Below are 57671 nucleotides of genomic sequence, written 5' to 3' on the forward strand. Positions count from 1 at the left end.
TTTATTTCTGTATCCAACATTGAACGACTTAGTTCTAATGTTAGTTCTATTTTTATCTTTGAACCCTCTACATTAATTAGTTTTGCTGTCATCATTGTTTCCTCTTTGTCACTTTTCATCCCATGTTAACACTTTTCTTTTCCTTCATCAACTAAAGGTCACACCCGATGGAAGTAGGTGACTTTTCCCTGTTTTGACGTTTTGGTTGAACAGCATGGACAATTTACTTTTTCCGAACTGTAGTAATTTGTCCCATCCATTGCTACTAGAAGATTTCCCCTCAATATTTCATAGGCTTTCAAGAATCCCATGCTCCTCAATGCTTGGTAAATTAACCCAAACAAAGGGAATAGACTACTCGCTGCTACCCCATCCACAATGTTGCGAATCTGTTCTACTGTTGGTATTTTTTCTAGTCCAAACAAGCTCTGAGCATTATCTCGCCCACAACGGCTGTTAAGCTGACGTTGGTACTCTAAAAATGACTCATTTTGCATAAAAAAGGCGGCAAATGCCCCCAGTATCGCCTCTCTTAGACTATATTTCGTTGCATTACTAACCGAACGGGGGTCATCTATCTTCCCAATGACCTCGTTTAAACAGTGAACGATTCCGTCAAAACTTAGGTCGTTTACTTCCATCTTTCTCTCTGCAAAATCAGTAGACACTTTTCTCTTTATTCATAACTTCCTATAGGTCAAAGTTTTTCTGTCTCTATTTATACCATTTGAATTTGGAATTGCTGTATAGTGAGGCAAGTTTGTGAGTATTTAGCTGATCACATACTAAAATGACTTTGTCGTTATCAGCATAGTCGTTATCGAGTAAATTCTTAATTTCTGTTGCCCAGTCAACCGATGTTCTACGTTCACTGACAACTGTCTTTCGCCACCCAGACAAGGGTTCTGTAAACATAAAGATATTGGCTGTTCCATTGCGTTCATATTCGTAATCATGCGCCTCTGGCTGTCCAGGTTTGGCTGGTAGAGGAAGGCGGGTTTCTTTGACCAATTGTATAGGTTGCTCATCCATGCAAATCACTGGACAATTGGGGTCATAGGGTCGGTGATAAATTTCTAGAACATCTTCCATGTTAGACACAAATTCGGCACTCTTTTCTGGTGGAATCACGTACATCTGTCGCAGATGAGGTTTTAGTTCGTTTTTTTTAACACTTGACGCACGGTTTCGTGACTAATTGCTGGCACAATTTCTAACTCGACCGCCTTGTCGGCTAGTAACCTCAATGTCCAACGGGCTTGACCAGCAGGCGGTTCTCCACAACGTAAGGCGATTAGTTTTGCTTCTACCTCTCCATCAATAATCGGTTGACGAGGCGGCGTTTTGCGGGGCTTGCGGCTTAATGCTGACTCCACACCTTCATTGACCAATCGCTCCCTGAGATTGGCGACTGTGTTACGGTGACAACTAAAGGCGGCGGCAGCTTCCTCATCCGTCCATCCTTGTCCATTCACATCAATGTTTAACAGAATATTGGCGTGCTTAATTTTGTAAGCCGCTCCTTTGCCGATGGATACCAAATCTTTTAGGGTCTGACGTTCTTCTTGACTTAATCGGACAATATAGGTCTTGAGCATGGTTACTTAGGGCTTGCTGAAAAAAGCTGAAACCTTTACGGAGAAAAATAGTAGGCGAATTAAGAACCGCTAGAATGCACGAAAATAGGGTAGAATGCCTCAAAACCATTGCATTAAGAAGAGAGAAAGCAGATGTACCGAAAGCAACAGTACTCAATTGAAACACCAGAAAACTTGAAAAATCTGTTCGGCGGGCAGTTAGACGAAGAAAATCGTTGGATAGAAATGTCAAAAATGATTCTTTGGGAAGAATATGAGGAAGAATATGCAAAAAACTTCACAGAAAAAAAAGGAGCCCCAGCCAAATCATTTAGAATGGCATTAGGAGCATTAATTATCAAAGAAATTTCAGGAAAAAGTGACAGAGAAACAGTAGAACAAATAAAAGAGAACCCTTATTTACAGTACTTTATAGGAATGGAAAGCTATAGTAGCAAAGAAGCATTTAATGCGTCAATGATGGTTCATTTTCGTAAAAAAATAGGAATGGAATTAATAAATAAATAAAATTAATAAAGAAATAGAAAAAAAAGCGACGGGTGTAGCGTCAGAAAAAAAGAAAATGAAGGAAAGTTATTGTTAGATGCGACTTGTACACCAGCAGATATAAAATATCCAACGGATATAGGAATATTGAATGATGCCAGAGAAAAAACAGAAAAAATAATAGATAAGCTGTATGAAGAAATAAAAGAGAAAAGGAAAGAAAAGCCGAGGACTTATAGGGAAGTGGCAAGAAAAGAGTACTTAGCCATAGCAAAAAAACGTCGTGTGTCAAAAAAAGAAAGAAGAAAAGGAACAAAAAAACAACTAGGATATATAAAAAGAAACTTGTCTCATATAGAAAAAATGATAGAAGAGGGAGCAAAGTTAGAAAAACTAACGAAAAAAGAGCAAGAAGAGCTTGTAACGATAGGAAAAGTGTATGAGCAACAGTTAGAAATGTATGAAAAAAAGACAAATAAAGTAGAAAACAGAATTGTGAGTGTAAGCCAACCTCACGTGCGTCCAATAGTGCGTGGAAAAGCGGGAAAAGCAGTAGAGTTTGGAGCTAAAATATCGGCAAGTAATGTGAATGGCTTTGTCTTCTTAGACAAATTAAGTTGGGATAATTACAACGAATCGGGAGATTTACAAGCGCGAATAGAAGAATATAAAAGGGAAACAGGATGTTATCCGGAATCTGACTTTTCCCGTTAAGTGCGGATTGCAAGCTGCCAGCCTTGGCAAAGGTCATGCAACTTCAACCAACCGCGCCAAAGGACTTGGATACCGAGAGGAGTTTTACGACGATGTTCAAGATAACCACCAAGAAAAGCAACAGACTCGACAGCCCAAGCAACAGTCAAAATAGGGGGAAGTTTTTGAGAGGCGGCTGCTTTTAACACCTGAAGTTGAAGAGGATTAAGAATTTCAATCGCGAGAGCATCGGGCTGGGTACGATGAAGATAAGTAACGTGTAAAAGTTCAACAGCAATGACACTTAAAAAACCCAAAAGAGTTTTCATTCCATCAGAGGCAAGTCGATAACGCTCACTCTGACAACCAGACTTAAGGACTTTATGAAATTCTTCAACCCGCCATCGGTAGGTGTACCAACGAAGAATAGTGACAGCCATCTCAATAGTCTCAACAACTTCTGTAGTCAGAAGCATCCAAGATAAAGGAGTTTCGCCTTCGGGACAATCGATTTCTGTCGCATAAACAGCATAGACATTCAACGGGTCACGATTATCAAAACGATAGGGAGTTCGTAGATTAACTGAGCAAAATCGGACGGCAAGCTTAACCTTCCGTGCTTTTCTTTTTCCTGTACTCGGAATCTCGATTTCTTGATGAAAACGAATCGGTTCTGATTCCAAATGTTGCCAAAGTCGTTCACTATTTTTGTCTAAACTACGATTATGAGACGCTCTGACCAGCACTCCTGTATGCTTGAGTTGACGCACTGAGTCAAAGACTTCTGAAACATCTCCTTCTCTGTCAAATACATGAATTACCCTCGTTGAACTTTCTACCTGTTTCTCACAGGTGTTTAGAGCCTCTACCCATTTGTAGGATTCTTTTTCCTCAAATGGTCTTTGACGAGCTGCTTTTCTTTGTTCTTTCTGTCTTTCTTTTTTCTGCTTCGCCGTTTCATCTGTTGGGGGCTTTTCTTTTACCTCCCTATTCCACAGTTTTTGCCATAATAAACCTAATACTTGTCCTTTTTCTGGCTCAATTGCTAAAGCACTATGCAGTATTAATCCATTCCCGCCTTTTCCAGTCGGCCCATACCCTTCCCTTTTTTCCTTGATATTGCGATAATCTAAGAAGGTCGTATCTCCGACTGATAGCATTATCTTATATTCTTCTACGGCGGCAGTTGTCATTTCACAGTGCGGCTCTATTATCTTGACAAAGTCTGTTTTCGGATTCCCAAAAATTCATAGGCCCTCTTTAACTCGTTTCCTCCCTTAAACACTTCTGATAAGGCTTTTCCAAACCCCTCACTTAACTTTTTCCCAATCGAGAAGGCACGATTGTTTAGCCTCTCGTCTCCCAATTCACAACTGGCAAAGTTTTTTGTCCACCATTCCAACATTTTTTGACCTGCCCTTTAAGATTTTCTCCATTTTACAGTCTCATACTCCCTTCATCCTTTGTTTTTGAAATTTGAACGATAAGCGGGATGATGGCTTCAGAATATTTTTTTTCCTGTCAAGAGAATCATTACTCAAACCCTTGCCAGATAAAGCCTCTAGAAGTTTGCATTGCTGGATTTTGGACTTAACGGGAAAAGTCAGATCCGGAATCGGTTCATGTGGATAAAATCTATCGAACAAAAGCGAATCGAGCTTATTGTAAAGAAAGGGATATAAGAATGAGTGGTCCCCGATTGGGAAGACCGCCGAAAGAGGTGAGCAAAGAAAAAAAGAAAGAGGCACGCTCAGATGAAAGAGTGCGTAATGCCATTGAGGGTAAATTCGGACAGGGAAAGAGGAAATTTAGTCTTGGTCGAGTGATGGCCAAACTACCTGAGACCTCGGAAACGGTAATTGCGATGAACTTTTTGGTAATGAATCTTTCTACTCTACTTCAGAAGACAAAAAGTAAAAAGTTGTAGAGTCGTTTTTCTTGTGAAAAATGGTGTTAATTTTCCTCTCTTTTGTGAGGAGTGATTTGTGTTGACCTTTTTAGACAGAAAGGAACAATAGATTAAACAAAATCTGTATTTTGATTTGTTTCCATAAGGATAAGTTATCTATGCTTTTTCAGTCCATACTTCCCTAACCCACATTTCTTTCGTTTTTTGACTTTTTCAGCAAGCCCTACATAACTCCCTGCCTCTGCGTAAGTAACACAAAGGTCAGCCATTTTTGTCACCAGGCTCGTCTTCACCTTTTTTTTGCCTTTTCCCTCCCCCTTCTCGGTTGCTTTGGACTTGATGCCATCGTCTAGCCGCAACACTAAGGGCAAGGCAAAGCAGGCTTTCCCTACTCCCACCAAAATACTCAAGGCATTGAAGTAATGACCCCTTATCCACTCTGGCTTGGACACATCTTCCGATTCTTGGTGTAGTCGTTTTACACCTGGCATCTTGCGTCCTTCTTTCCCCACTTTGATGCCATCACCCACATACACCCGTTTCCCTTTAATTCTGTATAGACTTTCATGCTGACTTAGCCACTTTGACCATTGTAAAGTTAGTCCTTCGACCCTAAACGCCTTGGAATCAAACCAATGTAGAGCCTGATTGTAGTAGCTCTCTGTTCAGCCAATGGCATTGACATAGCTAGTTATTGCGCTGGGTTGGCTGTTGAGCACTACTCCCCAGACTAACAGGATAAACCATTGGAACGTTGCTTCTCGGCTAAAGGCTGGACGGAGATTATTGAGGATTTGCTCTAGTCGCTGACATAGTTGCATAATTGATAGATAGCACTGGCTATCGATTTTCTTATATCAGCCAGTTTCGGACATAACGGCACTCTTTTGTATCGGATGTCCGATTTTCTTTTCTCCACTTACACGCCTCGAGAACTTCCCACTGTCCAGTTCCCTAACCCACATTTCTTTCGTTTTTTGACTTTTTCAGCAAGCCCTACTTATTACGATATCTGTTGAGGTAATGAATAGCCTCTCCATTTTCCCTCAAATTCACAATCTTTAGCTTGACAGACCACTAGGGCTGATTCATTCTAACAAATCTCAATCAATCAAATCCTTATCTGGCAAGGTTTTAAGGCGATTTCTCAGAATAAATATCTGAAAATTTTTAAAAATACCTTACTTTGCTTACCCCATAAGCGATTGAAGAGAGACAAAAAAGGAATCAAACCAGAGAATGAATCAGCCCTACCTGTAGAACCCTAATTACAACAGCTTTTATCAACTAAAGGTCGCACACATAAAGCGTGAGGTTGTCAGAATACTCGGACAAGAAAAAATTGGAGCAATCAGGGGCGATCGCCGATTATGACTTCTAGATTAGAACGGGAAAACCGCAAGATGAATCCCTTGGGCTTGATATTTTGGTGGGAATAATTCTTTAAATCAGTCCAAGTATGTTGGTATCCAAGACCTTCCATTGTCCTAGAAAAGGCACGATGGGAACCCCGTCCAGGATCAACAATAATGACCTCGACTTGATTACTAGAATGATGATCAATAAAGGCCGATAATAACTTGATATGTTGATGCTCATACAAAATATCACTACCAATAATTAAATCAAATTTCCCTAATTTTGAGTTTGCTGTATTCCAATCTCCTGTTTGAAAAGGGATAGGTTTTAAGTGATTTAAGTTAGTATTTTCAATTAAAAAAGATTCAGCTAAAGGATGATAATCGCTGGCCGTGATATCACCACCCAGTTGTTTGATGACAAGACTAGGGAAACCAATACCACAACCAATTTCAAGAATCCGTTTTCCGTCTAATTGCTCTTGGAGCATGACCCTAGCCAAAATCTTTCCCATCGCCCAAATCTGACCAAAGAGCGGCCACATTGCGGAAGAAATGCCTAATCGTAGGGCTTCTCCATTGGGATCGGAAAACTGCTGGAGATCCCGCAGGCTACGGATGGTGTACTCGAAACCACCGAGACAAATCCTATCAAATTTTACGTCGTAATCAGGGCTTGAGATAGAGGCTACCTGCAATGAATAGTTAATTTTAACTACCTCCATCTTAGATGGTTAAGTTCAAAGACGTTTTAAAAAGTTTGAAAGATTTATTTTCACGATAATTGCCCTGCTCTTCCGACGACCTCTAGTCATATTGCCGCATTTTCCGTCTTTTCTTGCGGACTAGCCTCAAAGTGTTCTACCAAGTGTTCTAGTATTTTTGATTTGGCGATCGCCGCCTAAGCTTCTACTTGAGTTGGTAAAATTTTGACATTGTGCGTATGCAAGTAATTAAAAATGCAAAAAATCAAACATTTACAAGGGTAAGTTGATAGCTTGTCAAAAATCCAAATATTTGAGATAGTATGGGTGAATATTAATACTGTCCCCAATTTTATGCGTACATGATTATTGCCATTGCCAGTTTCAAGGGAGGAGTCGGCAAAACCACAACAGCGATTCATCTAGCCGCCTACTTCTCTGGTTTTGCGAAAACATTGCTGATTGATGATGATCTGAATCGAAGTTCTACTACTTGGAGTAAGCGCGGCTCATTTCCTTTTACTGTAGAGGATGAGACAGAGGCCGCTAAGTCAGTTCGGGCCTATCAGAATATTGTTATTGATACCCAGGCTCGCCCAACGGAGGAGGAATTAAAGACCTTGATCAAGGGTTGTGATTTACTAGTCATTCCATCAACACCGGATACTCTAGCCTTGGATAGCTTGATGCTGACGATTGATACTCTCCGAGTCTTAGGAAGTCAGAAGCATCGGGTCTTATTAACGATGATTCCGCCCTACCCGTCTAAAGATGGAGAAGAAGCCAGAAATTTGCTGACTAAAGCGGAACTTCCTCTCTTTAAAACCGGCATTAAACGATACTCCGTTTTCCCAAAGGCCTCTCTAGCCGGTCTTATTGTTTCCGCCGTTAATGATCCTAAAGCGGCGATCGCCTGGGCGGATTATCAAGCCGTCGGTCAAGAAATTGTAGAAGGACTAAACCCATGAGTAAATTTAAAGCAATCTTTGAAGAACTTGACAATCCATCAGCAGCCGCAAAATCATTAAAAACCAAAGGTAAGCGTAGTGACCCTGAATATGAGCAAGTATCTGCTTATATTCGTAAAGAAACCTATAAAAATATCAAAATTGCTCTACTTCAATCGGCAAATCATCAAAACTTTTCTGACTTAGTAGAGGAACTACTCGCCCAATGGCTAAATAGTCAATAATTTGTCTATTGAGTTTTTTGCGTCATTTAATCACACTCTATAAATATTGAGCTACTGCGATGACCATTGACATTGAAGACCCAGCCAGACTTCCCTACGCCGTTTTAACACTTCAGCAGCAACGACAGCGATTAAGAGAATTAGCTAGGGTTTTTTTCCGATTAGGATTGACCGCTTTTGGGGGCCCAGCCGCCCATATCGCCTTAATGGATCACGAAGTTGTCGAGCGTCGTCAGTGGATGAGTCGAACTCAACTTTTAGATTTACTCGGAATTACTAACTTAATTCCTGGCCCAAACTCTTCAGAACTGGCGATTCATATTGGTTATGAACGGGGAGGATGGCGAGGTCTATGGATCGCTGGAGGTTGTTTTATTCTGCCAGCCATGCTGATGGTGTGGGGATTGGCCGCGCTCTATCAGCGTTACCAAACCGTTCCCCAGATGGAATGGCTCTTGTATGGAATTAAGCCTGTGATTATCGCTATTGTTGTGCAGGCCCTCGTAAAGTTAGGACAAAAAGCCATTAAAGATCAATGGACACTTTGCGCTACGCTGCTGGCGATCGCTGGATATTTGGGACATTGGCCTGAACTCCTGATTTTATTGCTTCTCGGCCTACTCGTTATGGCCATTAAAAGAGGACTATCTCAATCTTGGGGAATAGGTTTTTGGCTATGGCCGCTGCCTGGTTTACTGACACCAACTAGCAACCCCGCTCTCAATTCGGTCAGTTGGTTGGGGGTCTTTTTCTTTTTTCTCAAAATTGGTTCAATTCTCTACGGTAGTGGTTATGTTCTTTTAGCGTTTCTACAACGGGAATTGGTTGAACAACATCATTGGTTAACGTCTCAACAGCTTTTAGATGCAGTAGCGATCGGTCAAATAACGCCCGGCCCAGTATTCACCACAGCAACCTTTGTTGGCTATCTTTTAGCCGGAAATGCAGGGGCGATCGCCGGAACAGTAGGGATTTTTTTACCGGCTTTTGCCCTCGTTTGGCTGGTTCATCCCTGGGTGGCTAAATTACGTCAATCTCTTTGGGTCAGTGGCTTTCTCGATGGGATCAATTCCGCTTCCTTGGGCTTAATGGCGGGGGTAACTTACACTTTAGCTCAAGAAACACTTCAAGATAGCTTAACCCTTGGTTTGGCGATTATCAGTAGTATTATTCTCTTTCTTTTTCCGATTAACACCGCCTGGTTAGTATTGGGGGGTGGGTTAGTGAGTTTAGCTGTCCGAGTCTGGAATTGAGCGACATTCCATTTATCTCGGTACTGTAATTTGTTTGAGAATATTAGCAATAATACTGTCAATTTTTACCCCATCTAATTGAGCTTCTGGTTTAATAATCAGTCGATGACGTAAAAGGTTAGGAGCCACACTTTTTAAATCATCAGGAATGAGGTAATCCCGTCCCTTTAGCCAAGCTCTAGCACGACTGGACTGTAACCAAAGTACCGCCGCACGGGGAGAAGCTCCCACTAACACATCAGGATGTTTACGGGTTTGCTCAACTAATTCTAAAAGATAATCTAATAGTTTTTCATCAACTGAGCGTAAAGGTTTGATTTTGCAAGTCAAAAATGCTAGTTCCCAAAATATCCGAGGGTAGAATATCAGGGGTTAGTTGAATACGGCAAAAGTCGGATTGAATCAAGCGAGCGAGGACTTTAACTAATAGAGTCTTTCCAACTCCTGGCACCCCTTCCAAAATCACATGACCACCACTTAAGAGAGCGATTAATAATTGATTGATAATCGTTGTTTGCCCGACGATATAGTACTCGATCGCCTGTTGGAGACGATTAAAATTTTGGTGATCGGTTGTGATTGGCTCCGTCTGCTCCCCAGGAATTTGTCTCATTTTTGTAAGTAAATACGTTGCATATCCTTGACATTTAAGTAAAACCAAATTTGCTTAAGATTCAACTTCACGGATAGCCATTGAATAAACTGTTGAATACCTTTACTTTTACTAATAACGCCCAGGTTATAAGCCAGTCGTTCAAAATTGAGCGATCGCCCCACATAGTCTAACTTCAAGACTTTAAAGCCCGCTTTAGTGGCCATTTGCGTGAGGGTGTCACTGGTGAAAAAATAAATAGGGCTTGCTGAAAAAGTCAAAAAACGAAAGAAATGTGGGTTAGGGAAGTATGGACTGAAAAAGCATAGATAACTTATCCTTATGGAAACAAATCAAAATACAGATTTTGTTTAATCTATTGTTCCTTTCTGTCTAAAAAGGTCAACACAAATCACTCCTCACAAAAGAGAGGAAAATTAACACCATTTTTCACAAGAAAAACGACTCTACAACTTTTTACTTTTTGTCTTCTGAAGTAGAGTAGAAAGATTCATTACCAAAAAGTTCATCGCAATTACCGTTTCCGAGGTCTCAGGTAGTTTGGCCATCACTCGACCAAGACTAAATTTCCTCTTTCCCTGTCCGAATTTACCCTCAATGGCATTACGCACTCTTTCATCTGAGCGTGCCTCTTTCTTTTTTTCTTTGCTCACCTCTTTCGGCGGTCTTCCCAATCGGGGACCACTCATTCTTATATCCCTTTCTTTACAATAAGCTCGATTCGCTTTTGTTCGATAGATTTTATCCACATGAACCGATTCCGGATAACATCCTGTTTCCCTTTTATATTCTTCTATTCGCGCTTGTAAATCTCCCGATTCGTTGTAATTATCCCAACTTAATTTGTCTAAGAAGACAAAGCCATTCACATTACTTGCCGATATTTTAGCTCCAAACTCTACTGCTTTTCCCGCTTTTCCACGCACTATTGGACGCACGTGAGGTTGGCTTACACTCACAATTCTGTTTTCTACTTTATTTGTCTTTTTTTCATACATTTCTAACTGTTGCTCATACACTTTTCCTATCGTTACAAGCTCTTCTTGCTCTTTTTTCGTTAGTTTTTCTAACTTTGCTCCCTCTTCTATCATTTTTTCTATATGAGACAAGTTTCTTTTTATATATCCTAGTTGTTTTTTTGTTCCTTTTCTTCTTTCTTTTTTTGACACACGACGTTTTTTTGCTATGGCTAAGTACTCTTTTCTTGCCACTTCCCTATAAGTCCTCGGCTTTTCTTTCCTTTTCTCTTTTATTTCTTCATACAGCTTATCTATTATTTTTTCTGTTTTTTCTCTGGCATCATTCAATATTCCTATATCCGTTGGATATTTTATATCTGCTGGTGTACAAGTCGCATCTAACAATAACTTTCCTTCATTTTCTTTTTTTTCTGACGCTACAACCGTCGCTTTTTTTTCTATTTCTTTATTAATTTTATTTATTAATTCCATTCCTATTTTTTTACGAAAATGAACCATCATTGACGCATTAAATGCTTCTTTGCTACTATAGCTTTCCATTCCTATAAAGTACTGTAAATAAGGGTTCTCTTTTATTTGTTCTACTGTTTCTCTGTCACTTTTTCCTGAAATTTCTTTGATAATTAATGCTCCTAATGCCATTCTAAATGATTTGGCTGGGGCTCCTTTTTTTTCTGTGAAGTTTTTTGCATATTCTTCCTCATATTCTTCCCAGGGAATCATTTTTGACATTTCTATCCAACGATTTTCTTCGTCTAACTGCCCGCCGAACAGATTTTTCAAGTTTTCTGGTGTTTCAATTGAGTACTGTTGCTTTCGGTACATCTGCTTTCTCTCTTCTTAATGCAATGGTTTTGAGGCATTCTACCCTATTTTCGTGCATTCTAGCGGTTCTTAATTCGCCTACTATTTTTCTCCGTAAAGGTTTCAGCTTTTTTCAGCAAGCCCTAAATATGACCTTCACAACTTAAGCTTCTTTCTCGTTTCCCTAATAATTTAAACATTAAGGTATCATAACGAGGGGTTTCTAAGACAAAAATACCTCCTGGCTTCAGCACTTGATAAACTTTTTCTAAACAGGCAAAGGGATCGGCAACATGTTCAATCACATGAATCATCAAAATGGCATCTTGACTTTGATCGGCGATCGCTGTTTTTTCAAGAGGAAGGGGCAAAGACGATAATTTTAATTCCGACTCCGCATAACGACAGAGAGCCTCATTCGGCTCAATACCCGTCACTTGCCAACCATCTTGTTTAAAGAAATTCAGCAAAAAGCCAAAACCACTGCCAATCTCCAGTAAATTTCCTTTATTGGGAAAACGATTATTGACAAAGGCCTTTGTATCAGTATAGTCTCTGACCTGTAACGTTTCTTTATCAATTCGCTGCTGCATTCTAGGTTCATGAAGATGATCTAATACCCAGTTAGGATCATATTCTTCAATAGAATCCGAATCAATCTGCTGTCTAGGATTGGCATACATCAAGCCACAATGATTACATTGAACAATTTGATTGATTTGGGCAACATCGGCTGCAAAAAGAACCTGATAGTCATCCGCACCACAGAGATTACAATTAGTATCTTTACTCATAAAAAATGCTGTTTTTGAGAGAGCTTAAGCCTTTTTATTTTAGTAGTATAGTAGCATACCGATTACCCGATTCTGCCATCAAACGAGAGAAAATAGGGTCACTAACGACTAATAACAAATTGGGTGAATGAAAATCACTCACCCCCGATCCTCTGATCTATTGTTTAGTCTGTTATGGCTTTTAATAGCACATCACTCAGACTCATACCTTCCATATCTTCAATCGTGATGGTATCGACAATATCAAACTTAGCCCCGGCCTGCTGTAATTGATCATCAAGCGCGCGCAGGAAAACCGTCGCTTTTTTATCATGGCCGACTTGAATGAGCGAGATTGCCAATTCTTCGTCCCGATCAATTTTTTGAGAAGCTTCAATGATTACCCGAATGACCGCCTTATGATCCGTCGGTTCCCCATCGGTAATAATCAAAAAGGTTTCACCGTTGGATTGAGCAGATTGAGCCGCTTTGCGTTGGAAATAGTTATCTAGGCCATCTTTGAGCACACTGGCCAGATCCGTCCGTCCCATCGGTTCATTTTCAGCATAAATGCGAGTCACTTTATCCGAGGTGACATTATCGTAACGTCTGAAGCGACCAGAAAAAAGATAGACAGTGATACCATCTGGGTCGATTTCTTCACACTTTTGAGCCAGGGCAATAGTAGATTCCTGAGCCAGTTCCCAACGGGTTTTACCCCCTGGTTTATCGGCAGTTGCCATACTGCTGCTTTTATCGATCATTAGGGTGTAGTCTCGATTTTCGAGAACGGGGTCAAGGCTCATAAACGTCTCCAAAGGTTTTTGGGTTTCAGCGTCTGGGGTAATCATAGCGCATCTGCTATAGCTGGTTCAGTGTCAGATGTTCTGAGTTCTTGATGCAATGATCCAGAGGTGTTTTGCTGACCGAATCGCCTGACTTGCTCCCTAAACACCTACTTTTTTTAATAGGGTAAAAGGGCCAATAGTTTTTAACTGTTCTAATTGACTGGTATTGCGGACTAACAAAGCCCCCACAAAACCCAGAGCATTGACTTCAATGCCGTTGTAACTTTCCTGGGAACGGGGAATGAGCATTAACCATTGTCGCGTCATTAACAGGTTATAGGGTTTAGGTTTTGGGCTTGCAGGTTGCCAGAGATCAAGTTGCTGGAGTAATTGAAGATAGGTTATTTCAAGGTATGCTGCCCAGTTTTCGGGTTCAGATTGACAATTTTGGGGACAGGGGGCGATCGCCTGTTGAAAAGGGAGAGACTTTCCCGCCCACATCGCCGCTAAAAACCAAGTTTCTAACGGAAAACTAATATTAGTATCTACTAAGGGTAAGGGGACTAATTGTAAATGCTTATGACGCTGACTCGCTCCCGCCAATTTGCCACTGTTATAAAAAACCAAGCCATCTATTTCTGTCAAAGCCAAAACCGCCGCCGTAAAATCCTCTAAATTCAATAAGTTTTCCTGCTCTTCAAAATCACGGGTAATGATTAATAAATGATGATCAACGGCATTAAATTTATTGAGTAAACAGACATGGGTGGCGGAGAGATCGCCAACAAATAAATTGGCATCATAGGGCAAAAAGGGATTAAAATCCTTCGGTTTGGTAGTAGTTTGCAGTTTTTTCGCCTGAGCTTTGCGTTCTAGGTTAGCCAAAATCCTGACCAAGAAATTTACCCCCTGTTCTTCCAGAGAGTGAATTTCGGTAGCAATGGGTTGTAAGGCTCCATTCTCCAAGGCAGATTGAGTTTGGGCAATCACACGAGGCCAGAGAGTTCCTGGAGGTAAGCTAACACTACTGCACGTCATAGGCGGCGGGATTTACTTTCAAGATAATTTGATTCTCCTTTAATTGAATGTCATTCAGGTTCAAGGGGTCAACATTCATTTGTAAACTTTGTTGCAATCTTGCCACCGGAATGTTTAATTTTCGAGCAATTTCTGGGAGGGTAAAACTGAGATTTCCAACCTTAACACGGCTGTCAGTTGGCAACATTAATTGACCATTCTGGAGTTGGGGTGTACCAGAAATCCCCAAATAAAATTCCTGATTCTTAAATTGGGGAAAGGTTGTCACCACACGACTCACTAAGGCTTGTTGGGAACGGGAAAGCTCCAAAGATTGTAATTTCTCAGGGTTAACAACGGCTCCCATTTCTAGGCTACCTTGATTAATTCGGGACTGGATAAGATTCTCTTGGCTCATCGGCAGTTTAAATTTTTGGGTTATTTCCGTTTGCAGCAATTGTGTAAATTCGCGATCGCTTAACCTGACTTCGACCGGCTGTTGTCCATCGTTCCCTTTGGAAGCGTTGGTCTTCTCCTGCTGCTGGATATTTTCCTTAATTTTCGTTTTGATGGTTGTCAGAGAATCTGCCGCGATCTCGGTTGCTGAAGATTGAGAAGGTTTAAGGTCTGGACGATTGAGAACCGGTTTAAGCTGTTGGGTTTGATACCAATCCGGTAAACTCGTTGCCTGTTGCCAATAGTAGTAAGCGATCGCGCCGCTTCCGAGACCCAATAATCCTAGGAAAATTAGCATTTTCTTGAACACGTCCTAGATAACCCTCCTGGTAATTCCTGAAAAATCTAATGTAGCTGTCTGGCCATCTTAACCGAAGACGATTAGCTGTCTCTCCTTTAAAAACGGCGATCGCCGCCCTTGACACTGGTATCGTCTGAGTAAATCCGCTTTTTATATTCCTTGGCGAATGAATGTATTAAGTTAGTCATAGATGGTTCATAACTTTATTCGCAGCCATTTTACTATTAGAAAAGTCCCGGCTGTAGCTCTCAGTATTATTCAAAAAAGGTTAACGTGGGAGGAGTTACTTCAAATTCGTAGGCTTTGTTGACCCCTTTGTATTGTCAGTTTTTTCGTCCCCAGCTAGGGGTATAGGCTTCTAGATTTGCTGTGCCCCTTTTTAAGGGGGCAAAAGACAGCTTAGTTACCCTTTCAACTTTGACTATTTTTAGAGGCTAAGAGAGTACCAATTAATTTTTCAGGGACTTCCTGTAAATGCTCGTATTGCCAGGTAAAATTTCCCACTCCCAAAGTTAGCGATCGCAGTTCAACGATAAAATTGTGCATTTCTGCTTGAGGAAGATAGGCCGTAATTTGATCCCAACCTTTCCAATCAGCACGGGGTTCATAACCTAAAATTTGACCGCGACGACCACTAATCAAGGGCAATACCCTGGAGGTAAATTCAGAGGGAGCCGACACCAGAACAGAAAGAATCGGTTCTAATAATATTGGCTCACATTTGGACATTCCTTCCGTCATGGCAATACGAACCGCCTGTTTAAAGGCCTGTTCGGAACTATCCACATTGTGATAGGAACCATCGGTCAGCGTCACCTGGATATCCACAACGGGAAAACCCAAAGGCCCCTGAGCCAAAAATTCTCGTACTCCTGTTTCTACCCCTGGAATATACTGTTTTGGCACAACCCCGCCCACAATGGTTTCATGAAAAGCAAAGCCACTGCCTCGTTCAACGGGTTTAATTTCCAGATAAACATCTCCAAAGGCTCCATGGCCGCCCGTTTGATGTTTATAACGTCCATGAATTTTGGTACTTTGACGAATGGTTTCTTTGTAGGGAATTTGGGGTAATTGGGTGATCATGGGTAGGCCATATTTACGATTGAGCCGAGCGATCGCCACCTGTAAATGGATTTCCCCTTGACCCCAAAGAATCACTTCCTTCGTATCAGCCTGTTGTTCCCACCGTAGGGACGGATCTTCTTCCACTAATTTTCCCAGAGCCGCACTCAGTTTAACTTCATCTTTGCGATTGGCTGGTGCGATCGCCAACCCATAAACTGGCTCTAATTGCTCCACTTTCGGTAGCGGTTTCGGTGTTTTCCCTGTACTCAACGTTTCTCCGGTGGGAATTCCCTCTAGCCGACCAATGGCCACAATTTCACCCTCCACAGCCACTTGTAAGGGTTGTTGTTGCTGTCCCAAAAGACGATAAATCCCCCCTGGGCGAATACCATTAAGGGCCATGCCTTCTGTTAAAGTTCCTTGCCAAATCCGAGCCAGAGACAATCGCCCGCCTTGCTGAGTAAAGTAGGTCTTAAGAACTTGTACAATTGTTTCATTTTGATCGCTGGGCGTTAAGCCTCGTCGTTCTGCCGTTAGGGCTGGGGCTGGAGCTTCCTTCACTAAAGCATCTAGTAAAGGTCTAACGCCGTAATCCTGCTCGGCCACCCCAAAAAACACGGGAACAATCAGATCAGCACCCAGTTCCTGTTTCAAATCCTGGACAATTTCCTCCCTGGGCGGCTCAATTTCCTCCATTAACTCTTCCAGGAGATGATCATCAAAATCCGCAAGGGTTTCTAACATTTCCTGACGAGTGACCTGTTCTTCATCTCGGAGATCGCCAGGTAAGGGAATTGGATCCGCCGGACTACCGGCATGATATTGATAGGCTTGTTCAGTAACGAGATCGATGAAACCTACCAGGGATTCTCCTTGGCAAATGGGATATTGCTGAGGAACGAGGGGACGACTGGAAACACTCTTTAGGGCTTGCAGGACATCAGCAAAATCGTTTTTCGTCCGATCCATTTTGTTAATAAAAACTAAGTGGGGAATTTCCCAATCATCCAAAAACTTTAATAGCGGGGTCAAGGTCAACACTCGATCAACGGAGGCCTCGCAAACAATGACAGCCGCTCCTGCACCGACTAACGCATTGTAAGTTTCCTCGGCAAATTCAATGGAACCCGGACAATCCAGCCAGGTGAACTGCATATCTTGATAAGTGGTAGTTGCTGCACTCACTTCTACACTCATCTGACGTTCTTTGGCTTCCGGTGAACTATCACTAACCGTATTACCGTCCTTGATGCTGCCTTTACGCGTGGTTGTTCCAGTTACGAGTAGGATACTTTCCAATAGGGTTGTCTTACCACTGCCATAGGGGCCAACAATCGCGACATTACGAATATTCTCTAAGGTCTTTTGACTCATACTGTCATCAAAAATAGTTATTCTATTTGTGAGCCTAACCTATTTCTTTGGATAGCGATCGCTTCTGCAATGACTTTTAAAGCAAAGAAGATTTAATGTTAACAAATGTAAAGAAGTGTAAATAAAAGCTGAAATTTAGACTGCATCCTATGATATTGGGAAGACAAATTTTTCCTTGCTGTAAAATTTTCGTTGATTACATCTGACGCGAGCTCGAAAGCCCTATCGTACCGTTTCACAGGATAATCTATCAACGAATTATTTACAGGTAGATAGTTTTTGGACAAAGCTTTTAGCCACATTAAAGCGTTTAGCGAGTTTTTCCTGAGAAATGTTCTCATTCTCATAGGTTTGAACTATCTTGTGTCTAAAATCGAGGAAATAGGCTCTCATTTTCAAGTTTTAGCTAAATTATTAATTTCATTTATTTTATACCTCATTTTAATGAAAAATGCTATAATTGCAAAGCGATCCAGCAATTCTCAGTTTTAGACACAGCAAGCCTTTTAGGGATTTAAAGAACATTTAAAAGGGGTTTTTGGGGCAATCCTAGGTGTACTATTGTGCCTAAAAGCTTGAAGACTCGTAAAATGAACTTGTTAATCCCGTTGAATTTTCCCCCGTATTACGCGAACTAAAACCTGAAACCCTTGCTACAGCGCAAATTTAGAATTGCTGAAAGCGATCGCCCTTCTTGCCTAACCATTTTAAAGTGTACTAACTAATAGGACTAGAAATAGTGTAATTCCCACCAAAAAGCGATTTTTTAACAAAAAGTATTTTTTTCTATCTCATCCCTAGTTATTTTATCTAACGCTAATTTATGGAAATTCAATTTCGAGAATTTAATCCCTTTGATCTCTGGATTTGGCTAGAATTCGAGTCTGTTCCCTCATCGATGGAGCAACAATATATCGAAGAACTTTTCAATTCCTGGTTCTATTTGGGCAGATTGGGAGCCTTTAATGCTGAAAATCTACAGGTTCAGGATGCGGGCATTGATTTGAATTATCTGGAATATGATAACGAGCATCTTGATCATGCCATGATGGCCCCCATGCACAATATGGCTGAGTTTCAATACGAAGGGGTTTGGGGACGTTGTTGGTTTGATCTGGGGACGAGTGATTTAATTTCGTTGGATATCTTGATCAATGCTTTAAATCAGTTAAGTAAAGAATATGTCGTCGTTCTCAAAATGATTATTGGTGGTGTTAACGAAGATTGGCCCGTAGAAACCAGACGGGAGATGATGTTTGATGATTTTGAAAATAACTGATGACGGTGTGAAGCTTGCGTCTGAAAATAACGATTTTGACCTAGAGCAAAGCCTTTCCCATCGTCCTAAGCATGATAGGGTAGAACTATTGGGTTTTGAGTGTATATTTTTCTGGCCATGGTAGAGACTGTCTCCGTATCAATTCGCCCTCAGCTTCATGCTTTAATCGATCAACTGGCAGGTGTCATTCTCGACACTTGGCAAACCTATCTGGACTTAACCCCCTACCAACTGCCAGAAGATTTGGGTTATATCGAAGGTCGTCTAGAAGGTGAGAAGTTAGTGATCGAGAACCGTTGCTATCAATCTACCCACTTTCGTAAGATGCACCTCGAATTGGCCAAGGTGGGTAAGGGACTAGATATCCTTCACTGTGTTATGTTTCCCAAGACTGCCTACGGTTTACCGATGTTTGGTTGTGATATTGTCGCCGGCCCGGCGGGGATTAGTGCCGCGATCGCCGATTTATCTCCCACCAATAGCCAACATCAACTTCCCCTAGGCTACGCTCAAAGCCTAGATAACTTACCCCCTTACCTGTTTAAACAGCAGCGAAATTTGCCGGAATGGGGCGATATTTTCTCGAATTATTGTCTGTTTATTCGTCCTGATCATGCCGAAGAAGAAAAGCAGTTTTTACAACGAGTCCAGGATTTTTTGCAAATTCACTGCCAACAGGCCCGACAGTCCGAACCTTTGGCTAACGAGCAACAACAGGAACATTACGCCGGACAACAGAACTATTGCATCAAGCAACAAAAAAATGATAAGACCCGTCGGGTACTAGAGAAAGCCTTCGGTAATGAATGGGCAGATCGTTATATGACAAAGGTTCTATTTGATACGGTTTAAGTTCACAGTCATCCTATCTCTGTCTTTCGGTACAATGACTGTTTACGAAACTTTACGTTATAATCACGGGTAATCAAGGCCAGAATCTAGTTCAATCAAAGCCAGCACTATCCTATGGATAAACCGATAGAATCCTCCAAAGCCGCTCTGCCGGACTCAAGCCTACGCTGGATTATGGCAATCCTTGTTCTGGGACTGTTAGTGACAGGAGGAACGATCGTCTATGGGGTTAAATCCACGAAAAGTAATCTTGCAGAAACGACCTCTACATCATCCGCTAATTCGACAGCATCGACCGGAGCCTTATCCAGTTCTTCCCCTGCAAGTAGTGCCGATATCGATGTGGTTTCTGCCCTCGGTAGAGTTGAACCCCTAGGAGAAGTGATTAAGTTATCTCCCTCTCCAAATATGGGGGGGTCTAGAATCTATCGGATTTTAGTACCAGAAGGTGCCAATGTTAAGGCTGGTCAAGTGGTGGCGGTGCTAGATAGCTATGAGCGTAAGGTGGCGGCCCTGTTGACGGCCAGGGAAGCGGTCAAGGTTGCGAGAGCCGATTTGGCCATTGTGGCGGCGGGGGCAAAAATCGGGGAAATTCAAGCCCAAAGAGCAGAATTTGAGCGATCAGGAGCGGCCTTTGAACGGTCTAAAGCAGAATTTGTCCAAAAACAAATGGTTAACCAGGCTTCCCTGGAAAATTTAAAGCAGGAGTTACGGGGAGAACGCATCGAACAGCAAGCCACTATTGATCGTTTACAGGCTGAGTTACGTCAAACCCAAAATGATTATCGACGCTATCGGGCCTTAGCCGAAGATGGAGCGATCGCCTTAGCAGATTTGGAACAGCGCAGTTTGTCCATGGTGACGGCGCATCAAAGACTGAGTGAAGCCCAGGCTCGCCTGATTAAAACCGAAGGCACTCTGACGCAGAAAATTCGGGAACAGGAAGCGCAAATGCTGAAGGATAAATCCACTCTCTTTTTAGGAGCTAGGGAATCTGAGTTCCAATCCAAGGAAGCCGAGGGCAATCTTTATAAGGTATCTGAAGTCCGTAAAGTTGATGTCCAAAAAGCCGAAGCTGAATTAAATTTAGCCTTGGCTCAGTTCAATGAAGCGAAAGCTGAGCTAGATACCACCCTAGTGAAATCTCCCACGGATGGTCAGGTGCTAAAAATTTATACCCGTCCAGGGGAAAAAGTCATTGATAGTGATGGCATTGCCGATATTGGTAAAACAGATCAAATGATGGTTGTGGCCGAGGTCTATGAAGACGATATTCGCAAAGTGCGGCCGGGCCAGATGGCCGTGATTAAAAGTGAGAATGGCAGCTTTGATGGAGAATTGGGAGGAACTGTTCGGGTTGTGGGCTTAAAGATTGGTAAAAAGGATGTCCTCAATACGGATCCGGCCGCCGATGTGGATGCCAGGGTGGTAGAGGTTAAAATCCTGCTGACCCCTGAATCAAGCAAGAAAGTGGCTGGGTTAACCTATGCGAAAGCCCTCGTGAAAATTCTGCCCTAACCTCAATAATGAAAATTCCTCTATCTTGGCATCAACTGACCCATGAGAGAATGCGTTTGGCGGTGGCGATCGCTGGCATTGCTTTTGCAGATATCTTGATGTTTATGCAGTTGGGTTTTAAGAATGCCCTATTTGATAGTGCGGTGCGATTACCGAAAAGTTTGAAGGGAGATATTTTTCTGGTTAGCTCCCAGACAGATACCTTTATTGCCCCTAAAAATTTCTCGGCCAGACGATTATATGAGGTGATGGGCATCAATGGGATACAAAATATTAATCCCATGTATATGAACGTTAGTGTTTGGAAAAACCCTGATACAAAAGCAACTCGCCAAATTTTTGTCATTGGTTTTAATCCCGTTCATAATGTTTTAGATCTGCCAGGAATTGCAGACAATTTAGACCTGACCAAACAGCCTGATGTTGTCCTCTTTGACCAACGTTCTCGTGCTGAATTTGGCCCGATCAAACAAGATTTTTTAGCCGGTAAAACGGTAACGACAGAAGTTGCTAATCGTAATATTACAGTCGGTGGTTTATTTACGCTGGGTTCATCCTTTGGGGCTGATGGTTTCATTGTCACCAGTGATCTCAACTTTTTTCGTCTCTTTCCTGATCGTCAAAAGGGTTTAATTAATGTTGGCGTTATTCAACTAGAACCCGGTGCTAATCTTAATCAGGTTTATCAGGAGGTTCGTCAGAAGTTATCGGAAGGAGATGTCAAGGTTTTTACCAAGGCGGAACTGATCGAGTATGAACGTAATTATTGGCAGAAGCGAACAACGATTGGTTTTATTTTTGGTTTGGGAACTGTCATGGGTTTTATCGTCGGTACAGTCATTGTTTATCAAATTCTTTATACCGATGTCTCTGATCATTTACCCGAATATGCCACGCTGAAGGCCATGGGATATGCTGATACCTATTTATTAATCGTTGTTTTTCAAGAGGCCATTCTGTTGGCGATCGTGGGTTTTGTTCCTAGTTTAGGGTTAGCTTTTTTCCTCTATAGTAATACGGCTAAAGCAACGGGTTTACCGATTATGATGACCCTCGCTAGAGCAACCCAAGTATTGATTCTGACGGTGGTGATGTGTGTGATTTCAGGGGCGATCGCCGTCGGTAAATTACGAGCCGCCGACCCTGCGGATATTTTTTGATTAAGGCTCTAAATCTTGCATGGCTAGACGAATTTGTTCTAAACGGCGGCGGTTAACTCCTAGATCAGATTCTCCCAAGCGCGAGCTAGAGCGGACTTCAATTTGAGATTGATTAACGGGCAAATAAAATTCCAGATCATCGACAAACCCGAAAATGCGACTTCGAGATTCCGCACGAATATAGTCTTGATTACTCACCAAAATGCTGGTTCGAGGTACGACACTCAGCACTTTTAACAATCTTTCCCTGGCTTGGTCGCGATCGCCGGTATAAAGGAGCGGTGCAATTTGATGACTAGCATCGGCATTTTGGCTAACCACACAGTTAGGCGTTGGCGGACAAGGCGCGAGTTGCTGATGGGTAAGACCTAGATTTTCAGGGACAGAACCCGCAAAGAAACCGTTAGATTCGCCGGTGTCAGATTGGGATTGGGATTGTAGAAAAATCCAACCGATGAGCAATCCTAAAACTAAAACAAAACCCAGGATCAGTAAAGAAAACCGTTGAAAAGGTGAAGAAATGGAATTATTCATATAGATCGAGGTGAATAGTGGAGAAAGATAGCAGCAGTCATCGCCATTGAGAAAAATCCTGAGAAAATTGAGATAAGGATAGTAAATGGATTTTAGGAGAGGAAGACTGGGAAGAGGGGGATGATAAGGAGTTTCTTGCTGCTTCAGTATTGTAACCCCAATCTGCTAAAAATAAACCCACTCCAGTTAAATCTAATTGTTGATTAACTAACAACAAAGTGGGAAGTAAATCCTCCACAAACCAAAGTTCTGGGGGAGAAAGACTATGTTTATCTAATAATTGCTGAAGGGTCAGATATTTAGGCTGTTTAATCTCTTTGCCAATAATATTTTCTCTGTCTAGCTCTAAGCCTTGGTCGGCTAGTAATTTTTGTACAAATCGACCTTCTTTTGTCGTAATAACATAGAGCAACGTGGAAGAACTGAGTAGAGATTTCAATCTTTCAATCACGCCAGGATAAAAACGATGTAAATTCAGCCAACCATCTAAATCCTCATTGATCCATTCATCCCTGACCTGATCAAGGGTTTTTGCTAATAAAACGGGTTCTAAATTTTCTTGAGCTAATAGCTTTTTAATCCATTCTGACCAATGATTACGCATCTCTGCTTCAGGAACAGCTAAAACTAAGGCCCTTAATAAAAGAATCATTTCCCAGCCTGTTTCGATCAGAGGCCGAAGACGATAAAAATCCTCTGCAAAAGGTTCTAACTGATCAAGATTTTCTAAGGGCCAGAAATGACGATAAGCTCGTTTGGTGGATTGGAAATACTCCAACATTCCATCACAGATCACACCATCGAAATCGAGAGCCAAAATTCGGGGGGTTAATTGCGTCATATATCGGAAATTAGCAAAAATCTAGGGCAGGGACTTCCAGGCCTGGGCGATCATTTTACTCAGCCAGCCCCTTTGCACCACATCGAGCATCGGATCATCGGCCATCACTTCTGCCGTTAATTCATCCAAGGACTGGCCTTGCCGACGCGCTAATCTCACCACTCCGGCGATCGCCACCGCAATTAATTCCTCATCGACAGGACGGCTACGGAGTGCCATAATTTCTTCAGGACTGGTGGGAATAGAATGGTGCATATAAAGATTAGCTAGGCTCGGAGGGTCAAAACACTGGGGATGCAACCGTAATCAAGGCAACCAGTGGCTGAGATTTTTGAGTAAAGTTACATCGTAGCGGAAGTTTAACCGATTTTGATCCCCAACCTGATCTTGATTTTCTGTTTTTGCCCTATCGCTAATTACTGAGATGCGTGAACTCCTCTATATCGAAGTCCCCACTCCCGATCTTGAAGCAGTAAAATGTTGGCTTCACCAAACCTGGCAACCGTTAAATGGGGATAAACAACTGAGAGCAGGGGGGCTAAGACTCCAGGACAAGCAGGCCAATATACTCTCGATTTTTATCTGGTCAGTACAACGTACCGTCTATTTGAAATGTTTTCGCTGGGGAGATCACCCTTTTACCCAGGAACAAAGTCTGGTTAAACAACTCCAGCAGGAAATTCGTTTGGCTTTTCCGCCCACCTATCCCGCACCGCCAGAGATTGACCTCAGCCAGCAGTCCATTTTTGCCGACCTGGCTCCTTACTATCCTCAAACGGTTCATTTTTTTCAGCAAATGCCAGAGGGAGAATACGATCTCAATCGCGTTTATTGGTGGGAAAAACGCTGGCGTGAAAGTGTGCGCCATCCGCAACAGCCGAAATCAGTGATTTTTAGAGGGGAACAAACTGCCATCTCTTCAGAAAATTTGTACGACTTAATTTATATTGGTGGGGCTTTAGGCGCAATTCATGCAGCAGTGATGGCTCAACGGGGCTATCGCGTCCTCTTAATTGAACGTTTACCCTTTGGTCGGATGAATCGGGAATGGAATATTTCTCGTGCTGAATTTCAACGCTTAATTGATCTGCAACTCTTCACGACAGCAGAGTTTGAATCCTTGATTGCGAGGGAATATCGAGATGGTTTTAATAAGTTTTTTGATAGTTATAATCCGCCTAATCTCAAAGCCAAAGTTTTACACACCCCTACTGTCTTAAATATTGCGCTGGATTCGGCCCAGTTACTTCAGAAATGTGGTGAAAAGTTGCGGGCTGCGGGGGGAGAGATCTGGGATGAGACGGAATTTATCAGGGCTGAAGTCGGTGATCGCGCTGTCACCCTAGAGACCATTCATTTACCAACAGTTACAACCAAACAAGTTCAGGGACGTTTATTAATTGATGCGATGGGAACGGCCTCTCCAATCGCCTGGCAGTTAAATGGAACCCATACTTTTGATAGTGTCTGTCCAACGGTTGGGGCAGTCATTGAAGGTATGGAACCTGCCGTTTGGGATGCCCATTATGGCGATGTGCTGAATTCCCATGGTGATATTTCCAGGGGCAGACAATTAATTTGGGAATTGTTTCCGGGTAAAGGCAAGGAGTTAACCTTTTATCTCTTTCACTATCATCAAGTTCATGTTGATAATCCAGGCTCTTTGTTAGAAATGTATGAGGATTTTTTCACCATTTTGCCGGAATATCGTCGCTGCGATCTGGAAAAATTAACTTGGAAGAAACCAACTTTTGGTTATATTCCCGGCCACTTCAGCACAGGAAAAAGCGATCGCACCGTTGCCTTTGATCGATTATTGGCGATCGGGGATGCAGCTTCTTTACAATCGCCCCTGGTCTTTACCGGTTTCGGTTCTCTAGTTAGGAATTTAGCCAAACTCACCGACTTATTAGATACGGCTTTAAAGCATGATTTACTTCAGGCGGAAAACCTTAATCAAATTCGTGCCTATCAAAGTAATATTGCCGTTACTTGGCTCTTTTCTAAAGGCATGATGGTTCCGACTGGAAAAGTGCTACCACCGCAGCGAGTGAATGCCATGCTCAATACCTTTTTTGGACTATTAGCGGATTCCCCTCCAGAGGTGGCTGATACTTTTATTAAAGACAAAACCACCTGGTTAATGTTTACCCGTCTTGCCTTGAAAGCAGCAACTAAAAACCCGCTATTATTGCTTTGGATTTGGGAAATGGCTGGCACTAGTGATCTGATTCGCTGGTTAGGCGTGTTTGGAGATTTTAGCCTAGATAGTTTTAAGAATTTACTCTTAGCGCGTTGGTTTCCCCAATGGTTAACTAAAATGCAGCCGCAATTGGAAAAACAATATCCTGCTCTCTGGTTGCGATTGCTCTGTTTTCGCTATAGTCTTTCTTCCTGTAATGTCGTTATGCCCAAGCTTGGCAGCTGAAAAGTAGCGATCGCTCTCTGCAAGGCCGTTAACAGCCCTCAAAGCCTGGGAACATCCTTTATACTTGAGAAAATTACCTCCAGCCCCAGATCTTAAGCCAATGAATTTGACAATCCAACAATTAGGAGTGGCCTCTCTCTTGTTATGTTTAGGGGGAGGACTGGGGTTAGCGGGAAGTCGTTACTTATTTTCGCCAACAACGTCAACCTTACCAGAATCGGCCATTGTACCCGCCACACTGAAATCCCGGCCCTTTCCCACAACCGCTACCGATCCCAATGAGGTGAACTTTATCGCTAAAGCGGCGCAGAAAGTTGGACCTGCGGTAGTTCGCATCGATGCAGCGCGTGAAGTGGCCAATGAAGATGAAACCCCACTCAATCAACCCTTTTTTAAACGTTTTTTTGGCAAAGAATTGCCCCTGCCGAAACAGCATCTAGAGCGGGGAACAGGTTCCGGTTTTATTCTCTCTGCTGATGGCAAACTTTTAACCAATGCCCATGTGGTAGAAGGCTCTGCTCAAGTTAAGGTAACGCTCAAAGATGGCAAGGTTTATATTGGCAAAGTGGTTGGAGTTGATTCGGTAACGGATGTGGCCGTGGTGAAAATTGAAGCCTCTAATTTACCCAAGGTTACGATTGGGAGATCCGAGACGCTATTACCAGGAGAATGGGCGATCGCGATCGGTAATCCGATGGGCCTAGATAATACTGTAACGGTGGGAATTATCAGTGCCTTGGGTCGATCTAGTTCAGAAGTCGGTGTGCCAGACAAACGAGTAAGATTTATTCAAACCGATGCGGCGATTAATCCTGGCAATTCGGGCGGCCCGTTGCTCAATGCCAAAGGTGAAGTAATTGGTATTAATACAGCAATTCGAGCCGATGGTCAAGGTTTAGGATTTGCGATTCCCATTCAAACGGCGGAACGGGTGGCGGAACAGTTATTTAGTCAGGGAAAAATCGAGCATCCCTATCTGGGGATTCACATGGTGACGCTAACCCCCGATCTCAAGCAGGAACTTGATCAGCAAGAAAATTTACCCTTTAAGTTGACTCAGGATAACGGCGTATTAATTATTGAAGTGGCCAAGAATTCTCCAGCTGCACAAGCAGGTTTAAAGGCGGGAGATATTATTGTCTCAGTGGGAAAAAATCGGGTGGTGACGGCAGCAGATGTTCAGGAACAGGTTGAAGGCAGTAAAATCGGCAATCCTTTGGAACTGGAAATTAAACGACAACAAACTTCCCAGGCGATCGCCGTTAATCCGGCCCCTTTCCCGAAGCAATAAGTATTTTGACATACTCCCCCGCGTGAACGACGGGGAATTCTTATTCATAGTTCACAGAGATCCACTTACTCTTGTTGGTTTCCCTTCAATGATAGAGGTAGTTCTCTCCCTATGCTTTCCCTCTTCCGAGGCAGATTCCTTTTGCCCAAAGGTACTGTTTTGCCATGACCTTCCCAAAATCCCCATCCCTTTTTTGAGGATATTAATTGCCGCATTTGTATCACGACAAATTTCTATTCCACAATTAGGACATGAATGAGTTCTGGTACTCAATGATTTTTTTGCCCGATGACCACAACTAGAACAATCCTGAGAAGTATAATTAGGCGAAACCGCCACCACTGCCTTTTCCCAGATTTTTCCGTAGTAGTCTAACCACAGGGTGAATTGATACCAACTAGCATCAGAAATTGACTTAGCCAAGTGATGATTCTTGACCATGTTCGACACCTTTAAATCTTCATACACCACGACATCGTTAGATGCCACCACGTTTCGGGCTTGCTTAATTGCCCAATCTTGCCGTTGGCGTTGAATTTTAAGATGGGTTTTACCCAGTCTTTTTCGTGCTTTATGGTAGTTATTGGATTGGGGTTTAGCCCCTTTCACGAATTTTTTGCTTAATCGTTTCTGAGCCTTTTTTAGTTTACGCTCAGATTTTCTTAAGAACTGGGGATAGATTACGGCATTATCGTTTTGGTCTTTGGTGAAATATTTTAATCCCAAATCCAAACCAACAACATTACCTGTATATTCCCCTTGTTCTTTGCGGTCAGCGTCAAAGCAGAACTGAGCATAATACCCATCTGCTCTTCTCACCACGGCACTGGTATCGTCTAGCTAGAAGCTATAAACGTTGCAATACAAGAGGTTCAACAAATCAGGCGAATTTGGAGTAAGTCCTCCCAAGTTAACCCTTTTTGAATTATACCGAGAGCTACCGCAGGAACTTTTTTCGTCGTAAAATGGCTGCGAACAAAGTTATGAACCATCCAGAAAATATCTAGCACTCGCTGTAATCCCACAACAGATTTAGCATAAGTATTTGTTCGACGACGAAAGGCGGCTAAATAGCGTCGTAGAGAACTATTAAATGCCTCAACGTGGTTGGCATGAACATCCTTGTCTTCTGGTTTTTCTGTTGTCTCAGGATGTTCAGTTTTCGGAGTTTCTACTTTCTCTAGTTTACCCTCAGAATCTCGACGTTTACTACTCTTATTTTTTAATCTTACCACCATACCCTTCGGTAATACTTTGGTGGGACGACCTCGCTTCCCAGTCCTTAATACTTCGTGACAAATATTAAATAGCAGTTGACTATATCGCTTTTCTCCATCTGTAAATAACTGGAGAGATTCTGCACTCCTTTCAAATAATTCCGCTACCGTCATCATTGCTTCTAGAAATAATTTCTGCTCTTTTTTACCACATTTTAAATGCCAAATAAAGCGGCTAGCCCTGTCCATGAGCACGATTGTCCACCTCTCAGAGGCACTTGCTTCTTTATTTTTTCCAACTTTTGTGTATAGTTCATCCCCTTCTATTACTAATTTAACAAATTCATTCACTAAGGCGTATAAAAATAATGTCTCTTGTAATCCTGATAATTTCTTTTCCCAATTCAATATTGTTGTTTTCGCGTAGCCGAATACTCGGGCTGCTGCATTTAATCCTATTCCTTCCATTCTGGCTTTTAATACTTTTACAATTTCACTTAATGGGGTTTCTAAGCCAGCGATTACGCTACCATAAGTCTCAGCAAAACAAGAACTACATTCTTGACAAATGAACATTTTACGTTCCCCGTTACCTTTCGTTTGATAATGAGAATGTATTTTTACGTTTTCACTATAGCAATGAGGGCAGTTTTTCTGAAATAAGGCTTCCTCTTTCTCTTGGGGTAAGCCAATATCACTTAGGAGGTCAATTGAGCTTTTATTCAATGTTGACATTGCTTTCTGTTTTCCCTTTCTTTAATATAATGACAATAATAATAGTATAACAAAAACGGGAATATGTCCAGTCGTAAGTTATTTTCTATTTTCTCAAACTCTTACACCATAACTTTTTCTAGCTTTGATCACACGATACCAGTACCCTCACCACTCGAACCCGATTAATCTTTAGCCGAAACAGGTCTTCTCTCGTTTCTTTGTTGCAATATAGGGAAAAGGAGCCAGCATTAAAACCATCAGTGAAAGCAATTTTCATGCAATCATCAGATAGTTTCCATCCTGAGACTTTATATTCTACAGAGCGACAATGTTTTTTAAACTGGGGATAGTCTTTTTTCTTTTCTCCTTTTCTACAACGACTGTAGAAGCTAGAGATAGAAGCCCAAGCTCGTTCTGCACTAGCCTGTCTAGCCGCCGAATTTAACTTTTTCGCAAAAGGAAATTCTTTAGCTAGGGTTTGCCGAATAAAGGCAGAACCTTTATCAGATAAGCTTTTCAGCCATTTTGAACACGATTAGGTGCAAGCTTATGGCATTTGAAGGCTCAAAATCCATGCACTTTGCTAGAAAATTGTGGGTTAAAATCGGAAACTGATTTCTGAAGTCACCATTTTTCGCGCCCTGTGGCATCTAGGTTCGATTTGCAGACTTATTCAGCAAGCCCTAGCTAAATCTTTGCATAGCACATACAAATCGGCTTTACCGACTCCTTGATTATCCATCCAGTGTCTAACCGCTTTGTTCCTAATAAACTGTGCAGTCCGAATGGCTTCATCAAGAGATTGGTATTGCTCTTTTGCTCCGTTCAGTAGTTTGGCTTCTCTAACTATCATTCCCCTAGTTTATCATAAAAGATTGCAGATAAAACATTGAGTTGATCTGGAAGTCGCCCTAGAAGGGCGAGGCTTTTACCCATTTTTCTGGTAACAGTTGCTTACAGTCGAGTTCACCAATTATTTATGATAATTGTAGGAAAAGTATCGGGGATCAACGTTTTTCACCTAATCTGCCTTTGATTTTGGCATAAGTTAGTCTTGACATTTTAGGTTTGGTAAAAGTCCTGAGACCAGAAAAAGTTTGGCAGGGTATGGGCGATGCTGTGACAGTGTTGCCCTTTTTTCTTTAGAGTTGTGATCGCGGCTCAGAATCAGCGTGAGAATTGGGATGGGAATCAGGACTGGGGAAAGCCAGGGGAACATTGCTACTTCGCAAATGAATATCGTACTGAGGAAAGGGCATTTCGATGCCATTTTCAGCAAATCGTTGCCACAGTTGACGACTTAAATCACTTTTGATGGTTTTGCCAATGGTGGGATCATCTAAGTAAAAAGTTAATTGATAGCTAATACTAAAGTCTGCAAAGTCAATTAAAAAAGCTAAGGGTTTGGGATCTTCGAGAATATGAGCATTATCTGCGGTTAATCCTAACAAAATCTCAATGACTTTTTGGGGATCGGCATCGTAGCTGACCCCAATGGTGAGGGAATTGCGAATAATGCGATCGCTGCCAGTGAAGGTAGTGACAATATCCGTAAAAAATGTTTGGTTGGGAATAATTTTTTCTGAGTTATCGGCTGCTATTTTAACCGTTGTGGCTCGAACCCCTAATTTTTTTACTTCAGCCGTAGTACCATCAATACTAATTAAATCTCCGGGCCGTAAAACGCCTTCAAAAAGTAAGAAAATGCCACTAATAAAATTACTAAAAACCTCTTTCAAGCCAAAGCCTAAACCAACGGAAAGTCCCCCTGTAATAGCAGCAAAAGCGGTGGGACTAAAGCCAATATAACCAAAGATGAGCACAATACCAAACGCCATTAAAAAATAGCGAATTAAAATCACCGTCGCCTCTGCTGTCCCTGTTTCTACTCGATTATTAGCAGTCAAAAAGGACAATAAAAGATATTGAAATATGCCAACTCCAACAAACCAAAGATATAGTCCGACAGAACTGATCAGGATAGCTCCGACTCGCAGCGGACTTCCAAAGAGGTTTAATACATTCGCCGATAAGATTTCCTGAAAGTTGCCCGCAATATTAATGATTCTAATACAGACAAGCAGGATAAAAATAGGCAGAAAAAAGGAGAGTTGATATTTCCGCACAATTTTGGGTGCAAATCCGAGACATAAACTGGCGAGCAAAAGCCGATAGCCAGTATGAAGAATAGCAATTTCCCAAGCGACGACAATTAAGCCATTGATAAACTGGTGGGATTGCCAAGTTTTTAAGAGAATAAACAAGCCTAAAAGATTAAGAATAGGTAAGGTTAAATAACGAATTAAAATAATGCTATATTCTTGGAGTCCTATGGGTCTATCTTGTTGCCAGAGCATCAATGGTAAGGGGAATTTTTGCTGGAAATGCTTCCAAAGTCGTCGATATAGCCCAGCCGAAATGACTAGGACTGTCGCGATCGCCGCTAATTGAATTTGAACTTGAGAACGTTCTAGAAAAATCAGCAACTTATCAATTTGATCGAGGAGATAATTAAGGGATTGAGGCTCAGGATTAGGCATATCAATATTTTATATAGGCTAAATCTAAAGAGTTGTTTACTGAGTTTTTTGGGAAGATTGATGCACCAATTTCAATAATTCAATTCCGCCTTCCTGAGGAGAAATTGCTCCAGTCAGAATTTGCTCGTAAAGGCTCTCAGCGATCGGAAAAACAATCTCCGCTTTAGAAATATGATCCAGCGGAATGCCCACTGCTGAACGAGCTTGTTGCTCTAGGATCGCTTCAATGGGAAATAAACGTTTATCTAGGATCACTGTTTTGTCAGGGAGAATAAAGGCACCAAGATCCATTGCTCGTTGTTTTTGTTGTTCTTTATTGGTGACAAAACGGGCAAAATCTAAGGCGATCGCTGTTTGGCGAGGACTAAAGCTATTCGTAATGGCTAAAACTTTTGTATAGAGGATGGGGCCCGCCAAATTCTGTCCATGAGCGGGTAAAACTGTCACCCCCAAATTATTATTTTTTAACGCTTTTTTAAAATCAGGAATGGAAGTAGAGTCACAGACAAGATAATCTAAATTTCCTCCTTTAAAGGATTGGTTCAGAGCCTTAACACTAGAACTAAGGATAATTTTAGGCTGGGTTTTAAGGGATTGTAGCCAGGTCATCCAAGCCACCCAACTCCCTCGTTTTAAAACAAAATTACCTTGGGCATCAAAAACTTCACTCCCAAAAAGCTGAATCCCCCAAAAGGTTTCTTCAAAACTAGAAGGGATGCCAATGGAGTAACCAGCCGCTGCTTGACTGACCAGATCCTCTAACTTCTCTGGTACCTGACTGTCATCAACTCTATTTTTGTTGTAGCAAAGTACTTGAGTGATGACTGCGCCGGGTAATCCATAAATTTTATTTTGATAGGTGACTTGAGCTAAAGCGGACGGCAGAATGTTCCTTAGATCAATACTTTTAGGATCAATCGAGACTAAGGTCTGAGCTTGAATCAGCTTAGACATAAAATCATAATCTATCAGCAAAAGATTAGGGGCTAATCCAGCTCTAAACTGTCGAAAAAAACGTTTTATTAATTCTCTTTTCGGGATTTGTTCAACAACAATATTAACATTGGGATTAATCTGTCTATAGGTATTAATGGTTCGTCTAATTTCTGCTGTATTAACATCTAAATCATGCCACAGCAAAATACTACCACTGATGTTCTTGGCGGAAGAGGCACTATCCCTAATCTCAAAGTTAGAATTGGCAGACTTGCTACTATCATCACCGTTGCTATTAATCAGGGGCTGACTACAAGCGGATAAGCAAAGAAAAATGGCTAAACAAATTGCCATTAATCCAGGACAGATTAATCGAAATCGGTTCATGGAGAGGAAATTGCTAAACCAAAGAGGACGAAAAGAAGGAAATTATTCTGTTTTGGTGGGGGGCAGTTTGCGAATTTCAGTATAAAAAGCACTATGGCTGAACTGATGGTTCTGTAAGACTAAGCTGGTTCGCAGGCGTAAGTTAGGACTGGCAAACCAGAGTCTTTCTTCAATCTGAAGGGGGCCTTGTTCTAGAATCAGAGTCAAGCTTTCATCCACTGCAAAGAGATATTTCCCGACCAAGGCTTTTTGTCCTATTTTTAGGGGTGATCGCCGCAGTTGGCCGTGATGGGAATGTTCGGGATGGGGGAGAAAAAGATAAAGTAAAGAGCCTGTTTGTTTCGGTTTACCCCAATCAACGGAATTATCCCAGCCCATTTGTAAGCCCAGTATTTGCTCCGAAGTGGGAATATCCTGACTTTGTGCAAATTCGACAACAGTTGGATGATTAAAGGCTAAGGTTTCAATGGTCAACTCGGATTTGTGGCTTTCGGCCACATTACGGTTAAAGTCGTAATTACTGCGCTGAGAGAACCATTTTCCCTCCCATAGCGTTAAAAAATCTTGAATTTCCATGAATCGTTTATTAAAACCGAATTGACCAAACCTGATCAATTTTAGGTTATTTGGAGCCGTTGCAACGCAAGCTGGGCTGCTTGATTCACCTGGAAGTGTTCATCTTTGGCTAAAAACTTGAGAGCAGAAAGAGATTTTTCACAGGGAAGATTACCCAGAGCCTCAGCCAAACGTTGTCGAACTAACCAATCCTCGGAACCGGCAAATCTTAAAATGGCCTCCACCGCATCTACGGCTCCAATTTCTCCGATCGCGGCGATCGCTGCCTGTTGTACCACCACTTCCTGATTATCTAAGGCCTGAAGTAAAACCTGTTTAGCGCGTTGATCTTTCAAATTGCCGAGAGAAACTGCTGCACTAAAACGGACTAACCATTCCGTATCTTCATAAAAAGCCCGACAGAGCGGTTCAAAAGCTCGATTATCTTCCAAATAACCCAGAGCACCTGCCGCATCCGCCCGAATGCCATAGTCGGGATCGGTTTCCAAGAGTCTAACCAAAATGGGATAACATTCTTCAGTTTGTTTAATGCCCAGGGCAAACACAGCCATGGAGCGAATTTGTAACACTTCATCCTCTAATACTTTTTTAATCAGAGGAACCGCTTCCGCACTGCTGATTTCCCGTAATGAGGCTAAGGCAATCATGCGATCGCGGGAATTGGGACTTTCTAGCTGGGTTGAAATTTGAGCAAGGTCTGGAACGGGCATGGGAGTTTGTAACATTTCTTAATATTTCTCTCATTATAGAGAGTTTTCTGATTTTCGGATCTTAACTTCATCGGCTATGGTAGATAAGGCAGATTAATAGTGAAAGGTGCAAAGCAGAATGGGTGCGATTCAAGCGAGCCGAGGAACCCGCGATATTCTTCCCTCAGAGATGGGTTATTGGCAGCAGGTGGAAAGGGTGGCGACTCAGGTTCTTGAACAGGCTCTATACCAGGAAATTCGGACTCCTATTTTTGAACAAACGGCTCTCTTTGAACGGGGCATTGGCGAGGCCACCGATGTGGTAGGCAAAGAAATGTACAGCTTTCTGGATCGCGGCGATCGCTCTCTAACTCTCAGACCCGAAGGCACAGCCGGCGTAGTAAGAGCCTTGATTGAGCATAATTTACAGGCCAGTGGTGGTGTGCAGCGACTATGGTACAAAGGGCCAATGTTTCGTTATGAGCGGCCCCAGGCAGGTCGTCAACGGCAGTTTCACCAAATTGGGGTAGAAGTGTTAGGCAGTGCCGATCCCCGTGCCGATGCGGAGGTCATTGCCTTGGGAACCGATATTTTGCAAACCTTGGGCTTGAAAAATTTGCATTTATCCCTGAACTCGGTGGGCAATGTGGAAGACCGTCAACAGTACCGCGAGGCTTTGGTTAACTATCTCACTCCTTATCATGCCGATCTTGATCCCGATTCCCAGGCCCGTTTGAGTCGCAATCCCCTCCGAATTTTGGATAGCAAGGATCAAAAAACCCAGGAAATTGTCCGTCAGGCTCCCAATATTTTGGCCTATCTCGGCGATCGCTCCCGCCAGCATTTTGAGCAAGTCCAGCAATTATTAAGCGATCTGGGCATTGTTTATCAATTAAATCCCTCCTTAGTCAGAGGTTTGGACTACTACACCCATACCGCCTTTGAAATTCAATCCGATGATCTAGGGGCCCAGGCAACGGTTTGTGGCGGCGGTCGCTACGATGGTTTAGTGTCTTCCCTCGGTGGCCCTGACACACCGGCCGTAGGTTGGGCGATCGGTTTAGAACGACTCATTTTACTTTTGCAACAATTACAACCGGTTCTTTCCCCGCGACCGGATTTTTATCTGGTTTCCAAAGGAGAAAAGGCGGAACACCATGCTCTACTGCTGGCCCAACGCTTACGCCAAGCTGGTTTTAGCGCAGAATTGGATCTGAGTGGCAGTGCCTTTGGTAAACAATTTAAACGGGCGGATCGGAGTGGGGCGATCGCTTGTTTGATCTTAGGAGATGCGGAGGCCGAGGCCCAAACCGTACAACTGAAATGGTTAGCTCAAAAAGAACAGGAAACCCTGAGTCTGACGCAATTATTTTCTCAATTGGGGGAACTTCGAGCCGAGATTAACAGACTTAAATTCTCATAACTAGCGGGATTTCGCGATCGCTTCTAGTAATTTTACCTAGACCTTAACAATAGGATTTCTTAAACTAATGCCAGTTTGATTTTTAAGTCATTAGATTTGAGAAAATTAGTATTATACCTATTACTATCGGGTCGCTCCTCCTCCTCTTTTGACAATTTTATGAGCAACACTTGGGACTTTTTGATTCAAAAAGACGGTGAAACAGAATGGTCTAAACTGACAGATCTTTCTAGTTTGCCAGCCGGATGCTATCAATTGGCGGCCAAAAGCGATCGCCCCAAACTCAACGTGGATATTCGCATCACCCATCAAGATCTCAAGCAAGCAAATCCGCCCCAAACCATTGCTTCTCTCTCACACCGCTTAGATCATGAGGGTTTTATTTTGTTACTTCCCCTCACCCATTTATCGGCTGGTCAATGGCAAATTCATTGTTTTCCATCTATCTTAGCTGAAATGTCCGGCGCAACTTGGCGAACCTCACTTCAGTTTGATATTACTCCCGTTGAGCTATTAGAAACCCCCTTGGAGCCTCCCCAAAAATCTTCTCTCCTAGATTTCTTCCGCTCAATGGAGATGCCCGAATTATCACCTCTGCCCGACGTATTTACTCCCACACCTCATCAATTTGCCTACCTTGAAGAAGCGGCTTTAACACCTGAATTAGAAGCCATTAGTCAAATTCATTATGAAATGGAAGTAATCTGTCAGCCTGTCAACATTGATGCTCCCTTAACTCCTGAACCAGATCCGTTATCTTTAGACTCATCTACTACGACAAACTCAGTTACGGTAATCTTGCCGGAATCCGATTCCCCTGGTGTACCTATCCCAGAAGAATTAGAACTTGTCTCCTCTTCCCCATCAGTGATCACAGAATTACCTTTCCTTGATGAGATAGATGCAGAAGATGACCAGCCGATCCTATCAGAGTTATTTCCTTCCCTAGCTGAATTAGAGGAGATAGAAGCGGAAGAAATTCAAACTCTTTTCGCCACTGTTTCTTCGTCAGAATTAGCAACAGATATCAACCCAGAAGAAACCCAAGCAATTTGCTTAGAAGAACTACCTCTACTAGAAGGGAAAAGTACCAAAGAAGCCGATGAAAACATAACAAAACTTTCTGTAGAAATCCCTGCAATCGCTGACACTATTTCCTCTCAAGATCATCCGGCCACATACACCCATAAACGAGAGATTACTTATTTTGTCGAGCTTTCCTATCCCGATCAGAACAGGACTTTTACGATTGATGTGGTTGTCACGGAAGGGGATAATCATATTCCCTTAGATCTTCAGTTACCGAAGCTATCTGTAATGCGCAGGAGACTACATATCACCTCTCCCAAAAGCACCAAAATCTTACCGCCAAAACTTTACCCTACTGTTCCCCCACAAGTTTCTCAGTCAAGTAAAAAGTTACAATTTACTAAATTTGAACCGTTACAGAAAGTTTCCTAGATTACTGATCAATGTTAGGAGGAGGGTATTGAAAATTTTGCACTCCCAAACAGATTCAAAACAACTAGTAGCACAACGGGAATAATGGCGAGCAGAAAGGTCTGGGTAATACCGGACTCCATTTCAAGCCCACCACTTCGTTGGGGAAGATTCCCTGGTTTTACAACCCATTTTTTACACTAAATATCTAAATCAACGAGATTTAATTTAGCTCCATAGGTTTCAATAAACTCCCGACGCGGGGCAACGCGATCGCCCATCAATACCGTAAAAATGCGATCGGCTTCGGCAGCATCCTCAATTTGAACCCGTTTTAAGGTGCGAGTTTCTGGGTTCATCGTTGTATCCCATAACTGAGTTGGCATCATTTCTCCTAGCCCTTTAAAGCGTTGAATCGTATAACTGGCATTGGAGGGAAATTGACTAATTTGTTCCTGTAATTCTCGATCTGAATAGCAATAGTAATGGTTTTTACCACGCTCTAATTTATACAGAGGAGGACAGGCAATATAAATGTAACCTTGATCCACCATATCCCGTTGATAACGATAGAAGAAAGTCAGTAAAAGAGTGCGTATGTGCGCCCCATCAACATCAGCATCAGTATTATGGGCAAGAACGCCACCCACACCACAGACAAAGTTCTCATCATCTTCAACTGAGAAATCATAAACATATTCCCCCACCGCCTCAATTTCTTGATGGCTGATCACTTTCAATCCCATTAAATCTTCACTAATCGGGACAAAATTCTGGGCTTTGCGAGTGGGGTTCGCTAGATGATTAATCAATACATTCGCAAGATGATGACGTTGCCAAATCGGGCGACATTGTTCTAACTGTTCTTTACCACAGAGAGTAATGGTGAAGTAGGGATGACGGGTTTGGATAGGCGCATCGATCGCCGTTGACGGTTGTAAGCGAGAGTGGCTGACAATCAATCCCAATTGACCAAATAAGTACAGTAGTCCATCTTTAGCCGAGGTAGAATTAGTCGTCAGCGAAAAATGGTTGTCTCCAATAGTTCCATCGCCGAGGAAATAACCTTCTAAAAAGGCTAGTTGTAACTCTTCGCTTAAGCTAAAAATGAGATCGGGCAATTGTTTCTGATGGGCCACCTCTGCAAGATTCCAGGCTTTTAACAGACGAGCCGCTAAGACACTATGGAAGTAGAGTTTAATACCCTGACTATCGGGATCTGCATAGCATCGAGGTGTTTCTCCAAAAGTGGCGGTAATAGCTGCCATTAATTCAGGGATAAAGACCTGATCTTTTTGTCCTAAATTGAGACTAACTTGATGTTGACTTAAGGTTCCCTCGGCCACATACCAGCCTAAAAACCACAGTAATTCAGCCGTAATTGGCAAGTAACGAGCAAAAGCTTTATCTAGATGAGCTTGAGGAACCAATTGAATATGATCATCTAGGACAATTAATTCGCTAGGGGTAAAGTCCTCAAAGGCTTTATAGTCACTGACTTCTCGCCAACGAGCATTTTTGCTTTGGTTATCCTGATGAAGATAGGTTTCTAATTTAGAAGGTAGGGTTTCATAGACAATTTGGTCATTACCGCCGATCGCCTCTAAATAGTTGAGAAAAGCAGGCAAGGTTGGATGATTGATCCCTCGTTCCCAATGACTAATCGTTATCGGTTGTTTAACATTGCAAAGAGTCGCTACTTGTTTTTGGGAAATTTGGGAAGTTTGACGCTGTTGGATCAAAATTTGCCAATCTTCTTCGCACAGTTGCACCCTTGGCTCACTTAATAAATCGGGACGTTCTACCTTTGCTAAAACTCGTTCACTGGCAATACGTCGTACCGATTCTCCTTGCAGATAAAGAGAATGGGTTAAGCCAGCCTGATAAAAGGTTTTGAGTAGATCGATACGCTCCGGTTGGCTATTAGGACGGGGTAAACGACGACTGGCAACTAATAAATCCCCTACCTGAATTTCATTGCCTTTTTTGAGTTTCACTTCTCCTTGATCATAGACAAAGACACTATGAGAAGATGTAACCTTAATAGAGCGATTGTAACGGGTGGTAATTTCATACATCGGCTCTTCATGACCGTGACGAATCACCGCTTTGAGGGGACGGAATCGAGTTTGATGAGTATGGGGATCAAAGGAAATCACTTGATAGCGTTCAGGGGTTTTTCGACCCTCAATGCAATCATCAATAAATTGCCCAATTTTGACAAATTCTGTTTTGCCGGTATCATCCATGACGAGAGTCGGCTCATCCCCTGCCACACTCATAATAATAATATGGTGATAGCGTAGTTGATTGACATCAAATTCATCGCCTTTAATCCCTAATCCTAATGCTGTAATTAAGGCCTGAATTTCTGTGTTTTTATAAATCTTGGCATCATCAGTTTTTTCAATGTTTAAAATCTTACCTCGTAACGGCAAAATTGCTTGAAAACGGCGATCGCGCCCCTGTTTAGCACTGTTATGAACAAAGATGCCACTTGCTAAGGCAAAGTTATGGGTATGGGGAACTTCGATATCATAAACGTCATATCGTTCCGTCACCATCTCAATAGAAACAATACGATGGTTATAGTTTGCGATCGCTTCCTTAGCTAACTGTTCGTTGCCTTCAAAGTAACGCTTACAGAAAGTATCAAACCGTAACAGAGATTTATCATTAGTTTGTAAACGGTAAGCTCGATAAGCCTCTAAGTCCAAATAACCTTGTTCTAATTCAACTTGCTTAAGGGTAGCTAAGGTTTTCTGATAGTAGGTTTTATTTAACGCAGAACGTCGTTTTTTCCGAAATTCTGGAGTCCATTGTTCTTTCGTTTTTTCCCGTCGCCATTCCCGTAACTCAGGATTATTCCATTGCTCTTTCGAGGTTTCAGAATACTGTTCTCGTAGCTCAGGATGCTCATTAAAATACTCACGAACTCGCTCAGACTGGGCTAAACGATTTTCCGCTTGACCCCAATATTGCTGTTGTGCCTGATTCAGTTGAACATGATTTTGACGGCGATAGTCTTCATTATTTTGATAAAACTCTAACCATTTGTTGGTCATATAAGTTTTATAGGCTTGATCTTCCCATTGAGCTTTAGCCAGTTCAGACAAAATTGCCTGGGTTTCAGGTTGCTTCATGCGATCGCTCATTTTTTGACGAAACTCTTCACTTTGATGGATTTGACGGCTTTTCTCAATCACATCAGGACGATGTAACGTTTTTTCAATATGACGACGATGCAATGCAATATGATCTTTTTTCGGAAGTCGTTTAATATTGCTTGGATTATTATTAAGCTTATTAAAATCTACATGATGACGGTCTGATCCCTCAGAAGCCGAATAAACTCCATTTTGCAAATTGTAGAAGTCAGCTAACAAATGGGTATAAATCCACTTATCATGCTTGGGATTCCAAACAAGTTCGTAACCATCTAAACCTTGGCCATTCGAGTTCTTTTGAGAAAGCTTACGATACAAAGGCATTAAAGAATCATCAGGAGTCAAATCAATCGCCGCCTTATAACTACCATCCCTTAACATAAAAGGATGATCTGGTGTGCAGATTAACTCTTCTTGATTATCCAACGTAATTTTGATAACCGTTGCATTTTTCTTGGTAACACGAGCATTGATAATTCGCTCTATGCTGATATTGTGATCGTCTCGAATGGTATAGCAGAAATTTTGAATTCCAGCTTTTTCTTCTTCGACTAATTCTTTAAAGCTAAGGTTACGACCATCAGCCAATGCGACCTTAGTATCTCCGCACCAACAGCCCCCAGCACTATCGCCTTCGACGATATAAATCTCTGATTCAGTGGGATCTTTGCTGCTACAATCTGCCAATTTACCTGGTAAAGTTGAGGATTCTAAAACCGATTTACGACGCACTAACTCCCGCGCACGACGGGCTGCCTCTGCCGCTTTATAAGCTTGCACTGCTTTTTCAATAATTGAATCAGCAACCTGGGGATTAAAATCTAAAAATTCCCCTAACGCTTCACCCACAAAAGAGTCAACAATGCCGCGAACTTCGGTGTTACCTAATTTGGTTTTGGTTTGACCTTCAAATTCAGGATCGGGGACTTTGACGGAAATAACCGCCGTTAAACCTTCCCGAACATTTTCACCCCCTAAATTGGCTTCGTTTTCCTTAATTTTATTGCGTTTGCGGGCGACGGAATTAATGGTACGAGTGAGAACTGTCTTTAAACCTTCGAGGTGAGTTCCTCCGTCAATGGTGCGAATATTATTGGCAAATCCTAAAAGATTGTCACTGTAGGCATCAATACACCACTGAAGGGCCACTTCTACCTGAACGTTATTGCGTTCACCAGAAACATAGATAATATCCTTATGTAGGGCTTCTTTCTCGGAGGTCATGTAGGCGACATATTCCTTGATGCCCCCTGCGTATAAATAGGTTTCAATATGGGGATCGGATGGACGGCAATCGCTGAAAGTAATGGTAATACCGGCATTGAGATAGGCTAATTCCCGTAACCGACCGGAAAGCGTAGAGTACTCAAATTCAATCCCGCCGGTAAAGATCTCTTGATCCGGTAAAAAGATGACCGAGGTTCCAGTGGCATGATCCGGATTCTCTGAAACCTGTAGTTCCGTGACAGGAATCCCTTTTTCAAAACGTTGAATATATTCCTTGCCATTGCGCCAAACCGTGACTTCTACCCAAGCTGAGAGGGCATTCACTACGGAAATACCGACACCATGCAATCCACCGGAGACTCGATAACCACCACCACCAAACTTACCCCCTGCATGGAGAACTGTTAATACTGTTTCTAACGCAGATTTCCCCGTTGTCGGGTGGATCTCAGTGGGAATCCCACGACCATCATCTGTCACCCGCACTGATCCATCAACATTGATATCAATTTCAATATGGGTACAGTAACCTGCCATCGCTTCGTCAATGGAGTTATCCACCACTTCATAAACCAAGTGATGTAGCCCCTTCGGGCCTGTTGTACCGATATACATCCCCGGACGCTTACGAACCGGATCCAAACCTTCGAGGACTTGAATTTGATCGGCACTGTAGTTATTGGTCATAAAAAAAATGGGAGTTTGGAAACTCAGTGTCTTCAGACCTGAGAGGAAAAACGACACAGGGGAATTTATTCCCCGCGAAAGGGAGAGATAGAAAGAGGTACAGTTTCTATCCCGCTTCTAAGCCGAAGTCTGCCTATTCTGTACGACGTAATGTTCGCTTCGCCAAGGTTATCTAAGCTTGTTAGGCCAACCACACTGTCTTACCCCTCGTAAAACTGTTTAATGGTTGACGATAGAGCCACAAACTAGCGTCGCATTTGTGGGTATCTTGACTTAGATAACGTAGTCCTCGAAGGACTTAGGCTGGTCAGCTAACTAAAGTTAGAGGCACGAGAGCCGCCGTTACTTCAGTGCGGGGTGCTGACACACACTCCAAAATCAGGCTTGTTCCCTGGTCAGGAACCCTTTGATGACAAAAGTCTCAAAAATTGTAACACAAAAGGGTTATTTAAAGACTGAGCTTGATTTGGAGCCAGCAATTCCAAATTCAGAATGTAGTCCAAGATACAAAAGCCTTGAAGTGCTTACGGTCAAGGGGTTTTGTATCAATATGTGGAATCAGCGTAATGCTCTATTTAGGGCTTGCTGAAAAAGTCAAAAAACGAAAGAAATGTGGGTTGGGTGCGACCTTTAGTTGATGAAGGAAAAGAAAAGTGTTAACATGAGATGAAAAGTGACAAAGAGGAAACAATGATGACAGCAAAACTAATTAATGTAGAGGGTTCAAAGATAAAAATAGAACTAACATTAGAACTCAGTCGTTCAATGTTGGATACAGAAATAAATATTCAAAAAGGCTTAAACGAAGTAGGTTGCATCGCCAGCAAAGAAGCCTTGAAATATTTAGATACAGATGGTTCACCCTTAAAAATCGGTGAAGAAATCTGGAAGAGTAAGGGAGAGCAACCGAAAGAATATCAAACACCTTATGGTGAGGTTATAGTGAATCGTCATGTATATCAGCGTTCACCTTTGAGGAAAAACGTATTGCCCCTTAGAAAGAGAAGCAAGGATAATCATAACATCAACGCCATTATTGGCAAAACAGGTATCCTCAAAAATGTCAGGGATGGCAGGCAAAGAGGTGAAAAATGATTTATTAGAAAATCATGGTAGAAAAGTAGCGCTATCCTATATCCAAAGATTGAGTGAAGCAGTAGGAAGTGTGGTACAGGCAAAAGAAGAAGCGTGGAGTTATGCCCCGCCCAAGGAGGATAGCCAAATTGCAACAGTGGGAATAGGATTAGATGGAACCTGTATGCTGATGTGTGAGGATGGCTACCGTGAAGCAATGGTGGGAACCGTTTCCCTATACGATAGTGAAGGCGAACGTCAACCTACAATCTATCTAGGTGCGGCACCAGAGTATGGAAAAAAGAGTTTTCTAGAAAGATTAGAAAGAGAAATTGAGCGAGCGAAAAAACGTTATCCAGAGGCAACATTGGTCGGGATAGCAGACGGGGCAGAATCAAATTGGAAGTTTTTAGAAAAGCAAACGGAAGAACAGATATTAGATTTCTATCATGCCTCTGGTTACTTAGGTGCCTTGGCAGAAGCGTTGCATCCGAATACCGTGTCAAAACAAAAAGAATGGTTGACTGAAAATTGTCGAGAACTCAAGCATGAAAAAGGAAAAGCAGGAGAACTGCTAAATCTGATGAAAGAAGTCAAAGAAGAAAAAAGTCATTCTAAGAATCTTACCGAGAAACTACAAGCGGCGATTACTTATTACGAGAATCATCAGCATCAAATGGATTATGCTGAATACATAGAGAAAAAGTATCCGATTGGTTCAGGTGTTACGGAAGCAGCTTGTAAGACGTTGGTCAAACAACGATTATGTTGTTCAGGGATGCGATGGAAGGAAAAAGGAGCAGGAATTATTTTGAGCCTACGAGCTTTGGTATTGACCAAGGAACGATGGAGTCAATTTTGGGCAAAACTTGATCAATATGGGTTCCCTGTAGAACCCTGATTACAACAGCTTTTATCAACTAAAGGTCGCACCCTGTGGGTTAGGGAAGTATGGACTGAAAAAGCATAGATAACTTATCCTTATGGAAACAAATCAAAATACAGATTTTGTTTAATCTATTGTTCCTTTCTGTCTAAAAAGGTCAACACAAATCACTCCTCACAAAAGAGAGGAAAATTAACACCATTTTTCACAAGAAAAACGACTCTACAACTTTTTACTTTTTGTCTTCTGAAGTAGAGTAGAAAGATTCATTACCAAAAAGTTCATCGCAATTACCGTTTCCGAGGTCTCAGGTAGTTTGGCCATCACTCGACCAAGACTAAATTTCCTCTTTCCCTGTCCGAATTTACCCTCAATGGCATTACGCACTCTTTCATCTGAGCGTGCCTCTTTCTTTTTTTCTTTGCTCACCTCTTTCGGCGGTCTTCCCAATCGGGGACCACTCATTCTTATATCCCTTTCTTTACAATAAGCTCGATTCGCTTTTGTTCGATAGATTTTATCCACATGAACCGATTCCGGATAACATCCTGTTTCCCTTTTATATTCTTCTATTCGCGCTTGTAAATCTCCCGATTCGTTGTAATTATCCCAACTTAATTTGTCTAAGAAGACAAAGCCATTCACATTACTTGCCGATATTTTAGCTCCAAACTCTACTGCTTTTCCCGCTTTTCCACGCACTATTGGACGCACGTGAGGTTGGCTTACACTCACAATTCTGTTTTCTACTTTATTTGTCTTTTTTTCATACATTTCTAACTGTTGCTCATACACTTTTCCTATCGTTACAAGCTCTTCTTGCTCTTTTTTCGTTAGTTTTTCTAACTTTGCTCCCTCTTCTATCATTTTTTCTATATCAGACAAGTTTCTTTTTATATATCCTAGTTGTTTTTTTGTTCCTTTTCTTCTTTCTTTTTTTGACACACGACGTTTTTTTGCTATGGCTAAGTACTCTTTTCTTGCCACTTCCCTATAAGTCCTCGGCTTTTCTTTCCTTTTCTCTTTTATTTCTTCATACAGCTTATCTATTATTTTTTCTGTTTTTCTCTGGCATCATTCAATATTCCTATATCCGTTGGATATTTTATATCTGCTGGTGTACAAGTCGCATCTAACAATAACTTTCCTTCATTTTCTTTTTTTTCTGACGCTACACCCGTCGCTTTTTTCTATTTCTTTATTAATTTTATTTATTAATTCCATTCCTATTTTTTTACGAAAATGAACCATCATTGACGCATTAAATGCTTCTTTGCTACTATAGCTTTCCATTCCTATAAAGTACTGTAAATAAGGGTTCTCTTTTATTTGTTCTACTGTTTCTCTGTCACTTTTTCCTGAAATTTCTTTGATAATTAATGCTCCTAATGCCATTCTAAATGATTTGGCTGGGGCTCCTTTTTTTTCTGTGAAGTTTTTTGCATATTCTTCCTCATATTCTTCCCAGGGAATCATTTTTGACATTTCTATCCAACGATTTTCTTCGTCTAACTGCCCGCCGAACAGATTTTTCAAGTTTTCTGGTGTTTCAATTGAGTACTGTTGCTTTCGGTACATCTGCTTTCTCTCTTCTTAATGCAATGGTTTTGAGGCATTCTACCCTATTTTCGTGCATTCTAGCGGTTCTTAATTCGCCTACTATTTTTCTCCGTAAAGGTTTCAGCTTTTTTCAGCAAGCCCTATTTAGTGATTGATCAAGTTTGTTTGCAGGTTGCTGACTCTCCAAGAGGCTAAGATTCGAGGAGGAAGTACGAAAAACGTCAGAAATCAGCGAAATCTCTTTTAACTGCATAAAAGCGAGATAACGTCTGTATCTTATGTTACTGTTTGAATTTGGAATTGCTGATTTGGAGCCAGCAATTCTCAGTTTTAGACACAGCAAGCCTTTTAGGGATTTAAAGAACATTTCAAAGGGGGTTTTTGGGGCAATCCTGTATGTACTATTACGCCTAAAAGCCTGAAGACTCGTAAACTGGACAGTGGGAAGTTCTCGAGCAGGGTAAGTGAGAAAAGAAAATCGGACATGCGATACCCAAGAGTGCCGTTATGTCCGAAACTGGCTGATATAGAAAATCGATAGCCAGTGCTATCTATCAATTATGCAACTATACTTCAAACGTTCATAATCTGAGATTTATCAAAGCGTTGAAATCGTAAGGTGAGCAAAGAATCAAGCTCCTCCTTATATTTTACGTTAGCATCTTCAAGACATCCTGAAATTGCTGCAGAAAACTGCGTAAAATCTTCATAATATTTTGCGTATAAACACTTCTTTTTCACAAACTTCCACAGTCTTTCAATTAAATTCAAGTTAGGAGAATAAGGAGGTAAGTACAGTAACTCTATTCCTAATGATTCTGCCAACTCCTGCACAATTCGGCATTTTTGATAACGAGCATTGTCTAATACCAATGTAATCGGTATTAATAGTCCTAATTCTGCTATCTTTTCTAGGAGTTCACAAACCTGAGTTCCCGTAATATAAGAACTGTTCGTTACCATAATTACTTCATGGGTAATTGCATTTAATGCTCCTAACACATTAAAACGTTTTCTCCCTGATGGTGACTTAATAAAAATCCTCTTGAAGCACCATATAAAATTTACAAATGCTCCCATTACAAAATGAGAGGCATCTACAAAGAAAACTGCCCTTTTTCCTGCTTTTGCCTCTTCTAGCCTTGGTTCTAGCTCTTTTTCTCTATAGCTATCCTGAGCTTCTACATCTGCTTTTGATGGAATTGTTCCCACCTTTAGACACCTCATTCCTATTGACTTTAAAAATTTTCTGACTTGCGTTGGACTTCTTTTTATTCCCGTTAATTCTTCTATTCTTTTTACTGCTTCATTTATTGTTGCTGGTGGATTTGACTCAAAATATGCCTCAATTGTCCCTTGATGCTCTGTTAACTCGCTTTTCGGGCGATTAAATTTTATTTCTTTTAGTTTTTCTATCCCGCCCTCTTGATAATCACGGATATAGCTTGTCACCGTATTTACTGAAACTCCTGCGAATTGAGCAATTTTTTGATGAGATAATCCCTGACTTTTTAACCATAAAACTTCCATCTTTAGCTGTACTCTAGGATGCGGGTGATTAAACCGACCGTAAGACAACAGTCTTTTGTCTTCTTCCGTAAATTCTAACTTAATCATTTCTCAGCCTCTTGACTACTTTTTCTATTTTTACTATATTATCTCTTATTTTTAAAATTCGCAACTTGTGACCGTGTTCAGTATATGTCAGCGACTAGAGCAAATCCTAGAGAATCTCCGTCCCGCCTTTAGCCGAGAAGCAACGTACCAATGGTTTATCCTATTAGCCTGGGGAGTAGTGCTCAACAGCCAACCGAGCGCAATAACAAGCTATGTCAATGCCTTAGGGTTAACAGAGAGCTACTACCATCAGGCACTACATTGGTTTGAATCCAAGGCATTTAACGTCAAAGGACTGACCTTGGGATGGTCGAAGTGGGTAAGTCAGCATGAAAATCTATATCGAATCAAGGAAAAACGAGTGTATGTGGGGGATGGAATCAAAGTGGGGAAAGAAGGGCGCAAGATGCCAGGGGTAAAACGACTACACCAAGAATCCGGAAATGTGGCGAAGCCAGAATGGATAAGGGGGCATTACTTCAATGCCTTGAGTGTTTTGGTGGGAGCAGGAAAAGCCTGCTTTGCCTTGCCCTTAGTGTTGCGGCTAGACGATGGCATCAAGTCCAAAGCAACGGCAAAGGAAGGGAAAAAAGGCAGCAAAAAAGAGAAGACTACTCTAGTCACGAAAATGGGGGAGCTTTGCACTACCTACGCAGAGGCGGGAAGCTATGTGATTTTGGATGCTTACTTCGCTTGTGGAGCAGTGCTCAAAAGTTTTCGCCAAAATGCCTTGCATCTCATCACCCGAGTGCGTTGCTCTACAGTGGCATATGCTCCCTTTTCTTCCGTTCCGACCTTGAGGGGGAAAGGACGACCACGGCTTTGGGGGAGTTCAATAAAACTAGAAAGCCTGTTTGCTCTTGTGGAGGATTTTCCCACCGCTAAAGTCTGGCTCTATGGTCAACAAGTCTCCGTTTCTTATCAGTGCTTTGAGTTCCACTGGGATAGTCCCCATCAGCTCGTTAAGTTTGTCCTCACCCAATTGCCCAACGGACAAAGACTGATTCTGCTTTCTACTGACCTCTGTTTGACTGGACCTGAGATTATTGCCGCTTACGGTCTCCGATTTAAGATTGAAGTCACTTTTCGTCAATTAATCCATCTTTTGGGCGGCTTTGCCTATCGTTTTTGGCTTAAGGCTCTTCCTACTTTACCGACCTGGCCTAGCAATCTTATCCTCCCTGACTATCCCCAAACTGTTCAGACTCAGATTTTAAACAAAGTAGAAGCCTTTGAGCGTTTTGTTAATCTTCATGTCATTGTTCTCGGCTTACTTCAAATTCTTTCCTTAGAGTTACCCCAGGGGATTTGGGCTAATTTCCCTCGCTGGTTTCGGACTCTACCCTCCCATGGCTATCCTAGTGAACGCATTGCTCAACTAGCCATCCAACATCAAGCCCCAATGATTTTTCCTCAAAGTCCACCTAGTGGTCTGTCAAGCTAAAGATTGTGAATTTGAGGGAAAATGGAGAGGCTATTCATTACCTCAACAGATATCGTAATAAGTAACCATGCTCAAGACCTATATTGTCCGATTAAGTCAAGAAGAACGTCAGACCCTAAAAGATTTGGTATCCATCGGCAAAGGAGCGGCTTACAAAATTAGGCACTGGTATCGTCTAGCTAGAAGCTATAAACGTCGCAATACAAGAGGTTCAACAAATCAGGCGAATTTGGAGTAAGTCCTCCCAAGTTAACCCTTTTTGAATTATACCGAGAGCTACCGCAGGAACTTTTTTCGTCGTAAAATGGCTGCGAACAAAGTTATGAACCATCCAGAAAATATCTAGCACTCGCTGTAATCCCACAACAGATTTAGCATAAGTAGGGCTTGCTGAAAAAAGCTGAGACCTTTACGGAGAAAAATAGTAGGCGAATTAAGAACCGCTAGAATGCACGAAAATAGGGTAGAATGCCTCAAAACCATTGCATTAAGAAGAGAGAAAGCAGATGTACCGAAAGCAACAGTACTCAATTGAAACACCAGAAAACTTGAAAAATCTGTTCGGCGGGCAGTTAGACGAAGAAAATCGTTGGATAGAAATGTCAAAAATGATTCCCTGGGAAGAATATGAGGAAGAATATGCAAAAAACTTCACAGAAAAAAAAGGAGCCCCAGCCAAATCATTTAGAATGGCATTAGGAGCATTAATTATCAAAGAAATTTCAGGAAAAAGTGACAGAGAAACAGTAGAACAAATAAAAGAGAACCCTTATTTACAGTACTTTATAGGAATGGAAAGCTATAGTAGCAAAGAAGCATTTAATGCGTCAATGATGGTTCATTTTCGTAAAAAAATAGGAATGGAATTAATAAATAAAATTAATAAAGAAATAGAAAAAAAAGCGACGGGTGTAGCGTCAGAAAAAAAAGAAAATGAAGGAAAGTTATTGTTAGATGCGACTTGTACACCAGCAGATATAAAATATCCAACGGATATAGGAATATTGAATGATGCCAGAGAAAAAACAGAAAAAATAATAGATAAGCGATATGAAGAAATAAAAGAAATAAAAGAGAAAAGGAAAGAAAAGCCGAGGACTTATAGGGAAGTGGCAAGAAAAGAGTACTTAGCCATAGCAAAAAAACGTCGTGTGTCAAAAAAAGAAAGAAGAAAAGGAACAAAAAAACAACTAGGATATATAAAAAGAAACTTGTCTCATATAGAAAAAATGATAGAAGAGGGAGCAAAGTTAGAAAAACTAACGAAAAAAGAGCAAGAAGAGCTTGTAACGATAGGAAAAGTGTATGAGCAACAGTTAGAAATGTATGAAAAAAAGACAAATAAAGTAGAAAACAGAATTGTGAGTGTAAGCCAACCTCACGTGCGTCCAATAGTGCGTGGAAAAGCGGGAAAAGCAGTAGAGTTTGGAGCTAAAATATCGGCAAGTAATGTGAATGGCTTTGTCTTCTTAGACAAATTAAGTTGGGATAATTACAACGAATCGGGAGATTTACAAGCGCGAATAGAAGAATATAAAAGGGAAACAGGATGTTATCCGGAATCGGTTCATGTGGATAAAATCTATCGAACAAAAGCGAATCGAGCTTATTGTAAAGAAAGGGATATAAGAATGAGTGGTCCCCGATTGGGAAGACCGCCGAAAGAGGTGAGCAAAGAAAAAAAGAAAGAGGCACGCTCAGATGAAAGAGTGCGTAATGCCATTGAGGGTAAATTCGGACAGGGAAAGAGGAAATTTAGTCTTGGTCGAGTGATGGCCAAACTACCTGAGACCTCGGAAACGGTAATTGCGATGAACTTTTTGGTAATGAATCTTTCTACTCTACTTCAGAAGACAAAAAGTAAAAAGTTGTAGAGTCGTTTTTCTTGTGAAAAATGGTGTTAATTTTCCTCTCTTTTGTGAGGAGTGATTTGTGTTGACCTTTTTAGACAGAAAGGAACAATAGATTAAACAAAATCTGTATTTTGATTTGTTTCCATAAGGATAAGTTATCTATGCTTTTTCAGTCCATACTTCCCTAACCCACATTTCTTTCGTTTTTTGACTTTTTCAGCAAGCCCTAAGTATTTGTTCGACGACGAAAGGCGGCTAAATAGGGCTTGCTGAAAAAAGCTGAAACCTTTACGGAGAAAAATAGTAGGCGAATTAAGAACCGCTAGAATGCACGAAAATAGGGTAGAATGCCTCAAAACCATTGCATTAAGAAGAGAGAAAGCAGATGTACCGAAAGCAACAGTACTCAATTGAAACACCAGAAAACTTGAAAAATCTGTTCGGCGGGCAGTTAGACGAAGAAAATCGTTGGATAGAAATGTCAAAAATGATTCCCTGGGAAGAATATGAGGAAGAATATGCAAAAAACTTCACAGAAAAAAAAGGAGCCCCAGCCAAATCATTTAGAATGGCATTAGGAGCATTAATTATCAAAGAAATTTCAGGAAAAAGTGACAGAGAAACAGTAGAACAAATAAAAGAGAACCCTTATTTACAGTACTTTATAGAAATGGAAAGCTATAGTAGCAAAGAAGCATTTAATGCGTCAATGATGGTTCATTTTCGTAAAAAAATAGGAATGGAATTAATAAATAAAATTAATAAAGAAATAGAAAAAAAAGCGACGGGTGTAGCGTCAGAAAAAAAAGAAAATGAAGGAAAGTTATTGTTAGATGCGACTTGTACACCAGCAGATATAAAATATCCAACGGATATAGGAATATTGAATGATGCCAGAGAAAAAACAGAAAAAATAATAGATAAGCTGTATGAAGAAATAAAAGAGAAAAGGAAAGAAAAGCCGAGGACTTATAGGGAAGTGGCAAGAAAAGAGTACTTAGCCATAGCAAAAAAACGTCGTGTGTCAAAAAAAGAAAGAAGAAAAGGAACAAAAAAACAACTAGGATATATAAAAAGAAACTTGTCTGATATAGAAAAAATGATAGAAGAGGGAGCAAAGTTAGAAAAACTAACGAAAAAAGAGCAAGAAGAGCTTGTAACGATAGGAAAAGTGTATGAGCAACAGTTAGAAATGTATGAAAAAAAGACAAATAAAGTAGAAAACAGAATTGTGAGTGTAAGCCAACCTCACGTGCGTCCAATAGTGCGTGGAAAAGCGGGAAAAGCAGTAGAGTTTGGAGCTAAAATATCGGCAAGTAATGTGAATGGCTTTGTCTTCTTAGACAAATTAAGTTGGGATAATTACAACGAATCGGGAGATTTACAAGCGCGAATAGAAGAATATAAAAGGGAAACAGGATGTTATCCGGAATCGGTTCATGTGGATAAAATCTATCGAACAAAAGCGAATCGAGCTTATTGTAAAGAAAGGGATATAAGAATGAGTGGTCCCCGATTGGGAAGACCGCCGAAAGAGGTGAGCAAAGAAAAAAAGAAAGAGGCACGCTCAGATGAAAGAGTGCGTAATGCCATTGAGGGTAAATTCGGACAGGGAAAGAGGAAATTTAGTCTTGGTCGAGTGATGGCCAAACTACCTGAGACCTCGGAAACGGTAATTGCGATGAACTTTTTGGTAATGAATCTTTCTACTCTACTTCAGAAGACAAAAAGTAAAAAGTTGTAGAGTCGTTTTTCTTGTGAAAAATGGTGTTAATTTTCCTCTCTTTTGTGAGGAGTGATTTGTGTTGACCTTTTTAGACAGAAAGGAACAATAGATTAAACAAAATCTGTATTTTGATTTGTTTCCATAAGGATAAGTTATCTATGCTTTTTCAGTCCATACTTCCCTAACCCACATTTCTTTCGTTTTTTGACTTTTTCAGCAAGCCCTAAATAGCGTCGTAGAGAACTATTAAATGCCTCAACGTGGTTGGCATGAACATCCTTGTCTTCTGGTTTTTCTGTTGTCTCAGGATGTTCAGTTTTCGGAGTTTCTACTTTCTCTAGTTTACCCTCAGAATCTCGACGTTTACTACTCTTATTTTTTAGTCTTACCACCATACCCTTCGGTAATACTTTGGTGGGACGACCTCGCTTCCCAGTTCTTAATACTTCGTGACAAATATTAAATAGCAGTTGACTATATCGCTTTTCTCCATCTGTAAATAACTGGAGAGATTCTGCACTCCTTTCAAATAATTCCGCTACCGTCATCATTGCTTCTAGAAATAATTTCTGCTCTTTTTTACCACATTTTAAATGCCAAATAAAGCGGCTAGCCCTGTCCATGAGCACGATTGTCCACCCCTCAGAGGCACTTGCTTCTTTATTTTTTCCAACTTTTGTGTATAGTTCATCCCCTTCTATTACTAATTTAACAAATTCATTCACTAAGGCGTATAAAAATAATGTCTCTTGTAATCCTGATAATTTCTTTTCCCAATTCAATATTGTTGTTTTCGCGTAGCCGAATACTCGGGCTGCTGCATTTAATCCTATTCCTTCCATTCTGGCTTTTAATACTTTTACAATTTCACTTAATGGGGTTTCTAAGCCAGCGATTACGCTACCATAAGTCTCAGCAAAACAAGAACCACATTCTTGACAGATGAACATTTTACGTTCCCCGTTACCTTTCGTTTGGTAATGAGAATGTATTTTTACTTTTTCACTATAGCAATGAGGGCAGTTTTTCTGAAATAAGGCTTCCTCTTTCTCTTGAGGTAAGCCAATATCACTTAGGAGGTCAATTGAGCTTTTATTCAATGTTGACATTGCTTTCCGTTTTCCCTTTCTTTAATATAATGACAATAATAATAGTATAACAAAAACGGGAATATGTCCAGTCGTAAGTTATTTTCTATTTTCTCAAACTCTTACACCATAACTTTTTCTAGCTTTGATCACACGATACCAGTACCCAAAATTAAGCACGCCAATATTCTGTTAAACATTGATGTGAATGGACAAGGATGGACGGATGAGGAAGCTGCCGCCGCCTTTAGTTGTCACCGTAACACAGTCGCCAATCTCAGGGAGCGATTGGTCAATGAAGGTGTGGAGTCAGCATTAAGCCGCAAGCCCCGCAAAACGCCGCCTCGTCAACCGATTATTGATGGAGAGGTAGAAGCAAAACTAATCGCCTTACGTTGTGGAGAACCGCCTGCTGGTCAAGCCCGTTGGACATTGAGGTTACTAGCCGATAAGGCGGTCGAGTTAGAAATTGTGCCAGCAATTAGTCACGAAACCGTGCGTCAAGTGTTAAAAAAAACGAACTAAAACCTCATCTGCGACAGATGTACGTGATTCCACCAGAAAAGAGTGCCGAATTTGTGTCTAACATGGAAGATGTTCTAGAAATTTATCACCGACCCTATGACCCCAATTGTCCAGTGATTTGCATGGATGAGCAACCTATACAATTGGTCAAAGAAACCCGCCTTCCTCTACCAGCCAAACCTGGACAGCCAGAGGCGCATGATTACGAATATGAACGCAATGGAACAGCCAATATCTTTATGTTTACAGAACCCTTGTCTGGGTGGCGAAAGACAGTTGTCAGTGAACGTAGAACATCGGTTGACTGGGCAACAGAAATTAAGAATTTACTCGATAACGGGCACTGGTATCGTCTAGCTAGAAGCTACAAACGTTGCAATACGAGAGGTTCAAGAAATCAGGCGAATTTGGAGTAAGTCCTCCCAAGTTAACCCTTTTTCAATTATACCGAGAGCTACAGCAGGAACTTCTCTAGTCGTAAAATGGCTGCGAACAAAGTTATGAACCATCCAGAAAATATCTAGGACTCGCTGTAATCCCACAACAGATTTAGCATAAGTATTTGTACGACGACGAAAGGCGGCTAAATAGCGTCGGATAGCACTATTAAATGCCTCAACGTGGTTGGCATGGATGTCCTTTTCTTCTGGTTTTTCTGTTGTCTCAGGATGTTCTGGTTTCGGAGTTTCTACTTTCTTTAGTTTACCCTCAGAATCTCGACGTTTACTACTCTTATTTTTTAGTCTTACCACAAGACCCTTCGGTAATACTTTGGTGGGACGACCTCGCTTTCCAGTCCTTAATACTTCGTGACAAATATTAAATAGCAGTTGACTATATCGCTTTTCTCCATCTGTAAATAACTGGAGAGATTCTGCACTCCTTTCAAATAATTCCGTTACCGTCATCATTGCTTCTAGAAATAATTTCTGCTCTTTTCGACCACATTTTAAATGCCAAATAAAGCGGCTAGCCCTCTCCATGAGCACGATTGTCCAACCCTCAGAGGCACTTGCTTCTTTATTTTTTCCAACTTTTGTGTATAGTTCATCCCCTTCTATTACTAATTTAACAAATTCATTCACTAAGGCGTATAAAAATAATGTCTCTTGTAATCCTGATAATTTCTTTTCCCAATTCAATATTGTTGTTTTCGCGTAGCCGAATACTCGGGCTGCTGCATTTAATCCTATTCCTTCCATTCTGGCTTTTAATACTTTTACAATTTCACTTAATGGGGTTTCTAAGCCAGCGATTACGCTACCATAAGTCTCAGCAAAACAAGAACTACATTCTTGACAAATGAACATTTTACGTTCCCCGTTACCTTTCGTTTGATAATGAGAATGTATTTTTACGTTTTCACTATAGCAATGAGGGCAGTTTTTCTGAAATAAGGCTTCCTCTTTCTCTTGGGGTAAGCCAATATCACTTAGGAGGTCAATTGAGCTTTTATTCAATGTTGACATTGCTTTCTGTTTTCCCTTTCTTTAATATAATGACAATAATAATAGTATAACAAAAACGGGAATATGTCCAGTCGTAAGTTATTTTCTATTTTCTCAAACTCTTACACCATAACTTTTTCTAGCTTTGATCACACGATACCAGTACCCGATAACGACTATGCTGATAACGATAAAGTCATTTTAGTATGTGATCAGCTAAATACTCACAAACTTGCCTCACTATATGAAGCATTTGAGCCTTCCACGGCTCGTCGTCTAGTCGAACGGTTGGAAATTCACCATACCCCAAAACATGGCAGTTGGCTTAATATTGCTGAAAACGAGCTGTCCGCAATGACTCGGCAATGCCTAGCTCGTCGAATTCCAGATCGGGAAACTTTAGAGCAAGAAACAACGGCTTGGTACACTCAGCGCAATCATTCCCAAAAGTCGGTAGATTGGCAATTCACGACGGCTGAGGCTCGTATCCGTCTCAAGCGTCTTTATCCACAAATAGAAAATTGACAGACCACTAGATAATTTCTCAATTACCCTAACCTATTTCCTTGGTAAATATGCCAATACAGGTGTTCCTTTGGGGCTTTTCTCTTCCTACTTGATTACCGCAATTTAAGACGATCGCTTGCGACAGACTAGATCATAATCACAATACCGACAGGCTTCTTCTTTAAGATCAGGTTCTACGGGATAGTTACCTGTTTCTAGATGTGCTTTAAGACGATCGCCGACTTCAATTAATTCTGCTGCTGATGGAAAGGATTTAGGAGAAATATCTTCACCTTTGGTCAGGGAATAATAAAGGGTTTTATGCACTGGGCGATCGGGAGATAAGTTAGGGGCCGCAACGGCAGCATAGAGCGGTAATTGCAGATCAATTTTGGCTTCACCCTCGGCATTTTTGACCCCCTTGGGAGCAGTGCCACTGGTTTTGTAATCTATTAAGACTAATCCCTCGGCTGTATCATCTAGGCGATCGACCCGTCCTGTAATCTTGAGACCCTGCCATTCCCCTGTAAATTTGGCCTCTAGCTTTAATACTTCACTCTTTTCGGGTAAAAAGTCAGCTTTTTGGAAGGTATTTTTCAGGGTGTTGATATGTTCTTGACGGCGATTTGGCCAAGCAGGTAAAGTCGGAAAGTTTAACTGTTTTTCGGCTTCTAAAAACCATTGGAATAAGTGAGCTTGATCACTCAAATTGATAGTTTTATCTTGTTGCCAATAGTTGAGAGCAATTTCCACAACTTTATGATATAAATTACCGCGTAAACTAGGGCTTAAATCCTCTTCTAATTCGTCTAATTCTGCTAGTTTTAAAATTTTGTTGGCAAACCATTTAAAGGGGCATTGTCCTAATTGTAAAAGTTGAGACGCACTGAAAATATGGGTTTCTAAATTAACGGGAATACCGACCCCACCATTATATTGAGTAAATTTCTCCGTCAAAGTCTGATTTTCGCGCTGATGTTCGATCATGAAATGCTCTGAAATCTGATTTAAAAGAGGGTCATCTAGGGACGTTTGGGGATGTCTTAAATATTGCTGTCGGGCCAGTTCAAGACTGGCAATGGGTAAGCTAACTTCACTTGCTCTTAATCCTAGTCGCTCAAGGTAGGAAGAAGGTTCTGCACTACTGTAGGAAAGACCCTGGCGATCCATACGACTATGGGAGAAGGTCATGTTTTTCGTCCCAAGACTGAGTAACTGATAAAAACGGACGGTTTCTTGACGGGCTAAATCGGCGGCGTTGGGTAAATAAATATCTTCGGATTGTAATTGTTGTCGTTCAAAAAAGTCTAAAATGGGATCATCTTTAACGGCAGCAGGTAATTTTCCTTCGAGCATATCCAAGACAAAAACATGAGTATAATGTGCGCCCACAATTGAATTGGCATTGTGTAATTCAACACCTTCTCTGCCAGGGTAAGCAGTGGTTTGCAAGATACTTAAACTGGTCAAAAGTTCATCTCGCCATTGTGACCAGGGGATAATTTCTTGACTGGGTTCTGCCAAGGTTTGTAATCCTTTTTCTAGGTTTTGATAAGCGACACTTTCTTTAGCCCAATGAGCGGAATTTTCTCGAATTTGTAGATGTTGTAAGAGTTCTTGAAAGGTACTTAACCAGGCTTGGCGATTGGCTTTAGTTGGAAGTGGAA

Annotated in this window: 45 protein-coding genes and 9 pseudogenes (2 of these 54 cut by a window edge); 20 read left to right on the top strand and 34 right to left on the bottom strand. The window is 41.4% G+C overall.

Translation table 11 applies throughout. The features are described from left to right. The 4 genes and pseudogenes from KA717_24800 to KA717_24815 form a co-directional block, all read right to left on the bottom strand. Window positions 1-92, bottom strand: a pseudogene (locus KA717_24800) (ISKra4 family transposase) (it extends 1190 nt beyond the left edge of the window). A 66-nt stretch (window positions 93-158) separates the two neighbouring features. Next, window positions 159-668, bottom strand: coding sequence for a hypothetical protein (locus KA717_24805; protein ID UXE59133.1), 510 nt, complete (start codon window positions 666-668; stop codon window positions 159-161). 46 nt (window positions 669-714) lie between these two features. Further along, a complete protein-coding gene (locus KA717_24810; protein ID UXE59134.1) occupies window positions 715-1137 on the bottom strand; it encodes a transposase in 423 nt (140 codons plus the stop codon). 17 nt (window positions 1138-1154) lie between these two features. Beyond that, on the bottom strand, window positions 1155-1598 hold the full coding sequence (locus KA717_24815; GenBank protein UXE59135.1) for a helix-turn-helix domain-containing protein: 444 nt from the start codon (window positions 1596-1598) through the stop codon (window positions 1155-1157). 132 nt (window positions 1599-1730) lie between these two features. Between KA717_24815 and KA717_24820 the strand changes: the two are divergent. After that, a pseudogene (locus KA717_24820) lies at window positions 1731-2783 on the top strand (IS5 family transposase). An 11-nt stretch (window positions 2784-2794) separates the two neighbouring features. On the opposite strand, the gene KA717_24825 reads toward KA717_24820, so the two are convergent. Continuing rightward, complete coding sequence (locus tag KA717_24825) at window positions 2795-3970, bottom strand: IS4 family transposase (GenBank protein UXE59136.1); 1176 nt, start codon at window positions 3968-3970, stop codon at window positions 2795-2797. Between the two features lie 17 nt (window positions 3971-3987). Beyond that, window positions 3988-4182, bottom strand: a complete 195-nt coding sequence (locus KA717_24830) for a transposase (protein ID UXE59137.1) — start codon at window positions 4180-4182, stop codon at window positions 3988-3990. A gap of 204 nt (window positions 4183-4386) precedes the next feature. Here KA717_24830 and KA717_24835 point away from each other — a divergent pair. Next, window positions 4387-4704 (top strand): annotated as a pseudogene (locus KA717_24835) (transposase). Between the two features lie 134 nt (window positions 4705-4838). On the opposite strand, the gene KA717_24840 reads toward KA717_24835, so the two are convergent. The 3 genes from KA717_24840 to KA717_24850 form a co-directional block, all read right to left on the bottom strand. Next, window positions 4839-5222 carry a hypothetical protein gene (locus KA717_24840; protein UXE59138.1) on the bottom strand — a complete coding sequence of 128 codons (384 nt, stop codon included), beginning with the start codon at window positions 5220-5222 and terminating at the stop codon, window positions 4839-4841. A 129-nt stretch (window positions 5223-5351) separates the two neighbouring features. Next, window positions 5352-5507, bottom strand: a complete 156-nt coding sequence (locus KA717_24845) for a hypothetical protein (protein ID UXE59139.1) — start codon at window positions 5505-5507, stop codon at window positions 5352-5354. 530 nt (window positions 5508-6037) lie between these two features. Next, window positions 6038-6742, bottom strand: a complete 705-nt coding sequence (locus KA717_24850; protein ID UXE59140.1) for a hypothetical protein — start codon at window positions 6740-6742, stop codon at window positions 6038-6040. 368 nt (window positions 6743-7110) lie between these two features. Between KA717_24850 and KA717_24855 the strand changes: the two genes are divergently transcribed. The 3 genes from KA717_24855 to KA717_24865 are packed head-to-tail and all read left to right on the top strand — an operon-like array spanning window position 7111 to window position 9193. Continuing rightward, complete coding sequence (locus tag KA717_24855; GenBank protein UXE59141.1) at window positions 7111-7716, top strand: ParA family protein; 606 nt, start codon at window positions 7111-7113, stop codon at window positions 7714-7716. Continuing rightward, window positions 7713-7940 carry a hypothetical protein gene (locus KA717_24860; protein UXE59142.1) on the top strand — a complete coding sequence of 76 codons (228 nt, stop codon included), beginning with the start codon at window positions 7713-7715 and terminating at the stop codon, window positions 7938-7940. The genes KA717_24855 and KA717_24860 overlap by 4 nt, the downstream gene beginning before the upstream one ends. A 59-nt stretch (window positions 7941-7999) precedes the next feature. After that, entirely contained in the window at window positions 8000-9193 is a 1194-nt protein-coding gene (locus KA717_24865) for a chromate transporter (GenBank protein ID UXE59143.1), read from the top strand. A 12-nt stretch (window positions 9194-9205) separates the two neighbouring features. On the opposite strand, the gene KA717_24870 is transcribed toward KA717_24865, so the two are convergent. The 9 genes and pseudogenes from KA717_24870 to KA717_24910 form a co-directional block, all read right to left on the bottom strand. Further along, on the bottom strand, window positions 9206-9523 hold the full coding sequence (locus KA717_24870) for a MoxR family ATPase (GenBank protein ID UXE59144.1): 318 nt from the start codon (window positions 9521-9523) through the stop codon (window positions 9206-9208). Beyond that, on the bottom strand, window positions 9489-9806 hold the full coding sequence (locus KA717_24875) for a MoxR family ATPase (GenBank protein UXE59145.1): 318 nt from the start codon (window positions 9804-9806) through the stop codon (window positions 9489-9491). Before KA717_24875 ends, KA717_24870 begins: the two co-directional genes overlap by 35 nt. Then, window positions 9803-9985, bottom strand: a complete 183-nt coding sequence (locus tag KA717_24880) for a hypothetical protein (GenBank protein ID UXE59146.1) — start codon at window positions 9983-9985, stop codon at window positions 9803-9805. The genes KA717_24875 and KA717_24880 overlap by 4 nt, the downstream gene beginning before the upstream one ends. Window positions 9986-10273: 288 nt before the next feature. Next, window positions 10274-11611 (bottom strand): annotated as a pseudogene (locus KA717_24885) (IS5 family transposase). Window positions 11612-11733: 122 nt separating this feature from the next. Continuing rightward, on the bottom strand, window positions 11734-12384 hold the full coding sequence (locus tag KA717_24890; protein ID UXE59147.1) for a class I SAM-dependent methyltransferase: 651 nt from the start codon (window positions 12382-12384) through the stop codon (window positions 11734-11736). Window positions 12385-12548: 164 nt separating this feature from the next. Then, window positions 12549-13169 carry a hypothetical protein gene (locus tag KA717_24895; protein ID UXE64776.1) on the bottom strand — a complete coding sequence of 207 codons (621 nt, stop codon included), beginning with the start codon at window positions 13167-13169 and terminating at the stop codon, window positions 12549-12551. 141 nt (window positions 13170-13310) lie between these two features. Further along, window positions 13311-14189 (bottom strand): phosphorylase, encoded by an 879-nt coding sequence (locus KA717_24900; GenBank protein UXE59148.1) that lies wholly within the window; start codon window positions 14187-14189, stop codon window positions 13311-13313. After that, window positions 14176-14922 carry a hypothetical protein gene (locus KA717_24905; GenBank protein UXE59149.1) on the bottom strand — a complete coding sequence of 249 codons (747 nt, stop codon included), beginning with the start codon at window positions 14920-14922 and terminating at the stop codon, window positions 14176-14178. Before KA717_24905 ends, KA717_24900 begins: the two co-directional genes overlap by 14 nt. 414 nt (window positions 14923-15336) lie before the next feature. Further along, window positions 15337-17367, bottom strand: a complete 2031-nt coding sequence (locus KA717_24910; protein ID UXE59150.1) for an elongation factor G — start codon at window positions 17365-17367, stop codon at window positions 15337-15339. Window positions 17368-18190: 823 nt separating this feature from the next. Between KA717_24910 and KA717_24915 the strand changes: the two genes are divergently transcribed. From KA717_24915 to devC, 4 genes are all read left to right on the top strand, one after another. Next, on the top strand, window positions 18191-18646 hold the full coding sequence (locus KA717_24915; protein UXE59151.1) for a DUF3531 family protein: 456 nt from the start codon (window positions 18191-18193) through the stop codon (window positions 18644-18646). Window positions 18647-18763: 117 nt separating this feature from the next. Continuing rightward, window positions 18764-19498, top strand: coding sequence for a phycocyanobilin:ferredoxin oxidoreductase (locus KA717_24920; GenBank protein UXE59152.1), 735 nt, complete (start codon window positions 18764-18766; stop codon window positions 19496-19498). Window positions 19499-19612: 114 nt separating this feature from the next. Then, a complete protein-coding gene (locus KA717_24925; protein UXE59153.1) occupies window positions 19613-21016 on the top strand; it encodes an HlyD family efflux transporter periplasmic adaptor subunit in 1404 nt (467 codons plus the stop codon). Between the two features lie 8 nt (window positions 21017-21024). Beyond that, window positions 21025-22176: an ABC transporter permease DevC gene (gene devC, locus KA717_24930; protein UXE59154.1), complete on the top strand. Its 1152-nt coding sequence runs from the start codon at window positions 21025-21027 to the stop codon at window positions 22174-22176. Here the strand turns inward: devC and KA717_24935 are convergent, their stop codons facing one another. From KA717_24935 to KA717_24945, 3 genes are read right to left on the bottom strand one after another with little or no spacing between them, the layout of a single operon-like run. After that, the gene (locus KA717_24935) at window positions 22177-22710 is read right to left on the bottom strand and encodes a DUF1499 domain-containing protein (protein UXE59155.1); all 534 of its coding nucleotides are present in this window, start codon (window positions 22708-22710) and stop codon (window positions 22177-22179) included. A 37-nt stretch (window positions 22711-22747) separates the two neighbouring features. After that, complete coding sequence (locus KA717_24940; protein UXE59156.1) at window positions 22748-23551, bottom strand: HAD hydrolase-like protein; 804 nt, start codon at window positions 23549-23551, stop codon at window positions 22748-22750. A 21-nt stretch (window positions 23552-23572) separates the two neighbouring features. Beyond that, window positions 23573-23806: a hypothetical protein gene (locus KA717_24945; GenBank protein UXE59157.1), complete on the bottom strand. Its 234-nt coding sequence runs from the start codon at window positions 23804-23806 to the stop codon at window positions 23573-23575. A gap of 169 nt (window positions 23807-23975) precedes the next feature. On the opposite strand from KA717_24945, the gene KA717_24950 reads away from it, so the two are divergent. After that, entirely contained in the window at window positions 23976-25979 is a 2004-nt protein-coding gene (locus KA717_24950) for a flavin-dependent dehydrogenase (protein ID UXE59158.1), read from the top strand. A 100-nt stretch (window positions 25980-26079) separates the two neighbouring features. Then, complete coding sequence (locus KA717_24955) at window positions 26080-27270, top strand: trypsin-like peptidase domain-containing protein (GenBank protein UXE59159.1); 1191 nt, start codon at window positions 26080-26082, stop codon at window positions 27268-27270. A gap of 51 nt (window positions 27271-27321) precedes the next feature. On the opposite strand, the gene KA717_24960 is transcribed toward KA717_24955, so the two are convergent. The 6 genes from KA717_24960 to KA717_24985 form a co-directional block, all read right to left on the bottom strand. Continuing rightward, window positions 27322-28092: a transposase gene (locus tag KA717_24960; GenBank protein UXE59160.1), complete on the bottom strand. Its 771-nt coding sequence runs from the start codon at window positions 28090-28092 to the stop codon at window positions 27322-27324. Window positions 28093-28142: 50 nt separating this feature from the next. Next, window positions 28143-29222: an IS1 family transposase gene (locus KA717_24965; GenBank protein ID UXE59161.1), complete on the bottom strand. Its 1080-nt coding sequence runs from the start codon at window positions 29220-29222 to the stop codon at window positions 28143-28145. Between the two features lie 1124 nt (window positions 29223-30346). Continuing rightward, window positions 30347-31744: a mechanosensitive ion channel gene (locus tag KA717_24970; protein UXE59162.1), complete on the bottom strand. Its 1398-nt coding sequence runs from the start codon at window positions 31742-31744 to the stop codon at window positions 30347-30349. A gap of 36 nt (window positions 31745-31780) precedes the next feature. Next, the gene (locus KA717_24975) at window positions 31781-33067 is read right to left on the bottom strand and encodes an extracellular solute-binding protein (GenBank protein UXE59163.1); all 1287 of its coding nucleotides are present in this window, start codon (window positions 33065-33067) and stop codon (window positions 31781-31783) included. A gap of 42 nt (window positions 33068-33109) precedes the next feature. Beyond that, window positions 33110-33643, bottom strand: coding sequence for a phycobiliprotein lyase (locus KA717_24980; GenBank protein ID UXE59164.1), 534 nt, complete (start codon window positions 33641-33643; stop codon window positions 33110-33112). A gap of 41 nt (window positions 33644-33684) precedes the next feature. After that, window positions 33685-34368: a HEAT repeat domain-containing protein gene (locus tag KA717_24985; protein UXE59165.1), complete on the bottom strand. Its 684-nt coding sequence runs from the start codon at window positions 34366-34368 to the stop codon at window positions 33685-33687. A 103-nt stretch (window positions 34369-34471) separates the two neighbouring features. Between KA717_24985 and hisS the strand changes: the two genes are divergently transcribed. Both hisS and KA717_24995 read left to right on the top strand, forming a co-directional pair. Next, complete coding sequence (gene hisS / locus KA717_24990) at window positions 34472-35755, top strand: histidine--tRNA ligase (protein UXE59166.1); 1284 nt, start codon at window positions 34472-34474, stop codon at window positions 35753-35755. A 75-nt stretch (window positions 35756-35830) separates the two neighbouring features. Then, window positions 35831-37216: a hypothetical protein gene (locus KA717_24995; protein ID UXE59167.1), complete on the top strand. Its 1386-nt coding sequence runs from the start codon at window positions 35831-35833 to the stop codon at window positions 37214-37216. Window positions 37217-37395: 179 nt separating this feature from the next. Here the strand turns inward: KA717_24995 and KA717_25000 are convergent, their stop codons facing one another. Next, window positions 37396-42276, bottom strand: coding sequence for an ATP-binding protein (locus tag KA717_25000; protein ID UXE59168.1), 4881 nt, complete (start codon window positions 42274-42276; stop codon window positions 37396-37398). A 693-nt stretch (window positions 42277-42969) separates the two neighbouring features. Between KA717_25000 and KA717_25005 the strand changes: the two are divergent. Beyond that, a pseudogene (locus tag KA717_25005) lies at window positions 42970-44251 on the top strand (ISKra4 family transposase). Window positions 44252-44479: 228 nt separating this feature from the next. On the opposite strand, the pseudogene KA717_25010 reads toward KA717_25005, so the two are convergent. Both KA717_25010 and KA717_25015 read right to left on the bottom strand, forming a co-directional pair. Further along, window positions 44480-45814: pseudogene (locus tag KA717_25010) on the bottom strand (IS5 family transposase). Window positions 45815-46369: 555 nt separating this feature from the next. Next, window positions 46370-47413, bottom strand: coding sequence for an IS630 family transposase (locus KA717_25015; protein UXE59169.1), 1044 nt, complete (start codon window positions 47411-47413; stop codon window positions 46370-46372). Window positions 47414-47480: 67 nt separating this feature from the next. On the opposite strand from KA717_25015, the gene KA717_25020 reads away from it, so the two are divergent. After that, entirely contained in the window at window positions 47481-48857 is a 1377-nt protein-coding gene (locus KA717_25020; GenBank protein ID UXE59170.1) for a transposase, read from the top strand. A 211-nt stretch (window positions 48858-49068) separates the two neighbouring features. Here the strand turns inward: KA717_25020 and KA717_25025 are convergent, their stop codons facing one another. Further along, complete coding sequence (locus tag KA717_25025; GenBank protein ID UXE59171.1) at window positions 49069-49221, bottom strand: hypothetical protein; 153 nt, start codon at window positions 49219-49221, stop codon at window positions 49069-49071. Between the two features lie 142 nt (window positions 49222-49363). Between KA717_25025 and KA717_25030 the strand changes: the two are divergent. Next, a pseudogene (locus KA717_25030) lies at window positions 49364-50710 on the top strand (IS5 family transposase). Between the two features lie 385 nt (window positions 50711-51095). Beyond that, window positions 51096-52433, top strand: a pseudogene (locus KA717_25035) (IS5 family transposase). Between the two features lie 155 nt (window positions 52434-52588). Here KA717_25035 and KA717_25040 read toward each other — a convergent pair. Next, on the bottom strand, window positions 52589-53545 hold the full coding sequence (locus tag KA717_25040; protein UXE59172.1) for an IS1 family transposase: 957 nt from the start codon (window positions 53543-53545) through the stop codon (window positions 52589-52591). Window positions 53546-53608: 63 nt separating this feature from the next. On the opposite strand from KA717_25040, the gene KA717_25045 reads away from it, so the two are divergent. Together KA717_25045 and KA717_25050 are read left to right on the top strand one after the other, a co-directional pair. Then, window positions 53609-54049: a helix-turn-helix domain-containing protein gene (locus tag KA717_25045; protein UXE59173.1), complete on the top strand. Its 441-nt coding sequence runs from the start codon at window positions 53609-53611 to the stop codon at window positions 54047-54049. 17 nt (window positions 54050-54066) lie between these two features. Beyond that, window positions 54067-54465, top strand: a complete 399-nt coding sequence (locus KA717_25050; protein UXE59174.1) for a transposase — start codon at window positions 54067-54069, stop codon at window positions 54463-54465. Here KA717_25050 and KA717_25055 read toward each other — a convergent pair. Beyond that, window positions 54439-55518 carry an IS1 family transposase gene (locus KA717_25055; GenBank protein UXE59175.1) on the bottom strand — a complete coding sequence of 360 codons (1080 nt, stop codon included), beginning with the start codon at window positions 55516-55518 and terminating at the stop codon, window positions 54439-54441. The two genes, KA717_25050 and KA717_25055, sit on opposite strands and share 27 nt — an antisense overlap. A 171-nt stretch (window positions 55519-55689) precedes the next feature. Between KA717_25055 and KA717_25060 the strand changes: the two are divergent. Further along, a pseudogene (locus KA717_25060) lies at window positions 55690-56022 on the top strand (transposase). Between the two features lie 105 nt (window positions 56023-56127). On the opposite strand, the gene KA717_25065 reads toward KA717_25060, so the two are convergent. Further along, window positions 56128-57671, bottom strand: partial view of a PD-(D/E)XK nuclease family protein gene (locus tag KA717_25065; protein UXE59176.1) — the 3' portion only. 1108 nt of this gene lie beyond the right edge of the window; the window shows 1544 of its 2652 coding nt (coding positions 1109-2652); its start codon lies beyond the right edge, outside the window — the gene reads right to left on this strand; it ends in the stop codon at window positions 56128-56130.

The organism is Woronichinia naegeliana WA131, from assembly GCA_025370055.1.
GTDB classification, from domain to species: domain Bacteria; phylum Cyanobacteriota; class Cyanobacteriia; order Cyanobacteriales; family Microcystaceae; genus Woronichinia; species Woronichinia naegeliana.

Coding starts and splice junctions, on each gene's coding strand:
- KA717_24985 (UXE59165.1), bottom strand. CDS start 34,368: ATGTTACAAACTCCCATGCCCGTTCCAGACCTTGCTCAAATTTCAACC.
- KA717_25040 (UXE59172.1), bottom strand. CDS start 53,545: ATGTCAACATTGAATAAAAGCTCAATTGACCTCCTAAGTGATATTGGC.
- KA717_24830 (UXE59137.1), bottom strand. CDS start 4,182: ATGTTGGAATGGTGGACAAAAAACTTTGCCAGTTGTGAATTGGGAGAC.
- KA717_24945 (UXE59157.1), bottom strand. CDS start 23,806: ATGCACCATTCTATTCCCACCAGTCCTGAAGAAATTATGGCACTCCGT.
- KA717_24915 (UXE59151.1), top strand. CDS start 18,191: ATGGAAATTCAATTTCGAGAATTTAATCCCTTTGATCTCTGGATTTGG.
- KA717_24905 (UXE59149.1), bottom strand. CDS start 14,922: ATGCTAATTTTCCTAGGATTATTGGGTCTCGGAAGCGGCGCGATCGCT.
- KA717_24980 (UXE59164.1), bottom strand. CDS start 33,643: ATGGAAATTCAAGATTTTTTAACGCTATGGGAGGGAAAATGGTTCTCT.
- KA717_24865 (UXE59143.1), top strand. CDS start 8,000: ATGACCATTGACATTGAAGACCCAGCCAGACTTCCCTACGCCGTTTTA.
- KA717_24825 (UXE59136.1), bottom strand. CDS start 3,970: ATGACAACTGCCGCCGTAGAAGAATATAAGATAATGCTATCAGTCGGA.
- hisS (UXE59166.1), top strand. CDS start 34,472: ATGGGTGCGATTCAAGCGAGCCGAGGAACCCGCGATATTCTTCCCTCA.
- KA717_25050 (UXE59174.1), top strand. CDS start 54,067: ATGTACGTGATTCCACCAGAAAAGAGTGCCGAATTTGTGTCTAACATG.
- KA717_25045 (UXE59173.1), top strand. CDS start 53,609: ATGTCCAGTCGTAAGTTATTTTCTATTTTCTCAAACTCTTACACCATA.
- KA717_24810 (UXE59134.1), bottom strand. CDS start 1,137: ATGTACGTGATTCCACCAGAAAAGAGTGCCGAATTTGTGTCTAACATG.
- KA717_25055 (UXE59175.1), bottom strand. CDS start 55,518: ATGTCAACATTGAATAAAAGCTCAATTGACCTCCTAAGTGATATTGGC.
- devC (UXE59154.1), top strand. CDS start 21,025: ATGAAAATTCCTCTATCTTGGCATCAACTGACCCATGAGAGAATGCGT.
- KA717_25000 (UXE59168.1), bottom strand. CDS start 42,276: ATGACCAATAACTACAGTGCCGATCAAATTCAAGTCCTCGAAGGTTTG.
- KA717_24970 (UXE59162.1), bottom strand. CDS start 31,744: ATGCCTAATCCTGAGCCTCAATCCCTTAATTATCTCCTCGATCAAATT.
- KA717_24940 (UXE59156.1), bottom strand. CDS start 23,551: ATGACGCAATTAACCCCCCGAATTTTGGCTCTCGATTTCGATGGTGTG.
- KA717_25015 (UXE59169.1), bottom strand. CDS start 47,413: ATGATTAAGTTAGAATTTACGGAAGAAGACAAAAGACTGTTGTCTTAC.
- KA717_24950 (UXE59158.1), top strand. CDS start 23,976: ATGCGTGAACTCCTCTATATCGAAGTCCCCACTCCCGATCTTGAAGCA.
- KA717_24895 (UXE64776.1), bottom strand. CDS start 13,169: ATGAGCCTTGACCCCGTTCTCGAAAATCGAGACTACACCCTAATGATC.
- KA717_24860 (UXE59142.1), top strand. CDS start 7,713: ATGAGTAAATTTAAAGCAATCTTTGAAGAACTTGACAATCCATCAGCA.
- KA717_24925 (UXE59153.1), top strand. CDS start 19,613: ATGGATAAACCGATAGAATCCTCCAAAGCCGCTCTGCCGGACTCAAGC.
- KA717_24975 (UXE59163.1), bottom strand. CDS start 33,067: ATGAACCGATTTCGATTAATCTGTCCTGGATTAATGGCAATTTGTTTA.
- KA717_24910 (UXE59150.1), bottom strand. CDS start 17,367: ATGAGTCAAAAGACCTTAGAGAATATTCGTAATGTCGCGATTGTTGGC.
- KA717_24875 (UXE59145.1), bottom strand. CDS start 9,806: ATGAGACAAATTCCTGGGGAGCAGACGGAGCCAATCACAACCGATCAC.
- KA717_24890 (UXE59147.1), bottom strand. CDS start 12,384: ATGAGTAAAGATACTAATTGTAATCTCTGTGGTGCGGATGACTATCAG.
- KA717_24955 (UXE59159.1), top strand. CDS start 26,080: ATGAATTTGACAATCCAACAATTAGGAGTGGCCTCTCTCTTGTTATGT.
- KA717_24845 (UXE59139.1), bottom strand. CDS start 5,507: ATGCAACTATGTCAGCGACTAGAGCAAATCCTCAATAATCTCCGTCCA.
- KA717_24855 (UXE59141.1), top strand. CDS start 7,111: ATGATTATTGCCATTGCCAGTTTCAAGGGAGGAGTCGGCAAAACCACA.
- KA717_24920 (UXE59152.1), top strand. CDS start 18,764: ATGGTAGAGACTGTCTCCGTATCAATTCGCCCTCAGCTTCATGCTTTA.
- KA717_24935 (UXE59155.1), bottom strand. CDS start 22,710: ATGAATAATTCCATTTCTTCACCTTTTCAACGGTTTTCTTTACTGATC.
- KA717_24815 (UXE59135.1), bottom strand. CDS start 1,598: ATGCTCAAGACCTATATTGTCCGATTAAGTCAAGAAGAACGTCAGACC.
- KA717_24965 (UXE59161.1), bottom strand. CDS start 29,222: ATGTCAACATTGAATAAAAGCTCAATTGACCTCCTAAGTGATATTGGC.
- KA717_24900 (UXE59148.1), bottom strand. CDS start 14,189: ATGACGTGCAGTAGTGTTAGCTTACCTCCAGGAACTCTCTGGCCTCGT.